This window comes from Halomonas sp. WWR20, from assembly GCF_054602495.1.
In genome coordinates, this window is record NZ_JBTRHR010000002.1 from 510,624 (window position 1) to 567,651 (window position 57,028).

Below are 57,028 nucleotides of genomic sequence, written 5' to 3' on the forward strand. Positions count from 1 at the left end.
TCACTATGTCGTCCGGTAGATCCCTCCTTGACGAGCGACTACACTTTCTTTGCGTTGAGGTTTCCCGCGGCCGTTATCCCTCTCCCCAATGAAGTATCTGATCGCTACCCATCCTCCCTCCAGATACGGTTCGCGCTTAATAGAGGTGCTTATCCTCCGAGCTCGGCGAATACGGCGGCATTGGAAGCGCTGGTGGGTAGTACTTTCGGTTGTGAAGGAGGATAGGTGGAGAGGCAGCGATTTTACTCCCCACTCTACTCCCGGCTGGAGGTGGATTTGACGGGATATTGATAGACGCCGGTGGACTCAAACAGGATGAGAAAATAGAAATATCAGTGGCATACAGATTTTCTTGGACGTGGGCGGATTTTACTCAATATTTTGGATCTGCTCGCGCATCTGCTCGATCAGTACCTTGAGTTCCACCGCGCAGCGGGTGGTCTCGGCGACAACGGCCTTGGAAGAGAGGGTGTTGGCTTCGCGGTTGAGTTCCTGCATCAGGAAGTCGAGGCGGCGGCCGACCGGGCCCTTTTGCTTGAGCTGGCGTTCGACTTCGCTGACGTGGGTGTCGAGGCGGTCGAGTTCCTCGTCGACATCAGCTTTCTGGGCGAGCAGAGCGACTTCGGCTTCGAGACGTTGCGGGTCGAGTTCGGCCTTGGCCGTTTCCAGGCGCTCCATGAGCATTTCACGTTGACGGGCGAGAATGCCGGGCAGCATCACGCGTACGGCGGCGACCTGCTCGCGCACGCCGCTCAGGCGCTCGCCAATCAGTTCGGCGAGGCGCTCGCCTTCACGGGCGCGCCCGGCGATCAGGTCGGTCAACGCCTCGTTGAACAGTGCCAGAGCGCTGGCCTTGATCTCTTCGAGGTCGGCGCCGTGGGACTCGAGTACGCCAGGCTGGTTGAGCAGCGCCAAAGCGTTGGGCATCGCAGCTTGGGGAATGCGCGCGCGAACCTCGCCCAGCGCGCGGGAAAGTTCGTCGAGGCGGGCATTGTTGACGCTCAGCGTTTCGCCGCCTTCGGCGGGCTCGAAGCGCAGGGTGCACTCCACCTTGCCACGCGACAGGCGTGTGCGCAGGGCATCGCGGTAGGCGGGCTCGAGATCGCGCAGCGCATCGGGCAGGCGAAAATGCGGCTCGAGATAGCGCTGGTTGACCGAGCGCAGTTCCAGTTGCAGGCTGCCCCAGGCGGCGTCGCGGGTCTGCCGGGTGAAGGCGGTCATGCTGTGGGCCATGCGGATGTCCTCGAGCCAAGGCACTCTTGGTGGCTAGCGTCTCGCTAGCAGCGTACAGCGCCGAAAGGTTAAAACGCTCAGTGTAACGGATTCGCGCCCGCCGAGCGTGTAGAATGGCACCCCCCTGGAACCTGGCGGCTTTGGGCCGCGCTCGACGTTGGCGGCGATGCTCGTCAGGTGCCTTACAGAAAAACGATCTTCAAGAGGTATTATGTCCTCAGATTCCGTGTCCTCGGGCACTAAGCGCGCTGCGCCTGCACGTCCCAGCGGCCGCCAGCCCGATCAGCCCCGTGAGATTACCTTGTCTCGCGAGTACACCCGTCACGCCGAAGGCTCGGTGCTGGTGGAATTCGGCGATACCAAGGTGCTGTGCAACGCCAGTGTCGAAGCCGGTGTGCCGCGCTGGCTGCGGGGCAAGAATCAGGGCTGGATTACCGCCGAGTACGGCATGCTGCCGCGTGCCACCCATACCCGGGGCGGCCGCGAGGCGACACGCGGCAAGCAGGGCGGGCGTACGCTGGAGATTCAGCGCCTGATCGGCCGCTCGCTGCGTGCGGCGGTGGACTTGAAGAAGCTCGGCGAATTCACCATCACCGTCGACTGCGATGTGATCCAGGCCGATGGCGGCACCCGCACTGCGTCGATCACCGGCGGTTGCGTGGCGCTGATCGATGCCATCCGTTATCTGCAGCGTGAGAAGCTGATCAAGTCCGATCCCTTCCGCCAACTGGTCAGCTCGGTATCGGTGGGTATCTACAAGGGTACGCCGGTGGTTGATCTCGACTATCCCGAGGACAGCCGCGCAGATACCGACATGAACGTGGTGATGACCGAAACCGGCGGATTGATCGAGGTGCAGGGCACGGCCGAGGCGGCGGCATTCTCGCGCGCCGAGCTCGACGCCATGCTCGACCTCGCCGAGAAGGCCGGAGCGCAGCTGTTTGCGCACCAGCGCGAGGCGTTGGGTCTACGAGCGTAAACGCACGCTAAGCCCAGCCGATACGCAGGACGCCGACCCAAGGGTCGGCGTCTGGCTTCAGGCGACGAAGAACCGCGGCGTTACAGCTCGAGGTCGTACTCGACGATCAGCGGCGCGAACTCGGAGAAGGTCGCGTCGCGGTCGATCCAGGCGTCGACCACATGGCGGCGGAAGTTGGGTCCGACGATCTGGTAATCGAGACGCCAGCCCTCCTGCCTGCCACGCGGCACGTCCTGGTCGAGCCGGGGCCACCAGGTGTACTCGCCCGAATCGCGATTGATTTCGCGGAAGGTGTCGATAAAGCCGATGGGCCCGAACACCTGATCCATCCAGGCACGCTCCTCGGGTTTGAAGCCGGGCGTGGTCTGGTTATCGGCCCAGTTGGCCAGATCCAGCGTCTTGTGCGCGATGTGCCAGGTGCCGCAGATGATGTACTCACGGCGCTTGCGGGCCATCTTGCTCAGATATTCCTGGTACTGCGTCATGAACGCCTGCTTGGCGGCGTAGTCGCTGCCGTCGGGCATCAGGAACGTGGCGATGCTGAAACGGTCGTAGTCGGCCTGCAGGAAGCGCGCTTCGTTGTCGCACTGCTCGAAACCCAGGCCGTACATGATGGCCTTGGGAATCTTGCGGCAATAGATGCCCACCCCCGAGAAGCCGTCCTGCTCGGCATCGAGGAAATACCCCTCGTAGCCCTTGGGGTAGAGAATGCTGTCATCGAGCTCGAAGCTTTTGGCCTTCAGATTCTGCACGCAGACGACGTCGGCATCCTGACCAGCCAGCCAGTCGAGAAAACCTCGTCCGACCGCTTCGCGAATCCCGTTGACATTGATGCTGGCGATTTTCATACATGGTCCCTTTTTCGTCGCGCGTGTATCATACCCGAGCTTTAGACGTTTGGGTAAATGGCCTGCACTTATAAAGGTGATAGGGATGAAGGTAGCCGAAGACATGCAACCGTATCAGCGGGAATTCATTGAGTTCGCCATCAATGAGGGCGTACTCAAGCTCGGTGAATTCACGCTCAAGTCGGGTCGGGTCAGTCCCTATTTCTTCAATGCTGGCCTGTTTCGCTCGGGGCGTGCCCTGGCCAAGCTGGGCCGCTTTTATGCGCAGGCCATCGAGGATAGCGGAATTGACGCCGACGTGCTGTTCGGTCCTGCCTACAAAGGCATCCCGCTGGGAGCGACTACCGCCGTGGCGCTTGCCGATCATCATGACCGCGATCTGCCTTTTGCGTTCAATCGCAAGGAGGCCAAGACGCATGGCGAGGGCGGCAACATCGTCGGCGCCGAGCTGAAAGGGCGCGTTCTGATCATCGACGACGTGATCACCGCCGGTACCGCGATCCGTGAGGTCATGGGCCTGATCGAGGCGGCGTCCGCTCAAGCGGCGGGCGTGATCATCGCGCTTGATCGCCAGGAGCGTGGGAATGGCGAACATAGCGCCATTCAGGAAGTCGAAGCCATGTACGGCATCCCGGTGGTAAGCATCGTCACCCTCGATCAGGTACTGACCTATCTGGAAAGCCGCCAGTCGCTGGATGATGGTGAAGATCAGAAATTCCGCCAGTATGCCGAGGCCATCCGCGCCTATCGTGAACGTTACGGTGTTTCGTCCGCGTCCTGACAGCCCATTGCAGGGCCGGAATCGACAAGGAGAGTGATATGCGACATACCCTACAAGTCCTGAGCGCAGCCAGCCTGTTTGCCCTCGCCAGCCAGGCCCAGGCACTCAGCGTGAATGCCAACGCCGGTCCCGATTCCTTCGGGGCCGAGGCTCAGCAGACATTGCTGCCCGGCTGGCAGGCCGGCGTCGGCTACCTGCGCAGCGACGATGAAGACAGCGACACGCACGCCTACTCGGCGCAGCTGATGTTTACCCCTTTCATCCCCGGCGTGGACAGCGGCGTCGATCTCGGCGTCGGCGCCCGCTACCAGTATCTCGATACGCGCTATGGCGATGGCGGGGGGCTGGGGCTGGGCGGTCATCTCTATGTGGATACGCCGATACCGCAGGTGGACGTGGGCGGCTACGGCTTCTTCACGCCTGATGGTGCCACCCACGGCGACCTGGAAAGCAGTTACGAGTACGGCCTGCGTGCCCGGGCTCACCTGGTGGGCAACTTCTACGGCTATGCCGGCTATCGCTATCTGCGCAGCGAGTTCGACAACCGTGACGAAGAGACGCTGAACAGCGGGCCGGTGGTAGGCGTCAGTCTGGGCTTCTAATCTAGCCTTCCAGATGGCCCCGTGCCTTGTCAGCCTTTTGTCTGAGTCCCTGGCGGAGGGCGTGATGCCCTTCGCCTTGTGTCTTCTAGCGTTTACCCAAGGCTAGCATCTGCGAATCGGCTTCCATCAGCTCATTGCCTGCGTGCTGAATGGCGATCTGGCTCGGCGGCTTACTGGCCGCCCATGAACTCCTGTTGCCGCCAGGCTTCGTAACTGATGATGGCGGCGGCATTGGAGAGGTTGAGGCTGCGATTGTTGGGCATCATCGGGATACGCAGGCGCCGCTCGGGGGCCAGCGACTCCAGCACCTCGGCCGGCAGACCTTTCGTTTCAGAGCCAAACAGCAGGATATCGCCGGAGCGGTACGCCACTCGAGCGTAGTGCTGATGCCCCTTGGTGGTAATCGCGAAGACCCGGCTTTCCGGCATGGCCCGGATGAAAGCCGAGTAATCGGCATGCAGCGTGACGTTGTCAAGATCCCGGTAGTCCAGGCCCGCCCGACGCAGCTTTTTTTCCTCCAGATCGAACCCCAGCGGCTCGATGAGATGCAGGCGGCAGCCGTTATTGGCCGCCAACCGCATGATATTGCCGGTGTTCGGTGCGACTTGGGGTTCGTGAAGAGCGATATGAAACATGGCGGCCTGGAATGCGGTAAAATTGACCGCCTAGTATAATCCCTAATTGATCCGTTTTATGTGGTCAGGCGTATGTGTCAGGCAGCGTTGTCTGTATCTTGTCGATTCTAGCGTCATATCCAGCAGCAACCGTCCGAACCCGTCCAGCGCCTGCGCGGTGATCGGCTTCACGCCTGGCGCCAGCCGGGAGTCGCCGGTGCCCGCCAAACCGCGCCAAGAGGCCTGAAATGTCCGCTATCCGCCAACGCATCGCCAAGCTCAACCCGCGCCAGCAGGAAGCCGTACACTATATCGACGGCCCGTGCCTGGTGCTGGCCGGGGCCGGGTCGGGCAAGACCAGCGTGATCACCACCAAGATCGCCTATCTGGTTCAGGAATGCGGGATGAGCGCACGCAAGATCGCCGCGGTGACCTTCACCAACAAGGCCGCCCGCGAGATGAAGGAGCGCGTCGGCCAGATGCTCAAGGGCCGTGAGGGCCATGGGCTGACGGTGTCGACCTTCCATACCCTGGGGCTCAACATCATTCGCGGCGAGCTCAAGACGCTGGGCTACAAGGCCGGCTTCTCGCTGTTCGATCCCGAGGATGCCAAGGCGCTGCTGCGCGACCTGATGCAAAAGGACGCCCAGATCGATGGCGACCAGATCAATCGCGTGCAGAGCCAGATTTCGACATGGAAGAACGACCTGATCCTGCCCGGCCAGGCACTGTCACACGCCGCCGATGAGGACGAACAGTACGCGGCAAGGCTCTACGAGGCCTATAACCGGCATCTCAAGGCCTACAACGCCGTCGACTTCGACGACCTGATCCTGCTGCCGGTGGTGCTGCTGCAGAATGACGCCGAGGCTCTGGCGCGCTGGCGGCGCAAGATCCACTACATGCTGGTCGATGAGTATCAGGACACCAACGTCAGCCAGTACCTGCTGGTCAAGCTGCTGATGGCCGAGCGCTCGACCTTCACCGTGGTCGGCGACGACGATCAGTCGATCTACGCCTGGCGCGGCGCGCGGCCCGAGAATCTGGTCACCCTGGGCGAGGATTTCCCGCGGCTCAATGTCATCAAGCTCGAGCAGAACTACCGCTCCACCGGGGTGATCCTGCGTGCCGCCAACACCCTGATTGCCAATAACCCCCATGTCTACGAGAAGACGCTGTGGTCGGACATGGGCCCGGGCGATGCGATCCGTGTCGTCGTCAACCGCCACGAAGACGCCGAGGCCGAGCGCGTAGCCAGCGAGATCCTCACCCGGCGCATCAAGGAGTCGGCCGCCTGGCGCGACTTCGCGGTGCTCTATCGCGGCAACTTCCAGGCTCGGCTGCTGGAACTCAAGCTGCAGCACTACCAGATTCCCTACAAGCTTTCCGGTGGCACTTCGTTCTTCTCGCGCAACGAGATCAAGGATGCCATGGCCTACCTGCGGCTGTTGATCAACCCCGATGACGACAACGCCTTCCTGCGCATCGTCAACGTGCCGCGCCGTGAGATCGGCCCCGGCACACTGGAGAAGTTGGCCAATTACGCCAGCGAGCGCGGTGGTTCGATGTTTTCCGCCTGCCATGAAATGGGCCTGGAACAGATCCTGCCGACTCGCGCCGTGGAGCGCCTGGGGCGCTTCACCCACTTCATCGACGGCGTGCGCCGGCGGATGGACCAGGGCGACGCCATCAGCGCGATCCGCGAGATGATGCGCGACATGGATTACGAGGCCTGGCTGTTTCAGAACGCCAGCGCGCCGACCATCGCCGAGCGGCGCATGGCCAACGTCTGGACGCTGATCGACCAGCTCGAGAAATCCATGCAGCGCGACCCGGAAGAGCGCGCGGATGAGGGGGAGGCGGACAGTGTCGCTGAGACCGACGACGTGCAGGCGGCCATCTCGCGGCTGGTGCTACGCGACATTCTCGAACAGCAGGCCGAGGAGGACGACTCGGACCGCGTGCAGCTATTGACCATGCATGCCTCCAAGGGCTTGGAGTTTCCACACGTCTATCTGATGGGGCTGGAAGAGGAACTGCTGCCGCACCGCAACGCCATCGAGGCCGGCACCGTCGAGGAGGAGCGGCGTCTGGCCTACGTCGGCATCACCCGCGCCCGACGCACGCTGACCCTGACCCTGGCCCGCCAGCGCAAGGCCTATGGCGAACTGCTGGACTGCGTGCCGAGCCGCTTTCTCGATGAGCTGCCCAGCGAGGATCTCGAATGGGAAGGTCGCGCCGACAAGGAGAACCCCGAGAAAAAGCACGAACGCGGCCAAAGCGCTATCGCCGGATTGAGATCGCTGCTGGGGTAGGGCGGCAAGAGCCGGAAGGCTAACAGGGAAAGAGAGAAAGACAGAAACGAAAACGGGGCGTCATTGGCGCCCCGTTTCGCTGAGTATCGCGTCTCGTTACTGCATGGCGCTGATAATGTAGTCGACGGCGTTGTGCACATCCTCGTCGGCGAGCGAGGGGTTGCCCCCCTTGGCCGGCATGGCATTGAAACCGTTGACGGCGTGGTCATACAGCGTGTCGATGCCCTTGGCCAGACGCGGTTCCCAGGCGGTATCGTCGCCACGCTTGGGCGCGCCGGCCACGCCGGTGGAGTGGCACGCGACACAGGTGCTGTTGTAGATCTCTTCGCCATTGCCGGTATTGGCGCCGGCGACGGCCACTTGGGTGGCGTCCGCGTCCGCGGCGACTGGAGCGGCGTCGCCGGCTTCGGCAACCGTTTCACCGGTATCGATTTCGACGTCATCGCCCCGGACCGGCTCGGTCAGGTAATTGACGCCATTCTTGACTTCCTGATCGGACAGCGATGGGTTGCCCCCCTTGGGCGGCATGGCATTGAAGCCCTTGATTGCATGGGTGTAGAGCGTCTCCATGCCTTTTTCCATGCGCGAGGCCCAGGCGGATTCCTCGCCACGGATCGGTGCTCCGGCCACCCCATTGGTGTGACATACCGAGCAGACACTGGTGAAGACATCTTCGCCGCTTCTGGCGCCGCCACTGCTGACGGCGGCAACCGCCGGCGCGCCGCCGCAGTCGTTACCCTGCAGGCAAAGCTGGCCTACCGGTGCCAGACGTTCGGCGATTGCCTCTTTGGACATATCGGCCGCTTGCGCCGACGCCAGGGTCAGGCCAAGACTCAGGGCGGCCAGACACCCCATGATCAGTTTGCTGGGTTTCACTCTTACCACCTCGTTCACGGTCCTGAAGTCGAAACGATACTCGACGCCAATACAAGAAGGTCGCCAGTATAGCGACAACGTAATGGGCGGGAAAACGCCCAACACGCGCCATTTGGCGTATAACTGACGTCTGTCAAAGCTTTTCGACTTTGCGCTATGCTGGACAGCAAAGCACCGAGCGGGTAGGATGGCCGCGCTGTTGTGGTTCATGCCGCGCAGCACGGCGAAAGCCACCGCGCGCCTGTAGCTCAGCTGGATAGAGTACTGCCCTCCGAAGGCAGGGGTCGTGGGTTCGAATCCCGCCAGGCGTGCCATTCCCCTTCCTGAAACTTCCTCACACACCCTGATGAGCCCTTGAAAGGCTGCAACGTTACGCTCTGTCTGAAAAATGCCTGCGCTCACTCACGCGGCGTTAAAAACCAGCTCGGGCGCGAGTCCGGACTCGGCGTCCCCATCAAAATGCTCATTTACACCACGTAAACTCGAATGCGAGCCCAGTCCGTTTATCGCTGATTTTTGCCTTGGCTACGCGCCCCGGCCGAGCATCGCTTGCCGATTTTTCATACAGAACTTAGAGAGGGTATCCTCTCGCTGAGCGTTCGTCTTCGTTATGCCAAGCCTAACCGGAACCGGCATGGCTTTCGGCCTATCCCGAATTGGAAGAATGTCGCTATGTCCACGCTGCCATCGGAGATCGGCTTGAAGCTACCGACCATGGCTGCCGTCCGCTCCGGTGAGTGGTGTTGAAAGGATAGGACTCGGCTCGCTCAGGCTGCCGCCGAGATTGTGTGAACAAAGGCCCCGTCCGGGGCCTTTGTCATAGTGGCGGCGCGATGGCTTATTTGTCGTTCTTGTCATCTTCGGGCTTGGCCGACCCTTGGTGTTCTAGGCGTCCGGCCTGGTCGAGACGCGGGTGATTGTCCAGAAACTCACGGTGCGGGTCGGGCAGGGCGTCCAGGGCCTGGACGGTGTAGGTCAGTGCATGGATGGCGGCCAGTACATCCTGAGTGTTGCCGGTCTCGGAGATGGTATGCATGTTGCGGATGGGAAAGCCGATGGACGTGGCGGCGCAATCCTCGGCGGCCAGTACGCCGGCCATGCCGTCGGTGCCTGTGTCCGCACCCACCATATCGCGCTGCATGGGAATGTCGTGTTCCTTGGCGGCGCTGGCAATGATCCGGTTCAACTGCTCGCTGGCGATGGCGCCGACCGACATGGTGAAGCCCTTGCCCATTTCCAGCGGCTGCATGCGCTTGTCGCCGATACCCGGCGCCGCCACATAATCGTGGTTGACGTCCACGCCGATCAACACGTCCGGCTTGAGCTCTCCTGCGAGCACCCGGCTGCCGAAACGGCCGATTTCCTCGTAGCTGGCGATGGCGAACAGCACACGGACTTGCTGGGTACCGCCGGCTTCGGCGATCAGGCGTGCCACCTCGGTGGTGACAAAGCAGCCCAGGCCGTTGTCCAGATAGGCGCCGTAGAAGGTGTTGGGGCTGAAACCCGGGCGGATGGGGCGGTCTAGAATAATCGAGTCGCCGGGGCGCACGCCGAGATTGAGCACCTGCTGTTTCTTGTTCTCGCCATGAATCTGCAGGTCGAGATAGATCTGTTCCTTCTTGATGCCCTTGTCGCCGGCACGCACCGCCGGGTCGGCGAAATGGATGGCACCCAGCGCCTCCACCGTGCCGCCTTCAATCACGCGATAGTTGCCGGGCTTTTCGGGGTCCTCGCTGAAGAGCTTGACCTCGTGGCCGATCACCACCGTGGGCAGGAAGGAGTCGGTATTGATCCAGATCTTGCCGTCGTCGCCGATGCTGCGTACCTGCATGCGAATCTTGTCCGCATGGCCGATGAGCATCACCTTGAACATGTCGTCCCGGCCTGGATGGGTATCCAGCACTACGCCGGCCTGGCCCTTGAACTGGTGCATGTGCCAGTCCTGAGGGGCGAAGGTTTCGAAGTAAGGCTTGAGCACGCCGTAGGTCATGGCGCCCTCGAGTCCCACCGGGCTGGGTGCGTCGAGAATGTCGCGCATCAGGTTGAACTGCTGTTCCGGCATGGGCCGGGTCCAGGGCTGATTGACTTCGCTCATTGGGCTCACTCTTTCGCGGGTTCTGGGTAATGATGGCGTCTAGTTTGCCAGATTCCATGTCCCGAAGGGCGGCTTGCGCGGATAGACGCCAGTGGCGGGCCGCTCCACGGGGATGGGGTGTGACTAGGCCTTGCTGTTGGCGTCGTCGCCGGGCGCTGGCTCACCGCCCAGGCTCACACGGCAGCCGGCATACTTGCCGTTGGGGTATCGGCCCTGCATCTCGTGACGTTCGAGCACCTTGAGGCTGACACTGGTAGGCGTGGCGCCGAACTGCTGTTCGATCTCCCTGAACGCGGCTTGCATGTGACGGTCGACGATCGCCTCGATCCGGTCTTTCGTATGGCGATACTCCGTCAGTGTCTTGTCGAGATTGGCACGTGGCGGCTCTCTGGCAGGCTCGTGCGGGGCCTCGGCGCCGGGCGAGGTGGCCGCGTCGTCCGACTGGGCGATGCTCGAGTCCGTATAGGCCTGCAGCGCTTCGACGATCTCGTCGAATACCTTGGGATCACCTTTTATCGCCCTGTCGGCCAGGGCATCGTATTTCGCTTTAGCGCGTGCGAGCTTTTTGGCCAAGTTGTCGAAATCACTCATGCCGATCTCCTTTGTACGCATGTGGGGCCATGTTGGGCGACCAGCCGCTACCTTACGCCAGAAGGCGGGTCGAACGTATCGAGTTTGACCGCATGTCGCGATGATTCGTTTAGCGTGGCGCGCTCGAATGGTGACCAAGCCGCTGGCGTTCTCTTAGCGTAACTCGAAGCGCTGTTGCTGCACGTTTTGCGAGTCCAGCCCGATCTGCACTTCGAACTCGCCCGGCTCGGCGACATGCTCGAGCTGGGCATTGAAGAATTTCAGGTCGTCTTCATCGATGCTGAAGCGCAAGAGCCTTTCCTCGCCGGCCTTGAGCGCGACCTTGCGGAAGTCCTTGAGTTCCTTGACCGGGCGGATCACCGAGGCCGCCAAATCCTTGATGTAGAGCTGGACGACCGTTTCGCCATCGCGCGAGCCGGTATTGTTCAGCGTCAGGCTCACTTCGAGGCTGGCGCCGCGCGCTAATGTATCGCTCGAGAGCTTAGGCGCCGACAGGCTGAAATCGGTGTAGCTCAGGCCGTAGCCGAAGGGATACAGCGGGCCGTTTGGCTTATCGAAATACTGCGAGGTGTAATTGCCCGGCTCGCCCTCGATATAGGGACGCCCGAGGCGCGGATGGTTGTAGTAGGTAGGAATGTGTCCGACCGAGCGGGGAAAGGAGATGGGCAGCTTACCGGACGGGTTGTAATCGCCGAACAGCACGTCGGCAATCGCATGGCCCCCCTCGGTGCCACTGAACCAAGTTTCCAGAATAGCGTCGGCGTTGGCTTGTGCCCAATGCAGCGCCAACGGTCGGCCATTCATCAACACCAGCACCAGCGGCTTGCCGGTCTGCTCGAGAGCCTGAAGCAACGCCTGCTGGCTGGCGGGAAGCTCCAGGCTCGTGCGGCTCGAGGCTTCATGCGACATGCCTCGCGACTCGCCGACCGCAGCAACGATGACATCGGCCTGCTCGGCGGCGCTGACCGCCTCTGCAATCATCTCGGCCGCTGGACGCGGGTCCTGCACGACCTCGGGAGTATCCCAGTCGAGGTAGTTCAGATAATCGACCATGTGCGGATCATCGGTCACGTTGGCGCCATGGGCGTAGATAAGCTCTGCCTGGCCTTGCAGCGCATCGTGCAGGCCTTGGCGAAGCGTGATCGATTGCTCGGCGACACCGGCGGCCGACCAGCTGCCCATCATGTTGATGGGGGTGTCCGCGAGCGGGCCGATCAGCGCGATGGTCCCGGTCTTTTGCAGGGGAAGGGTGTGGTGGCGATTTTCCAGCAGCACCATCGAGCGCCGCGCCACGTCGCGGGCGGCGCTGCGGTGCAGGCGGCTTTCGGCGTTGACATCCGCCGGGTCCTCGGCGGCGGAGCCGATACGCCGGTAGGGATCCTGAAACAGGCCCATATCGTACTTGGCGCCCAGTACTTCGCGTACGGCGTTATCAACGTTACGCATCTCGACTGCACCTGAGCGTACCAGCCCCGGCAGTTCCTGAGCATACAGCGAGTCGGCCATGCTCATGTCGATGCCCGCCTCGATCGCCAGCTTGGCGGCCTGGCGTCCATCGCGGGCGACGCCGTGCTTGATCAGTTCGGAGATCGCGCCGTGATCGCTGATGGTCACGCCACTAAAGCCCCACTGCTCGCGCAGCAGGTCCTGCATCAGCCAGGTATTGGCGGTGGCCGGCACGCCATTGAGCGAATTCAGGGCCACCATCACACCGCCGGCTCCGGCGTCGATGGCCGCGCGGTAGGGCGGCAGGTAGTCCTGATACATGCGCATCGGGCTCATATCCACCACGTTGTAATCGCGGCCGCCCTCGACGGCACCGTAGAGGGCGAAATGCTTGACGCTGGCCATTACGCTGTCGGCGGCATCGGGCGAAGAACCCTGATAGGCCTTGACCAGGGTGCGGGCGATTTCCGAGACCAGATACGGATCTTCGCCAAAGCCTTCCGACGTGCGGCCCCAGCGCGGGTCGCGGGAGATATCCACCATCGGTGCGAAGGTCATGTCGAGGCCGTCGGCGCTGGCCTCGGTGGCGGAAATGCGCCCGCTCAGGGCGATCTTCTCCAGATCCCAGCTCGATGCCAGCGCCAGGCTGATAGGGAAGATGGTGCGGTGGCCATGGATGACATCGTAGGCAAAGAACACCGGAATCTTCAGCCGACTGTTGTTGACCGCGGCGTCCTGCAGGGGGCGATTGTCGCGTCGCGTCACCGTGTTGAAGACGCCTCCGACGTGCCCGGCGGCGATTTCCTTGGCGAGCTGCTCTGGAGGCATCTCCGGGCCGATACTGATCAGACGCAGCTGGCCGACCTTTTCCTCGAGAGTCATCTGCGCCATGAGATCGGCGATGAAGGCGCTCTTGGCGTCCTGCACCACGGGAGGCGTCTCGGCCAATGCAGGATGATTCGCCAAACCGACTATCAAACCGAGCAGACACAGCCCGTGAGTGAAGCACTTTTTCATTGTTGTCGAAGCCTGGGTTGAGACATGGATGAGGGCCCGAAGTCATAAGGCGGCGCCTAGGAAGAGCAGTGCCGTTCGGTCGGTGGTGCCTGCCCCGACCACTAACCACATGGCCAGTCCGAGCAGAATGAACACAAACACCCTCGCCGCTCGCAGCCATCGCTCGTCCCGCTGTGTTGGGCTCATAGGCTTCTCCCCGCCCATTGATGTTGGCCATCGCGACACGCTTCCCTATCGCAGACGAGTTCATGGGAGGAATAATATTATGGTTGTGTGTGTTCCGGGACGCGTCATGTCAGTGTAGACCTGCACCGGCTAGCGTAGCGAACCGTCCAGCCGGAGTACCCCGGCAAATGCTCATCCTTGAATGATGAAGGGGGGCGTTATTGCGGCTGAATAATGGGGCGCATGTCGGCCTGCTTGTCTTTATGAGCATCGACTTCTACGTTGGTCAATGGATATCTTATCCACATGGATGGAGGCAGATCATGACTAGAGGACTTGGCGGTCATTCTCCCGCAAATATCTCTCATCATTTGCAAGGTATTGATTTTCCTGCAAGCCGTAGTGACTTGGAAAAACATGCCAAGGATAAGGGCGCCGAAGAGGATATTCTTGACGTCATTCGCAACATGCCCGACCAAGAGTACGGCAATATGGCGGACGTCATGAAAGGTGTCGGTGACGCTGAATAGACTACGGTAATAATCACTCAAGGCCCGGCTAATGCCGGGCTTTTCGGTATGTTAAGGGTATTCTTACCATAAGGCGCTTTGGGGAGACTTGTAACCCCAGCCTTTGATACACGTAAGTTAATTGTCTCTTCAGCAGTCCTTTGGCGAATGCTGAAGCTGGTGTTTGTGTCTGCAGGTTTAACTAAAATTTAAACTCTGTTGTTATTGTTTACAAAACTCACTTGCTTGATACCTCATACGACACTAGCCTGATCAATGCCACATGGAAAAGTGGTAGAGGCTGATTACAGCAATTCAGCGAAGGGAAGATACTTTTTTCATTATTGAAAAGTATCGATACATTTATCGACTACGAAGTGGAGCTATCAATGGCTGAACATCGTGGCGGTCCAGGTAATTTCGCAGAAGATCCCAAACGCGCTTCAGAAGCAGGCAAGAAGGGTGGTGAACATAGCGGCGGCAACTTCGCTAACGACCCCCAGAAAGCTTCTGAAGCGGGTCATAAGAGTGGCGGTAACTTCGCCAATGACCCGCAGAAAGCCTCCGAAGCCGGTCAGAAGGGGGGGCATAATAGCGGCGGCAACTTCGCCAACGATCCGCAGAAAGCCTCCGAAGCCGGTCAGAAAGGCGGGCAGCACAGTGGCGGCAACTTTGCCAACGATCCCGAGAAAGCCTCCGAAGCCGGCCAGAAAGGCGGGCAGCACAGCGGCGGCAACTTTGCCAATGACCCCCAGAAAGCCTCTGAGGCGGGAAAGAAAGGGGGAAAGAACAGCCACTAATGGCTGGAATGTCATAACCTCATTGCGAGCCTGATCCAAGGAATGGAGCCAAAGGCTTGGGAAGGGAGTTCCCATACCGCTGCCAACGGCGCTAAATGCCGTTGGCGGTTTTTTTAGGTCAGTCGAAAATGCTCTTACAGGTACTTTGTGTGATGGGCCTGGCTCTGGTGCATGCCTTTGCCGGGAAACTCCGATATATTCACGATATTCCTCGCAGTGGCTGGCTCTCGTTCGCGGGCGGGGTTTCCGTCGCTTATGTCTTTATCCATGTCTTTCCTGAACTCGAAGAGGCGCAACGTACATTAGGTGCCCACGGCACTTTGGCGTTTATCGAGCATCATGCCTATCTCGTGGCGCTTCTTGGCTTGGCGGTTTTCTACGGCCTGGAGCGTCTGGTCAAGCAGAGTCGCCATCGGCAAGCATCCCACCGCAGGGATGAGCGCGGTCAGGACACGACGGGAGCCGGAGTGTTCTGGCTACATATCGGCTCCTTCACCCTCTATAACGCGCTTATTGGCTATTTATTGGTCGATCGTGAGGATGGCATCCGGGGTCTGTTCTTCTTCTTCCTGGCAATGGCGTTTCACTTTCTGGTGAACGACCATGGGCTTTATCAGCATCATCGAGGCGCGTACCTGCGCAAGGGGCGGTGGATATTGTCCTTGGCGGTGCTCATCGGCTGGGGAGTGGGGCTTGTGGCGGAAGTCAATGAGGCGGCCACCAGTACACTGTTCGCTTTCCTGGCAGGTGGGGTGGTGCTCAATGTACTCAAGGAGGAGTTGCCGGAGGAGCGTTTGAGCCGTTTCTGGCCTTTTGCCATCGGCGCAACGCTGTATTCGGCGTTACTTCTCGTCGGCTAAAGTCTAACCACCCTGATGACGTGTCGTTCTTGACCTGGCGCGACGTTCTGATGCTGCGAAGCGGGGCGTTGCCGCTAAGGGCATCGGTGACCCTTACGTCGTACACTGGTGGCAGATGCCTGGCGATGTGCCCGAAGGGATGCGGTGCGCCAGGCCCGGTGCCAAGGATGATAGAGAGAGAATGACATGACCAAGACTCCGTCTCATAGTGGATTGCCGACGGCAAGCGTCTGGGAGACGCTGACGATATTCGGCGACATTCTCGTCCCCACCCTGGCCAAGGGGGCGATCATCCGCCGGCCCAAGGTCGTGGGAATGTCGGAGCGCATGGGGCTGGACCGGCGTGCCGTGCGGCGCTTGCAACGGCTCAACGCCACCTATGGCAGTGGACCGTTACTGCTGCGTATACCGTATAAGCCGATGGCCCTGGTGCTCGATCCTGAGCATGTCCATCGCATACTGGAGGATACACCGGAGCCGTTTACCCCCGACGAGCGCGCCAAGCACAGTGCGCTGGCGCACTTCGAGCCTGACGTAGCGCTGATTTCGCGGGGCAGTGAGCGTACCGAGCGCCGCCAGTTCAACGAAAAGGTGCTGGACATGAGCCACGCGGTTCACCGCATGGCCGAGCGTTTCCTGCCGGTGGTCGATCAGGAGGCGCAGACACTGCTCGAGGCGGTGCAACGTCGGGGCGGTGCACTGGACTGGGAGATGTTCATCAAGGCTTGGTTTCGTGTGGTGCGCCGGGTGGTGCTGGGGGACGCGGCGCGTGACGATCATGAACTGACGGACCTGCTGGCCGATCTGCGTGCCGCCGGCAACTGGGGGTTCGCACGACCCAAGCGCGGCTCACTGAACGAGCGTTTCTTCGCCCGGCTGCATGCCCATCTCGAGCGAGCCGAGCCGGGCAGCCTGGCGGCCGAAATGGCACGCACCCCCACCAACCGCAAGACGGCGCCGGCGAACCAGGTGCCGCAATGGCTGTTCGCCTTCGACCCGGCCGGCATGACCACCTTCCGCACGCTGGGACTGCTCGCTGCCCACCGCGACCACGCGGAGCGGGCCCGTGCCGAAATCGCCGAGCACAAGGCGGAGCCTCAGCCCGAGCTCAGTTTCCTGCGTGCCTGCGTACTCGAGTCGCTGCGGTTATGGCCGACCACGCCGATGATGCTGCGCGAGAGTACCCAGCCGACGCATTGGGAGGCCGGCGCGATGCCGGCCCACACCTCCATCCTGATTTTTACGCCCTACTTCCACCGCGACGACCGGCACCTCGATTACGCCGACCGTTTCAGTCCCGAGCTGTGGCTGAAACCCCGCGATGCCGGGGATTGGCCGCTGATCCCGTTCAGTGGCGGCCCTGGTATCTGCCCGGGAAGGCACCTGGTGCTGCTGCTGACCAGTACGTTTCTGGCCAGGCTGATCGAGCAACACGAGGTACGCCTTGAGTCGCCCACCCGGCTGAACGAAAGCCAGCCCATGCCGGCACTGCTCGACAATTATACGTTGCGCTTCCAGCTCGATGAGCGGACTGCGTCATCCCACGGATAACGGCATCTGCCGGTCGCTTTCTACGCTGCGCTGGCGGTCTAGAGCTCGGCGGCGATTCGCCCGACTTCGGCAATGACTTCATTGCGTGCGTCTATGGAGACCGAAGGCATATCGCAATAGACCGTCACGAGTACTGCGCCGCGGTCCGTGGGCCAGGCAATGCCGATATCGTTCGAAGTTCCGCTGGCGTTGGTGCCGGTCTTGTCGCCGACGAGCCAATGTGCCGGCAAACCGGCACGAAGACGCTGGTCGCCTGTCTTGTTGGCAATCAGCCAGGCGGCCAACTGCGAGCGCGACGACTGGGATAACGCGCCGCCCAGCAACAGTTGGTGGAGATTGTCCAGCATCGCCATCGGCGTGGTGGTATCGCGCAGATCGCCGGCATGGTCGTGTTCGTTCAGGTCCGGTTCGTTACGGTCGAAGCGTGTGACCTCGTCACCCAGTAAGCGGGCGTAAGCGGTCAGGGCGGCGGGACCGCCGAAGCTGGCGAAGAGCAAATTGCCCGCAGTGTTATCGCTTTGGGTTATCGCCGCTTCGCAAAGTGCCGCCACGCTCATGCCCGGCTCGCCTACATGATGCTCGGTCACCGGTGACCAGGGCACGAGTTGCTGATGCGAGTAGACGATGCGTCGCTCGAGCCGCTCTTCGCCATGCTCGACACGGGAAAGGACGAGCGCTGCCGCGAGTACCTTGGCGGTGCTGGTCAGCAGGAACCGCTCGTCGCCACGATGCTCGGCCTGACTGCCGCTGGCGACATTGCGTATCGCGACTCCCAGGCGGCCGCCGTGATGGCGTTCAAGTTCGGCCAGACGTCTGGCGATATCATTACGTGGCGGCTGCGCTTGCGCCTTGAAGGTCAAAGATGCCATCGCCGGCACGGTGAGTAGGGACATGGCGAGTAGCTGACGGCGTGACATTTGAATGGTCATTGTTATCTCCTGAAGGGAACAGGCTGATTAGAAGATAACGTGGACGATTGTGCGAGCGCCACGGCCTACAAAGGCAGCATTCGGTCGCTCGAGGGTGTGCCGCTTACAAGCCATGGCCCCCGAGAGGTAATGACAGCGAACGGCACATGATGGCTATGAGGGAAGGCTCAAAGAAAATCGTACTAACGCTGATTCGTGCGCAGGCGCGTGGTAGGCGGAGCCCCGATATTCTGGCGCGCCCAGTTCATGGCCTGGATGCGGTTATTGACCTTGATCTTGCGGAAAATGTTGTAGAGATGCGATTTTACGGTGTGCTCGCTGATAAACAATTGATCGGCAATTTCGGTATTGAGCGCGCCCGAGCCCAACAGACCTACGATTTCGAGTTCGCGATGGGTCAGACCGCCGGCTGGGCGATAGGCATTGAGCTGTTGGCGCCGATAGAAGCCGATGAGCAGGGTCATCAGGTTGCGTGACATCCACAGGTCCCCTTCGAGCAGTCTGGAAATGCCCTTGCAGACGAGCAGCAGACTGTCCTGCCGGTAGAAGACTCCCTGCAGGTGCAGGCTGACCAGAAGCTCTGCGGCGTGATCGTCATCGCGCAGGTTGAACACGGTAAGTACCATGTCCGGAAATTCGCTGGCCCGCGTATTCCACCGATGCATGCACTCTTCATCGACATGATCCGCATCGAGCAGCACCAGCTGGGGAATGGGCTCGGAGATGTCAATGTCTTCCTCCGGCGCCAATGTCAGGACCTTGCAGCCCAACTGCTGTTCCACGTAATCAATGAACAGGTGCGTCTGGGGATTGAAATCGGTAACCAGCAATACCCTTGAAGTATTCATGTCCATGGCATGCACCTATGCATAATCGTTTGGCGATGATTTTCCTAGCGACTCGCTGCGGGTCAAACCCGCCTTTACGGAGTGCCTTATATAAGCATATTAATCATTAACATTATTTAACAAATTTTAATATCTATTCACCATAATGCGCTGCGCATTTGACCGGCACCGCGCTTCGGACAGGCATTCGGCGGCACGCCCTGCCTCGCTCCGGAGGCAGGACGACAGGATGGCGGTGCAAGACGTGAATTAGGAGGGAGGCGGCAGCGGTTCTGTCTGCCACATCTCACGCCACTGCCAGCCGTCATTCTCGACGTAGGTAAGCAGCAGCCTTTGCCGGTCAAGCGAAGACAGATGGGCGCGGATAGCCTCGGGCGATTTCGCCAGGAAGGGCAGGCTGGAGCATGCTTTGAGATCGGGAATCGGCGGGGCCTCGCGCGCCGGATAGATAAAGGCGGCCTCCAGTGTGTGCAGAAACTCATCGATCACGCGTTGCGCGGTGAGCAGTTGCGAGCGCGATGTCGCAGGAAGCTCAGGACACGAGTAAAGAATGATCGAAAGCGCTTCATCCAGGCGCGCCAGCGCCAGGGCCAGGGCCGTGTCCTCTTCGACACTATGGAAGAAGTGCAATATCGGGTAGGCCAGATGCTTTTGGCTGTTGCCCGCGATGGAGCCCTGAATCTGCTGAAGTTGATTGCATAGGCTCTGAAAATCCCCTTTGCCGACATGCGATTCGATAATCTCAAGCGGGCTGCGCCCCATGACATTGATCGAGAGCGCCAGCTGGCGCTTCTCGGTAGCGGCCGAGAGGATCGGGATGGCATAGGTCACCGAAAGGGTGAAAAGCAGGAAACCGTTACCTGCGGCTAAAGTCGCCAGCAGGCGCCATTGGGGAGCGCCGGGCACGAAGTCGCCGTAGCCCAGCGTCGTGATGGTATAGCCGATAAAGTAGAGACGCTCCATCAGCGACGCGGTGACCATCGAGGTGGAGTTCACCACCGCCTGTGGCGAACTGGAGAAGACCAGAAACCAGCCCAGCCAGGTAAAGACCAGCCAGCAGAGAACCAGAGAAAACGTAATCCAGGTTCCTGCCGAGCCCAGCAGCTTATGCTGAGGGCGGCGTCGATGAAAGCGCAGCAAAAGAGACCACACGCCTTTGGTGAGGCGGTTGGTCAAGGGGCCGGAGCTGGAGGCAGACAGAGTGGTTTTTATGCAGTCGTAGGCGACACCAAGTATCAACAGCACACCGAGCATGCCCCACAGCGGGTGTTCGTCCATTCCAGATATCCTTTTCCGAAAAATGCCACGTATGAGCCGATGCGTTGCTCGCGTACCGACTCATGGGCAAAACGGATCATCCTGATCCCGATTACGGTCTTGCTAAACACGGCCCCTGACGAGGCCAATCGCTAAGATTACGGCTTACCTTTCCTCTTGGCCTGTTCTTCCAGCCAAGCGCCGTCCATCGCTTGTATCATGTCTATGAAGACATCCGCTTCGACGGGGAGTTCCAGCGCTTCGAGATACGACTGAATGTCATCGAAGGGGATGGGATATGGCAGGGGATCGGTCGCGCGCGTCTTGGACAGCGTGGCGAAGGCCTTCAGATACCAGCGTTCGGTCTCGTCGAGCCCCGACATATCGGCATCCTCGCTGAACGCCTCACCGCTGCCGACGCTGTCGCGAACCACGCTGATAAGCGTCTGCTTGCGCTGCTCTGGAGTCCTGCCTGTCGTGTCATGCGAAGAAGTGTGTGGCATGCGTCGGGCCCTCCTGTGGCTAATGTTTGGCTCGTCGTCAACGCGCTTACGTGAGCACAGCATAGTCAGCTTGCAATGATGAGCCAGGGTGGCGCCGCACATGAACAGCCAGCCGATGATCCGTCACGCCCATGCGCACAACGATCCGACTGCCAGTAAAGGCGGGCTGCGCTTGGTGCCGGCCACGGGGTGATCTACGCTCACAGAGTCAATCCACGCCGTAACCGGAGAGGATCTATGCCATACAGCTATCTGAACGCTAGCGAAGGTGACTTCACGACCCGGGTCGACAAGGGAGACAACCACTCCGAGGGGTTCGTTGTCTACGACACCGACACCAGCGAGGAGTACGGGGTTTTCCCCAGCGAAGAACAAGCGCAGCAGGCGTGCGCCGAACTCAATGCCAAGCAGACCTGAGGCGCCAGGCCCCACGAATCGAAAAGTCACCGCGAGGCAGTGTGCGGTGGCTTTGCTGTCTCTAGGCAGACCGGGCATGGCTGCAGGCCATGCCGGACCTGTCTTACCGTGAAATCGTGAAGAAGACCATAGCCAGGGAGCCCATCATGCCAACCTTCGAACTGGTGGTCTGGAAAGTGGAAGCAGGCGAAAAGACCAGAAATCATGAGCCGATGAGCATTGCGCTCGAGAACCCGCCTACGGTTGGCCAGGAACTTAGCGCAGAAGAGCTGCCGGCGCTTGAGAAGAGGGGCCTGCGATTTCCGGTCAAGGTGACGGCGATTACCGACTCCGATCTCGAGCAGTCTACATGCGCGATTCATGTCGAGGAGAATCCCCAAGGGCTGGTGGGACCAGGCTCGGCGAGCCCCCAGTTCAACAACGACTAGCGGCGTCTGGTTTTCCGGCATTCTTGCCAAGCGCAAGCCCACTCTGCCCATACCGCTGGCGGCGTTAACGAGGTGGGGGATGCCCGCGAACCTGCCTGTTGAGGCGTGCTACGGCAATAGCGATGACGAACAGCGCTAGGTTCCTCGAAGATCGCTTGTGATCATCGCGGCAGGTCATTGTTCATGGGGTTCGTCTCTACGAATCCAGCCTCTCCTATTCTTCCCCCGCATCATTGGCCGCGTGCAGCCTGCGGCAAAAGCCCCTTGACGATAAACGTACCCGACATCAGCCGCGCCTCCTGGTCTGGGCTCGAGCGCCATCGCCGACTATTGCCATTCCGCTCAATGCTCACGACTGTCACTGGATTGAAAGATACGGTGCCTAGAGTTGTCTGCACGTTTCGACGGGCATGACTAGGCTCCGGCAATGCTCGTTCGAGCAAGCGGTTTTACCGGTATGGCGACCAGCTACTGGGGGCGGCGTCAGCGCCAAAGCTTAGCCGGGCCCATCCATATGTCCCGTATTCTCTAGGAGTCCGCATGCAACGCTCATCGCTTTCGTCCGTCACCCCCGGCGCCCGTCGTACGCAATGGATGCTGGGTCTCGCCACTGCCGCGCTGTTGGGCGCGTCGTCGGCCCGGGCCGCCACCCAGATCGAGTGATGGCACGCCATGGGTGCCGAACTCGGGCAGAAGGTCGAGGAGATCGCCGCCGACTTCAACGCCAGCCAGGACGAGTACGTCGTCAAGCCGGTATTCAAGGGCAACTATACCGAGACGATGACCTCCGCCATCGCCGCTTTCCGTGCCGGCAAGGCCGCAGATCGTGCAGATCTACGAGGTCGGTACCGCCATCATGATGAACGCCCAGGGCACTATCGTGCCGGTGCATGAACTAATGGCCGACTATTCGGCGGATTTCGATCCGGACGCCTACCTGCCCGCCGTCTCGGGCCACTACACCGACCCCAACGGGCAGATGCTGTCGATGCCGTTCAATTCGTCGACACCGGTGATGTATTACAACCGTGACGTGCTGGCCGAGGCCGGTGTCGAGGAGGTACCCGACTCTGGGCATTCGCCCCGAGCATCTGCTGGTACTGGCGCCCGATGAGCCCATGCCGCAGGGCGCGGCCGGCCTCGAGGTTCAGGTCGAGCTGGTCGAGCCGCTGGGCGCCGACACCCTGGCCTACACGCGCCTGACGGGACAGGCCGCGCCGCTGGTGGTGCGCCTGGACGGTGAGCGGGCGGTACGCGAAGGCGAGTCGCTGCGCCTGGTGCTACCGCCGCAGCGCGCCCATCTGTTTGGGGCCGACAGCCGGCGCTTGAATAGCGCCCCGCCCGAAACGGCCGCCGCCTTCGCGGCTCAAACCTGCCACTGAATACCGGCCTGCCGCGCCGGCACACAAGGAATCCCCATGACTGCACCGAAGCGTCGCCGCATTCCCCAACTGCCTCGAGTCATTGCCCATCGTGGGCATTCCGCACATGCCCCGGAGAATACCCTGGCGGCCATCCGCGCCGCCCATGCCGCGGGCTGTCGTTGGGTCGAGCTCGATGTTCAGCTGCTCGGCGATGGTACGCCGGTTCTCTGGCACGATGCCGATGTGGGGCGCTGTTCGAATGGTGCGGGCCGGCTGCGCGATCTGAGGCTGGACACGGCACGCCGGCTCGATGTCGGCCGCTGGTTTCACCCCCGCTTCGCCGGTGAGCGTATCGCCACCCTCGATGAGGCCCTGACGCTGCTGGCCGAGCTGGACATGGGACTGAATCTCGAACTCAAGCTGAGCCCGGGGCGCGCCGCCGCGGCACTGGTCGATACGACGGTGGCGATGGCGGTGGCCGCGCTGCCGCCGGAGCGGCTGTTGCTGTCCTCGTTCTCGTACGAGGCGCTCGAGCTGGCGCGCGATGCCGATGCCGATGTCGCCCTGGGGCTGCTCTGCGGCACGCTCCCGCGCCACTGGCGCAGGATGGCCGAGGCCATCGCCGCCTTCGGCATGCACGTCAACTGGCGCGCCATGACCCGGCGTGCGGCGGCCGAAGTGGCGGCCAGCGAGCATCGCCTGTTGTGCTATACCGTGAACAGGGCCGAGAGCTTCGCGCCACGCTGGGCCTGGGGCGTGGATGCGGTGATCAGTGATGACCCCGGGCTGTTCGACACCAGCGCGCCGCTCTGGGCGAGCCAGCAGCGGGCCGGCTGAATGGAGGCCCACGCCACGGACTCAAGCGACAAGGCGCTGAGCCCCGGCAGCGCTACGTTCTCGAACAGCTCACCCGGCATGAGCGCCTCGATGTCGAGCCGTTGGACACTGCACTGGGCGTGAAGCCGCAGACCGTCATGAAGTGGGCGGGCCATGAGTCTCGTCTGGTTAAAAAACGCGCAGAAGCGTGGTGCGACAGGAGAATGGCAAGAAAAGGCGTGTTCCGGCAGGAAATCCTGGCTTTTTAAGTTTTGTAACTAAATGTTTTTGGGGTGAGGTCGATAATGAAATGAAGTTCCATTTTTCGAGACTACCCCGGAGTACTCACGATGTCGACTGTCTCCAGGCTCGGCCGCCTGCCAACGTTCAGCCTGCAATCGAAGATATTGATGCTGGTATTGATTCCGCTGCTGTTGGTCATCGTGGCGCTGGTGTGCTTCGCCGCTTACGACCGCACGCAAGACACCGAGTCTGATCTGATCGAACAGCGCGCCATGCTGATCGAGGCTCGCAAAAGGGCAGTGCAGGATGTCGTCGAGACGGCCATGACCGCCATCGCGCCCATCGTGGCCAATGCCGGGCCCAACGATACTGAAGCCCAGTCACGCGCCCGGGATGCCCTCAGGAGCATTCGCTTCGACAATGAAAACTACATATTCGTTTACGACCTTTCAGGCACAAGGATAGTGCAGCCAGTCAAGCCGGAGAGCGAGGGCAGCAACGCGCTGGATACCCAGGATGCCAAGGGCAACTATCTGTTGCGCGATATGATCAAGATTGCCAAAGAAGGGGGCGGTTTCTACCAGTACGACTGGACGCATCCGGCGACGAAGGAGATCGTGCCGAAATACTCGTACTTGGCCGTTGTCGAAAAATGGGGCTGGTTGCTGGGCGCGGGGGTCTACGCCACCGAGGTCGACGAGGCGATGGCGGCGCTCCAGGCCAGAGGCACGCGTGCTCTGCACCACTTCCTGCTGATGGCAGCGCTGGCCGGCGCCCTGATCTTTGCCGGCGTGGCCGCAATCGCCGTGTGGCTGGTGCGCCGTACCGTCCAGCCGGTCCGGCGCACGGCGAGTGCCATGCAGGACATCGCCCGGGGCAAGGGCGACCTGACCCGGCGCCTGGAGGTGACGAGCCACGACGAGATCGGTGAGCTGGCCACCCAGTTCAACGCCTTCGTGGCGCGTATGCAGGATACTTTACGCCAGGTACGCACCAGCACGGCAAGTGTGCATCAGGCGGCAGGAGAAATCGCCCAGGGCAGCGAAGAGCTGGCCACGCGCACCGATCAGGCCGCGGCCAACCTGCAGGAGACCTCGGCTTCCATGGAGGAAATCACCTCGACGGTCAACCACAGCGCCGACTCGGCCCAGCAGGCCAACCAACTGGTACAGGTCACCGCCGAGGTGGCCCGCCAGGGCGAGACGGCGATGCAGCAGGTCGAGCGTACCATGAGCGACATCGACGCCTCGGCAAGCAGGATCAGCGACATCATCACCATGATCGACTCCATCGCCTTCCAGACCAACATCCTGGCGCTCAATGCCTCGGTGGAAGCAGCGCGGGCCGGCGAACACGGCCGCGGCTTTGCGGTGGTCGCGCAGGAAGTCCGTACCCTGGCCAGCCGTTCCGGCGAGGCCTCCCGCGAGATCCGCACGCTGATCGACACCTCGGTATCGTATACCCGTTCCGGGACCGAACTGGTGCGTAGCGCCGGACAGACCATGCAGGAGATCGTGACCAGTGTGGCCCGGGTCACCGACGTGATCGGCGAGATCAGCGCCGCGGCCCGCGAGCAGAGCAGCGGCATCGGCCAAGTCAATACCGCCGTGGCGGAGATGGACACCATGACCCAGCAGAACTCGGCGATGGTGCAGCAATCCTCGTCCGCCGCGACCGAGATGCGCCGCCACGCCGAGCATCTCCGGGCGCTGATCGACACCTTCGTGCTCGGCGACGATGCTCCTGCGTCTCGTGCGTTGGCGTCACGGCCTGCCCCAGCCCAATCGGGCGCTACCCCAAACCGGACATCCGCCTCGCCGGTCGCCGTCAGGCGCCGCTCCGCAAGCCAGGCCGCCGAAGAGTGGGAGGCGTTCTAGGCCGCAAGGCAGCATGACGCATCGGCCAGGGCTTGCCCTGGCCGATGTCGTATCAGGCCAGGTATTGGTGAGATACGAGTCTGGGCATGCAGCTCGGTGTTCTGGGCCGTCTCGGTCAGAACATAATTAAAAGCTTTACCCCTGCTAAATTTATCCTCCTCCCGCTTCCTGCCTCGCTTGCCATGTCCCGCTGCCATTCCGGCCATCTCATCGGAAGCGGTGCCTTCGGATTCGCGGCGTCGCGCCGGTTGGTGCGCTTTCCGGGATTCTTTTGCAGGTCGCTGAAATGGTTTCATAGGTCGATGCCGATGCCGATGCCGATGCCGATGCCGATGCCGATGCCGATGCCGATGCCGATGCCGATGCCGATGCCGATGCCGATGCCGATGCCGATGCCGATGGCAATTTGAATGTTCCGTATCGCTTGATCTTCTTCGGTAGCTGCCGCTAGGTTATTTCCGATCATTAGTTTTAATTACAGAAGTAGTTAAAAAGAATTAGATAGTGGGTGTTGCATAAATGTGATGAGAGCGATGGCCCGTGCCGCGTCGCCTTGGGGAGCCACCGCCGATCCAGTGAACTTCTGGTTCGCTGACTGCACATTTGGCAGCGTAATCCAGCCACTCCTTTATTAGGTTCCTGCAACAACCGTAAGGCGAGTTGTCGTTAATTCCCGTTTTGGCAAGGAGGTCCGCATGGGGGCGCGTGTCGACTACACGGTTACCAGCCAGTGGAATGGAGGATTCGTTTTCGAAGTTCTGGTCACGAATACCGGAACTCAGGCGATCCGGGATTACCAGGTGGGCTTCGATCTGCCTGGAGACATCACTCAGGTATGGAACGGGCAGGTCACGGCTCATGAGGGCGAGGGATATGTCATCATGGACGATGATGACGCCAACGATATCGCGCCGGGCGAGACTGCCCGCTTCAAGGTTCAGGTAGCCAGCGACAACGCCCAACTCCCTACCCGCTTTACAGTCAACGAGCAGCCGGCCATCGTCGAGAATCCCGAGGTGGCCTTGCCCGGCGATGGCTCCGGGCAAGACGCCTTCGTCGACAATGTCGCTGTGGTGGGGCCTGATATCACCGCAGCCGAACTGCAGACGCTAATCAACGAGGCACCCGAAGATGCCACGGTGCAGTTGGCAGCCGGAGACTTCGTCTTCAACGATTCCCTTACCATCACGCGTTCCGATGTTTCCCTGGTGGGGGCCGGTTCCGATGCAACGACCATCACTTTCACCAACGAGGCACTCGACAGGAATCCCGACCACGGAATTTACGTCGTAGGTGCCGGGACGGCTGCTGCGGGGCGCCTGCGCGACAATGCGGACGAGCATGACACGACCCTGACCCTGGAAAGTGGGCATCGTCTCGACGTGGGCGATACGGTGCGCATCTGGCAGGACAACGATGCCGAGTACTTCGCCGCGATAGGCAACGACTCATGGAAGGGAAGTGCCACGTCTCCGTTGCGTACCAGCATGGCCAAGGTCGAGGCCGTGGATGGCAGTGCGGTCACTCTCGATCGTGGCGTTCACTTCGACTTCGAAGGCGGGGAGGCCAGGATTCAGCGTGTCGACACGCTGGAGAACGTGACATTGCAGGGCTTCACGGTGCAGTACGAGCTCGGTACGCCGGACAATGCTGTGTTCAGCAACACGCTGCCACGCCTGCTTGACTACCATGCCCTGGAGTTCGACGGCACGGTGGATAGCCGTATGTCCGATATTCAGGTAATCAACGGGCCTTCTGTCGCGTTCGAATTCGCCCGTTCCCTGGATGCGAAGGCCGACCATCTGGAAGCCCATGGGAGCTTCAACAAGGGCAGCGGAGGTAACGGTTACGCCTACGAACTTTACGAAAGCTACGGTGGGGAGTTCATCCAGCTGGAAGACTCCGGCATGCGCCATAGTGCGCTGTTTGCTTCCTGGCGGTCTTCCGTCAATAACGAGGTGCACGTGGCCTTTACCGACCGTGACATCAACTTCCACGGCGGACGGGACCATGACAACATCGTGCAGGTCGACCGGTCGATACGCGACCCCGCCACCGATAGGATGTCGCCGACGCTATGGATCAATCAGGGCGGCGAAAGCTTTGGCGCTCCGACCGATCCTGCCGCCAATGAGGTCACCTTCGACTACGCGATCGGCTCTCGCCGTAACGACGTGGTGGAGTCGAGTGATGACGGGGCCTATCTCGACGGTGCGCTGGGCCACGATACGCTGATCGGGAGCAATGCTGACGACACGCTCCGTGGGGGGATGGGCAACGATATCCTGGAAGGAGGACGCGGCACCGATACCGCCATTCTCGCTCAGGAGTATGCCGACTATGATATCAGTGCCATGCAGGATGGCAGCGTCTTCCTCGATGGCAGCGGCGACGACGACATACTGATCGACATCGAGCGGGCGGTGTTTGCCGACGGGACCCGGCTCAATGTCGACTCGCGCACCGTCACGCAGGGGCCGACGCCGCAGACTCCCACTCCCGAAGAAATATTGGCCAATGACATTGAGGTCTTTCCAGACCTCGAAAGCGAGGACAGGCGTCCCGATACAGCGGACGAAGCCCCCGAAGGGGATGCCCAGGAGGATCTTTCCGCATTGGTCAGGCTCGAGAGCGTGAGCCGTTGGTCAACGGGCTACGTGATGGCTGTCGAGGTAACCAATACATCCGATACCTCGATCGACAATCCGCAGATACGCTTTGACCTTCCCGTGGACGTTACGCAATTCTATGGGGCAAGCCTGCTCTCGCAGGATGGAGATACTTATACGGTCGCCTACGAGGGCAACGATACGCTGGCGCCTGACGCGACGATGCGTTTCTCCTTCAAGGCCTATGCTCCGGAGAGCCACCTGCCCGAAGCGCTGAAGCTGAACGACACCGACCTCGCGGTCGACCCCTCCCAACTGTATGCCGGGAGTGGCGACGAGCCCGTCGTCGACGCGCAGACCTCGGTCACCAGCAATATCGTCAATACATGGTCGAGCGGCTATACCGCCGAAGTGCTTGTCGAGAACACCTCGAACCTGGCGATCACCAATCCTACAGTGAGTTTCGGCCTGCCGGGAGAGATCGACACGCTCTGGAACGGGGTCATGGAGCGCGACGGTGATCGCTATACCGTATCCGACGACAATGCCAACGTGCTCCAACCCGGTGATGTCTGGCGCTTCTCGTATCGGGTCTACGATACCCATCAGGCGCTCCCCAGCGATACGACGGTTATCGGCGAGCCGGGACCGCCCGAGAGCGAACCGACCACCGTGACCAGCAACATGATCAATGTCTGGGCGAGCGGCTATACCACCGAAGTGCTCGTCGAGAATACTTCGGGGACGGCTATCGCCGACCCCACCGTCAGCTTCGAGCTTCCGGTAGATATCGATACCCTCTGGAACGGCGTGGTAATGCGTGACGGCAACCGCTACACGGTGACTGACGATACGCCTAGCGTTCTGCAGCCGGGAGATACGTGGCGCTTTACCTACCGGGTCTACGATACCGACCAGGCGCTTCCCAGCGAGACGGTGGTGCAGGGCCAGGCCGAGCCGGCAAAGGTCGACCCCTCGCAAACCCAGTTGCCGGTAGATACCCATGGCAACCCCATTACGGGCGAGGCGGGAGACACCCTGACCGGAACGGCAGGTGACGACACGCTCAATGGCCTGCGGGGGGATGATTACATCAGCGGCGCTGGCGGACAGGATCGCCTGGTCGGCGGACGCGGTGCCGATATGCTCACCGGCGGCGTCGGCACCGACACTTTTGCCTATCTTTTCACTTCCGATTCCACCCCGCTCAAGCGCGATACGATTCTGGATTTCAACCGCCTCGAGGGCGACAAAATCGACCTCTCCGCCATCGACGCCGATGCTCGTCTCGACGGCAACCAGAACTTCGTCTGGCTCGGCAAGAGTGGCTTTAGCGGGAACGGTGGGGAGATTCGCACTTCGGGGACAACGCTCCAGGCGGATGTCAACGGGGACGGCGTTGTAGACATGGCGGTTGATGTTCTTGGGGTCAGTGCGCTCGTGTCCGAAGATGCCATCATATAGTCAACAAGCCCGACAGCCGGCAGGAATGGCCTTGCCACGACCAGAGGCTTTCAACATACCCATCGCATCACGCCGATCCATCGCTTCGGCGGGGTCATCGAGACATGACTGTCGCGCAGAAGCGCGAAGTGAGTCACGCGCCCTCTAGGTCATCCTCCTGGCCTTCGGGCTCGCGGCGTCGCGCAAAAGCCGCGTCGCCGCATCGCTCAGCGGGCCCATCTGACGACAGATCATCGCCAATTGGGTCTGCACTAGGCGCTGGGTATCATCCACGTCGTCGGGTAGTTGCTCCAGCCGTTCGGCCAGCGCCTCAGGAGGAGAGTCAAAGTCGCTCAGGGGCTGGCGAAGTTCGAGTGAGCGGGCAATCGCCTCGAGATACTCCATGATGCGCGTGAAGGCGTCTTCCAGCAGGGCATCGTGAATGCTGCTTTCGGCGTTGTGGCGATGTGCGCCCAGCGTCGAGAGGTATCCCAGCAGGGTATGCTCGGCCACCAGAAAGCGCGCGCCATCGTCGGCGTTGCGCCGATAGTGGCCGGGCTCGAGCAGTATGTTGGAAAGCTTCGTCGATAACGCGGCATCGGCGTTATGCGCGTTGCGTCGCGCCAACCGGTAGGCCAGATCGTCGCGCTTGCCGCGCTTGTACTGATGCATGATTTCCTGCAGATAGCGGCGGCTGGCGGCTACCGCGGCGGCGGCCTCGCGGTTGAGCCGGCGTCCCTGCCAGTCGGGCAGGATCAGCATCACCGCGAGCCCGGCGATCAGGGCGCCGAGCAGCGTGTCGAGCAGGCGCGGCAGAATCAGCCCGAAGCCGTCGCCGACCTGATGGAAACAGCACAGCACCAGTAGCGTGATCGCCGCGGTCGCCAGCGTGTAGTGGCTAGTGCGGGTGGCGAAGAACACGACCCCGGCAAGCACTGCGAACGAGGATTGTATCTCGGGATAAGGAAACAGCGTGATCAGCGCCCAGCCGGCGACCAGGCCCGCCACCGTGCCGATGATGCGCTGGCGCAGGAAGCGGTGGGTGGCACCGAAGTTGGGGCGGCACACGAACAACGTGGTCAGCAGTATCCAGTAGCCCTGGGTGGGATGGATCAGCTTGAGCACGCCGTAGCCGATCATCAGCGCTAGCGAGAGGCGCAGGGCATGACGAAAAATCGGCGAACGCGGCTCCAGATGGCGACGGATACGCTGCCAGATGTCCTTGACGCCGTGCGGTGAGCGGTCGAACAGACTGCGGTCGCCGTCGCTGGGAATGACCTCCGGATTATCGGCGCGGGCCAGTTGGCGTTCCAGTTCGGTGAGGTTGATCAATAGCGCATTGAGCGAACGCAGCAGGCGCCAGCGCGTGGAGGACGGCGTGTCATCGGCTTGGGCACGCAGATATTTCAATGAAGCGCGTAGATCGTCCAGGGCTCGTTCGCTGGCGTGGTGGTCGAAGGGCCGGCGCAGCAGCAGGGCACGGCCCAGCGCCCGGCACGCCTTACCCTGCTGTCTGAGCAGGTGGTGGCAGCGAAACAGTACGTCGCTGTGAAAAAAGGTTTCGGCCAGGGCCGCATAGGGGTAGTGCGTCGAGCTGGCACGCTCGTGAATATCCTGGGCGATGAAATACAGCCGCAGGTAGCGGTCGAGCTTGGCGCTGCTGCGCTGTCCTTCGAGGCGACTGAATATCATCTCCTTGGTCTGGTTCAGCGCATTGACGACGCGTCCGTTCTGGCGCGCCAACGCCATACGACGCTCCTCGAAGTCGACCTCGCGGACCGGCTCGAACAGCGTCGACTTGATGATCAGATAATCGCCGAGTTCACCGAGCAGCGTGGCCAGGCTCTGCTTGACCGGCTGATGGGTAAACAGCGCATGCCAGAGAATCGACAGCACGCCGTACCAGGCCGCGCCCGCCACCAGTAGCGCCGGGCCATGCCAGAGGTTGCCGGGTGGCGTGCCGTGGCGTTGTTCGATGCCGATCATGGTATAGATCGCCAGAATCAGCGTGGCGAAGGCGATGGTGGCGTAGCGTTGTCCGACCGCCCCGAGCATGATCATTACGAAGGTGGACATACCCAGCCCGGCGGCGAACAGCCAGGGCCTGTCGAACAGCAGCTCAACCGACAGCGATGCGACACTGAAACACAACAGCGTGACCATCAGCGCCTGCGTCCGGCCCTGCCAGCTGTCGTCGGTTTCCGCCAGAGCGCTGGCGATGACCCCCAGGAACAGCGGAATCAGTACGCCGATGTCGTCCTGTTGCCAGCTCCACAGCATGGCGCCGGAGAGGGCGATGAACACGCGCAGGCTGTAGGCGAACTTGTCCAACGTCCATAACCGTCGCAGCGGCAAGGGCAAAATGGCGGTAGTCATGCGCGGCATACGGTTGGCACCGGTGGAGGACATGAACGGGTATCCGAATGGCGGCTCAGGCGAATTGGCATAGCCTAAGTATAATACCAAAGTCGAATGGCTTTTAAGCTGGCCGGAAAGGGTTGTTGGGGGCTTTTCTCGGTAAGGAAAAAGTATTTTGTAATGGTAAGGGGATCTGGTTTGCCGTGCGAAGATCGCGCTTCGGTTGGCTAACCCGCGCCGCTTCAGCCAATCTGAAGCCAGTTGCCGGCCGGGATGGGCCGGGCATCCGAGATGCCGTTTTTCTGCAGGGAAGGCTATGGATCACTCACTCTCTTCACGTATATTGCCCCGCTCGCTGAGCAATGTTCACGCGCTGAACTTGCCGGGGACAATAGATGCGCAATGCCAAGCATTGGGATGCTTGGCAGGTCCCGTTTGCGCCAAGCGTCACTGCCCTCGACCATGACGGTACTGCTCGTCGGCGGGACCGGCTTCATCGGCCGGCATCTGCTCGCGGCGCTGCAGGCGGACGGGCATCGTATCGTCGCCACGTCGCGTCGCGGTCGCGGCCCCCAGTTGCCGGGCGTGGAGTGGCGGGCGCTGGATCTCGCCCGCCTGGACGAAGAATCGCAGACCTTCGCCTGGCCCACGGATATCGATGTGGTGATCAACGCAGCCGGCCTATTGAGCAGCAATGCCGCCACGCTGAGTGCCGTGCAGGACCGGGGCAGCCGGGCGCTGTTCGATCTCGTCGCCCGTCATGGCGCTCGGGTCGTGCAGTTCTCGGCACTGGGGGCCGGCGAGCAGCCCGACATCCCCTTTCTCGCCAGCAAGGCCGCCGCCGACGAGCACCTGCTTGCCCTGGGCATCCCCGCCGTGGTGCTGCGTCCTTCGCTGGTCCTCGGCCGGGGTGGGGCCAGCAGCGCCTGGCTGACGCAGCTATCACCCTGGCCACTGATTCCCTTACTGGATACCCAGGCACGGGCGCAGCCGGTGCATATCGACGATCTCGTCGCCGCGGTACTGGCGCTGCTGCGCCAGTGGCCGGATGCGTCCCGTGCGTTGCCGCTGGTGGGGCCTGAGGCCATGAGCCTACCGCAACTGACCGACCGTCTGCGCGCCGCGCAGGGCTGGCGGCCGGCGCGTTACGTGCAGGTGCCCCGGCCGCTGGCGGCACTCGGGGCGCGGATCGGCGATCGGCTGGGCTGGCGAGCGCTGAATACGCAGACCGTGACGCTGGCGCGGCGTGACAATACCGCCTCGACAGAGCCGCTTGCCCAGGCCTGCGGTTTTCATGCCGCGCCGCTTGGCGCACGGCTGAACGACTGGCCGAGCGTCGCCGAAAGCGTCGCGGCGGCATTGCGCCCGGTCTTCCTCGCGGTACTGGCCATCATCTGGCTGGGCACTGCGCTGGTGTGCCTGGGGCCGGGGTACGCCTGGGGGCTGCGCATCATGGCCGAGGCAGGCGTGAACGGCACGCCGGCAAGCCTGGCGGTCGTCTCCGGGGCGCTGCTCGATGCAATGTTGGGTATCGGCCTGCTGTGGCCACGCTTTCGACGCTGGGCACTGCTGGCGCAGATGGTCTTGATGCTGGGGTATATGCTGATCATCACGCTGCTGCTCCCGCACTACTGGTTCGACCCCTTTGCCGCAGTGGGCAAGAACGCAGCGCTGCTGGCCATCAGCCTATGGCTTTTTTTGACCGAACCGAGACACCGGGAGACGAGCCAATGAACCTATATCTGCTCATGAAGACCCTGCACATTCTCTCGTCGACCCTACTGTTCGGCACCGGGTTGGGCTCGGCATATTACACGCTACGCGCCTGGCGGAGCGGGAATCTGCAGGTGATGGCGGCGACCTTCCGCTACCTGGTCACGGCAGACTGGCTGTTCATCGCCACCACGGCAGTGTTCCAGCCACTCAGCGGCCTGGCGCTGGTACATCTCGTTGGCTGGCCGCTGACCCAGACCTGGCTGTTATGGAGTCTGGGGCTCTACGTGTTTGCCGGGGCCTGCTGGTTGCCGGTGGTATGGCTGCAGATTCGCGTGCGCGATTTATGCCACGACGCCCTGCGCGATAACCAGCCGGTGCCGCCTTTGGTGGAGCGTTACATGCGCATCTGGTTCGTGCTGGGCTGGCCGGCATTCGCCGCCTTCATCGTGATCTTCTATCTGATGGTGGCCAAGCCCAGCTGAGCGCGCAATCATCGCAGCTGGCGATCCAGCAGCGTCTCGATGTTGCCTTTTATCTCGGGTGCCAGTTTGATGAAGGGCGTCTGCAATTCGGCCAGCGCCGTGGCCGTGGTCGTATCGAAGAGATTCAGGTCGCTGTCCTGACAGTAGAGCAGGGCGGCGATGCCATGGCGCCGAACCAGCGAGGGCGTCTCGCTCGGATAGTAGACACGCACGCCCTTGACGAGGGTCGCGTGGTTCCAGGGGTAATCGTTGATCAGGGCCCGCACTTCATAGCGCCTCGACTGGGCGATCAGCGCTTGGATGCGGTAATGCTCGTAACTCAACCCACAGATGACCACCGGCGTCGTGGGGCGGCTTTTATTGCGTCTGGCAAGCGTGCGCAGTCGATCGAGAAGAGGATTCATGTGCCGGGTCTTTCAGCGGTTGATGTCATCGCCATCATCCTTGCTTTTGTTTTGGTCTTGTCACGCACAGTCACTTCACCGTGTGTGATACTCCGCTTCCGGCGAAGTGATTCATCACTCGTTGTGCTCTTTTCCTAGCTTTAGCATTCACCCGGCAATCGATGCAATCTTAATTCCAGTCTTTGCTAATCATCACAAGCGTTAACTACGGGCAGCGGTCGCCTGTCGGACCGCGGCTCAGTGCGGGGACTCACCGTCCCAGTCGCGCGGCAGGATGAGGTTGAGAATGATCGACACCAGCGCGCCGGGAATCAGCCCCGACTCCAGCAGCACACCGACCTGCTCGGGGGCGCCGGCATACAGCTCCTGTTGGGCGGGTACGCCGATGGCCACGGCCAGCGACACGCCGACAATCAGCATGTTGCGCTTGTTGAATTCGGCACGAGCAAGCATTTTTACCCCGGCACTGGCGATCATGCCGAACATGATCACTACCGCTCCGCCGAGTACCGCGGCGGGGATCGAGGACACCAGCGCCCCCAACTTGGGCACCAGCCCGGCGCAGACCAGAAACCCGCCACCGATGGCGACGACGAAACGGCTGGCCACACCGGTCAGTGCGACCAGGCCAACGTTCTGGCTGAAGCTGATCTGTGGAAAGGCACTGAACAGCGCCGCCAGGCTACTGGACAGCCCATCGGCCATGACGCCGCCGGAGAGCTCGCGCGGAGTGGCTTCGCGCTCGGTGCCGCCGATCGCGGTACCCGAGATATCGCCGATGGATTCGGCGCAGGTGACCAGCGCCATCAGCGTGATGGCGAGAATCGCCGCCGGGTCGAAGGAGAGTCCCAGCGCCAGCGGCATGGGGAACTGAAACCAGCTGGCGGCGGCAACCTTGGATAGGTCCAGCATGCCTAGGGGAGCGGCCACCACGCAGCCGACCAGGATGCCGATCAGCACTGCGGCTTCGGAGAGAAAGCCGCGTGCGAACTGGTGAAAACTTACGGTAACCACGAACACCAGCAACGCCAGCAGCAGATGCTGCGGGGCGCCGAAGTCCTCGGCGCCGTAACCGCCGCCGACGTAGGCGAAACCCACCGGCAGCAGCAGCAGGCCGATCATCAGTACGAAGGTGCCCGCCACCACTGGCGGAAAGAAGAAGCTCAGGCGCTTGTAGAACAGCCCGACGGCAGCCATGGCCAGCCCGCCGATCAGCGAGGCGCCAAGCACCGCATCGATCCCCTGGCTGGCGGCTACCGGAATCATCACCGGCACGAAACCGAAGCTGGTACCCATGACAATGGGTAGCCGTGCGCCCACCGGGCCGACGCCCAACGTCTGCACCAGGGTGGCGACGCCGGCGACAAACATGGCCATCTGCACCAGAAACGTCGTATCGGACCCGGAAAGCCCCACTGCGCCGGCGATGATCAGCGGTACTGCCGCATTGCTGACGAACATCGCCAGCACGTGCTGTATCCCCAGCGGGATGGCCTTGCGCAGCGGCGGCAGGTAGTTGACGTCGCGCAGCCGCGCGCGATCGTCGGCAGTGTCGGGCGGTACGGAATCAGTGGGAGTGACGGGGTCGTGTTTCACGGGAATGGGGTCTCCAGGAGGCCATTGTTCTTGTCCAAGCAATCCGTAAAACCGTACACAACTTTTGTGTACAGACAAGAACGCTTACGACTAATGCGTTGGGTAACGCCACTATGCAAGCCGTCACCAGGCAATCGCCCAAACGCCGCTCAGGACTGTTTCCACCAACGCGACAGGGCGTGCTCGGCACGTTCGCAGACGTCATCGTCGATGTACATCGCTACCGTGACCAGTGCCGCGCCTATCGCACTGGCATCATCGGCGTAGCCGACGCCGGGAAGCAGGTCGGGAATCGCGTCGAGAGGCGAAATGAAATAGCCCAGCGCGCCGATGATGGTGGTCTTGGCCCATAGCGGTACGTCGGGGCGCTGCAGCACGTAATAGAGCTGCAGTATCTTGAGGGCGAGTTGACGCCCGCCGCGCCGACCGAAGCGAGCCAGCTTCTGGCCGAGTCGCGTCTCGGAGTAATCGCTCTGGTAGGACGTCGTGTCGGGGACGTTGTCGTGAGCCATGGGCGCGCTCCGGGCCGAAAGATAGCCATCAGCCTAGCGCGAATCGTGTCTCAGGACGAACCCGACCGTTTGGGCTCGGGCGCAGGAGTGTTGGCAGGCCGTGATATCAGCTGTATACAAGACGTGGGAATGCAAGGTTCTCAGCCATGACAGGCGCGAGTGAAAGTCGAACGCCCAGGCGCGACCCGGGCAGTGTCGATGGCCGGCGGGTGGCGCTTGCCGAAGCGCTCCCAGGCTTTCTCGTGGAAGAAATAGGCCACGGTGTTGACAGCGGGCTCGACCATGGCGATCAGGCCGCCCAGCACCCAACTGCCGGTCATGAGATAGGTGACGGTGAAGGCCACGGAGAAATGTACGCAGGCAAAGGTCAAGGTCTTGATCACGGGGCTCTCCCAACAATATCAGTAAGATATCTTACGGCGTGGTTGTTTGTTTTCAAAAACAATCAAATTTATCTTTTTGATAGCGTGATGTTATAGGAACGCCATGGCCAGACATGCTGGCCCGGCCAAGGGTAATATCAAGAAGGGGGCGCCGATCATTCGCTCAGGGCGCGGGGCCCGCGGCGCCGAGGTAGTGCTTCTGCCAGTAGCGGATATCGAGAGACGAGGTAGTAACGTGGCGTCCGCTGCCCGGCGCATGGATCATCCGGTTATCGCCCAGGTAGATACCGACGTGAGTGGCCTTGGCCCGCGAGCCGAAGAACAGCAGATCGCCGGGACGCGCTTCGTCACGCCGAGGGAGCCGTTCGAACTGGGCGCGCGCGGTGCGCGGCGTGGTGATGCCCGCTGCCTGATAGACCATCTGCACCAGGCCGGAACAGTCCACCCCCTCGGAGGTATGGCCGCCATAGCGATAGGGCGTGCCCAGCATCTGTCGGGCATTGGCGAGAATCAGCGCACGCTCGATCGACAGATCCTGGGCCGTGATTGGCGCATCGTCGCGGGTGCGCAGCTCCGGCCCGGCGCACCCGCTCAAGAGCAATACCATGAGTAGCAGGCCCAGCAGCGGCCCACCTCGGCGGACCCGGTCCTGGCGTATGAAGCCTGCTTCCCGTGTACGGGGGAAAGTTGCCATGCCTGACGCCATGAAGGTTCCTCGCGCGACTCGACTCAACCGATGTATGACTCGAGTGTAGCGAAAGTACCAATACAAGTAGATGCATTTCAGACTCGACAGCACTACAACGCCATCAGTTTCTCGGCGATGAAGGGCTAGGGAGGCAAGCCCGGCACAAGGCCGGGCGGCATAATTATTCTCGTTGTTTCAACGTTAGTGGGTCACCAGAAGTTTTTTTCTACGTGACTTCGTCAATCGGTTAATCTTCGCTTTCAAAATTATTGAAGTCTGACTTTCGGATTAGCGCATGGATCCCTTTGGTTTTGTCAACAACCTGCGAGACTTCAAAGTCTGTCGCAGCGCTGAGATAGGCGAAGGCCAAGGCCTCATCGATATTGTAATGTTCCTTTAAGAACCTGATTGATTCACGCACCGACTTGACCATCGCCTCGTCAAGGTCTTCATCAAGCCCAATAGTGATCCAGTAGTCGTCTGTTTCACCCAACGGCTGGGACAATTCTTTTCCAGGGATTTGGTCCTGTCCACTCTTCAGTAGCGACAGGCGGAACGTAGCACGTGCGGAACCCTCCAGCGCCGTTAGCGCCACCTCACCGTCTCCCTGAGAAAAATGACTATCGCCGGTATAAAACAACGCTCCCGGGACTTGAACGGAATAGTAAACGGTGGCTCCCTCCCCTAATTCATTGATATCTGCATTGCCTCCATGACTTGCAGGGGGGACGGAGTGGACGGGTTGATCGGTATCCGCAGCTACGCCCATCAGTCCCATGAAGGGATGGAGCGGAAACTCAATACTTCTGTTATCGCCAGCTTCGAGAACGCCAATATAGCCGTCACCTTCTGCTTGAATGGGCGTAAACACCGAGACATTGCCATAACGCTCAAAGTTTTCGGGGCTAGCGTCAGGCTGCGCCGGAGTTTGAGGATACTCGCCGGGAAGGGCGCCCTTGCCATGGCGATTGGAAATTACACCATAAGGAACACGAGGTTCTATCGTAAGAATTTCGACTTTCAGTACATCACCTGGCTCAGCCCCTTCGATCGCAACAGGTCCTGTCACTACATGAGGACCGTCCTCCTCAAAATCATGCTCAAGATCAGAATCAGTCAACGCGATGGCATCTTGCAGCACTTGGTCGGTTGGCACACCCTTCGAGCCGAAATAGGCAGCAGGGTCGCGTCCCTGATCCTCTAAAATGCCTTCGTGAGAGATCGTGTCGAAGGTCACCGTGCTACCGGAAGGCACCGTTAGTACCGGCTCGTATGTGCGATTAGGCAAATGGCCCCAAGTGACGGTATCCAATGTTGAGGGGACGTAATAATTGCCTGAATAGGCTCCTTCTTCGATGCGGGTTGGCGTGTCACGCAGCTGTTGAAGTACCTTGAAATCCGCAGTCCCCGCCGCATGCGACGTTAAGGCGAGTGGTGCTAGAACGAAGGGCAAAAGCCCTGTTGGGATCCATTTATATGTTGGCATGCTCATTTTCCCTTGATTGCATCGATACTTGGCTCATTCGTTCCGAGCCAAGTTGACTGATGCAAAGTGAGTGCCAACTAACAATAGTTCATAGAATTTTCAATGTGACGGTATGCTGGAAGGCAAGTCGCTCGAGACGCTGCAGGAGAAGATCCGGCTCGATGATTACCACGACTTGGCGATGTGCGAGGAGTGGCTGCCGCTCAATATCGAAGGCGTCTATCGTACCCTCAACGACAGCGCGTACATGGATATGCGCAGCGACATCTGATTCGTGGAGGCCGTGGCGAAAGGACCCACGCCGCGTGGGGAGACCGCCACATCGCCACGCCCCATTGCAGTGCAAACGGAGGAAAAATATACACTTTTGGTGCATTAGGGTTGCTTTGTTAATGCTACCGGCGGCCTTATCAGTGTTTTTCCATGGTGTGAAAGGAAAAAATAGCAAGATTTATCAAAGATGTAGGTTTGTCTTGTTTTTGTAATGAATTGAAACAATAATCTGGCACGAATATTTCATAGCATTTGGCCTCAAGCCTGGATCGATACTTCGACCTGTAAGTCTTGTTCAGTCATGTAAAGAACAAGTACGGCAATGAAGCCTGAATGTCCTTCACCGGACGTTCGGGCTTTTTTTGTGCCGGTTTCAGGTTTAGGCAGGCAGCTTTCACAGAGAGGACTGCGATGAAGCCCTCCATCCCCCTCGGCGTGCTCTACTCGAGCTCGGGTACCTACCAGCGCATCAGTAACGATGCCTTGAGCGGTGCGCAGCATGCCATTGAGGAGATCAACCACAGTGACGCTTATCACGTCACGCTGACGCCGCACTATTTCGATCCCTGCGGCGAACTCGATGCCTATCATACCGGCGTCGAACGCTTTCTCGCCCAAGGGATACGGCATGTCGTCGGCACGACCACCTCGGCGAGTCGCAAGGCTATCGTGCCGGACTTCGAGAGGGCCGGCGCGCTGCTCTGGTATGCCAGCCCCTATGAGGGGTTCGAGTGCAGCGAGAGCGTCGTCTACCTGGGCGGCTGCCCCAGCCAGAACCTGGTGCCGCTGCTCGACTACGCGCTGCGGACCCTGGGCAAAAGCGCGGTGCTGATCGGCTCCAACTATATCTGGGGCTGGGAAAGCAATCGTATTGCGCGCGAGCTGGTCGAGGCCGCCGATGGATGCGTCATGGCCGAGCGCTACTACCGTTTCGACGATGCCGACTTCAGCGGCATCATCGAGCAGATCCTGGCCGACGACAACGCCTTCGTGCTCAATAATCTGGTCGGGAAATCGTCGTACTTCTTTCTTCGCCAACTCAGCGATGCCTGTGCCGAACACGGCAGGCACATGCCGGTATTGAGCTGCAACTTCACCGAGTGTGAACTGCCCGAGATCCACGCGACTTCACATGTTCGTCTGATTTCCTGCGGCCCCTGGTTCGACACGCCCGGCAATGCCTTTGCCATCGAACAGGGCGAACAGCAGGGACGGCAGGGTTACTCGCACTGCTACACCAGCGCCTACAACGCCATACATCTGCTGGCGCAGTCTTGCCAGGCCCAGGGCGGCGATGACCCGGCGCGTGTGCTCGAATGGCTGCATACCACCTCCCTGCCGACCCTGATGGGCGAACTCAACGTCAACCCCTACAACAATCACCTCATGCTGCCGTGCTGTATTGCCGAGGCGAAGGAGGGGCGGTTCGAGATCATCCATCGGGAAACCGGCGTGCTGGACGCTGACCCCTACCTGACACGCACCTGTCTGTCTCGCTTTCACGAACTTGCCGACAAGGCGCACGTTCCCAACCTGAGGATCGTCAAATGACCCGTCAGGATTTTCACACGCAGCTATTGCTGATCGACTGCGAAGAGCGCACCCAGGGCATGTTGCAGAAATGTCTGGACCGTCTGGGACTGCGTGCGCTGACGGTGGCCGACAATGCCGACGTGGCGCTGGATGAGATTAACGGCGTCATCGTCGAGTTGGACCATTTCAACAGCGAACGGCTGCTGGCGACGGTGCGGACACATGGCCTGCCCATCGTCGCGGTGACCCACCATCAGACCTTGTCGCAGATTCAGCGCGCCATCCGCCTGGGGGCGACGGCGATTCTCAACAAGCCGATCACCCAGAGCACGGTGTACACCACGCTGATGATGGCGCGCGGCCTCAACGACAAGTTGCAGCAAGCCGCGACGGTCAATCGCGAGCTGACCGCGACCCTCGCTCAGCGTGACGTGATCGCCAAGGCGGTGGCGCATCTGATGGTCAAGCTCGAGCTCGACGAGCAGGAGGCCTATGAGCGGTTGCGTAGCCACGCCATGACGACCCGGCAGACGCTGGAGCAGGTCTGTCTGGCGCTGCTGGAACCGGCTTCGATATTCGCGCGTCGCGGGAGTGCCAAGCCATGACGCTGCTACGCACGTTGCTCAAGCGCAAAACCGTGGCCCTCGCGCTGCTGTATATCGGGATCGTGGTTGTGGCCGCGATCTTTGCCCCCTGGCTGGCGCCATTCGATCCGACCGAGCAGTTCTTCGAAGGCCTGACACTGGAGGGCGCGCCGCTGCCGCCCAACGATGAATTCATGCTGGGCACCGACCTGCTGGGACGCGATCTGCTCTCACGGCTCATCTACGGCGCGCGTACCTCGCTGATCATCGGCGTGGTCTCCAACGGCATCGCCGTGTTGATCGGGACGCTGGTCGGGGTCACTGCCGGCTTCGTGCGCGGCTGGATGGGCTCGGTACTGATGCGCCTGACCGATCTGATGATGGCCTTTCCGGCGCTGCTGCTGGCCATCGCCCTGGCGGCGATTCTCAAGCCCAGCCTGTGGATCGTGGCGCTGGTGATCGCCATGGTCAACTGGGTGCAGATCGCCCGCGTCATCTACTCGGAAACCATTTCCCTCGCCTCCAAGGACTTCGTCGCCGTCGAGAAGACCATCGGTGCCAGCGGTCGGCGCATCCTGTTCTCGCACCTGCTGCCGCATCTGCTGCCGACCATCATGGTCTGGGCCACGCTGGGCATTTCCACCACGGTACTGCTCGAAGCCACGCTGTCCTTCCTGGGGGTCGGGGTGCAGCCGCCCATGCCCAGCTGGGGCAACATCATCTTCGAAAGCCAGACCTACTTCACCTCGGCGATGTGGCTGGTGCTGTTTCCCGGAATCGCCATCATCGCTCTGTCGTTGAGCTTCAACCTGGTCGGCGACGCGCTGCGCGATGAACTCGACCCGACTCTCAAGGGGAGACACTAATGGCCTGGTTCATCGTCAAGCGAATCGCTCACGCACTGCTGATCTTATTGGGCGTGACCTTTATCACCTATCTGCTGCTGTACCTGATTCCCGCGGACCCTGCACGTCAGATCGCCGGACGCAGCGCCACCGCCGAAGTGGTGGCCAATATCCGCCATCAGTTGGGGTTGGACCTGCCGTTCTATGAACAGTATTTCCGCTATCTGGGCAATCTGTTGCAGGGGGATCTCGGCCGCTCCTACGTACAGCGCTCGGAAGTCGCCACCCTGATGCAGTCGCGTATCGGCCCGACGCTGCAACTGATGGCCGCGGGCATCGGCTTCGAGCTGCTGATCGGCATTACGCTGGGCATCATCGCCGCGCTCAAGCGCAACACGGTGCTGGATCAGTTGGTGATGGCGTTCTCCTTCATCGGCGTGTCCTCGCCGCACTTCATCGCCGCGATGCTGGCCCTGTACTTCTTCGCCGTCCATCTCGGCTGGTTCCCACTGGGAGGCTATGGCGGCGTCGAACACCTGTTGCTGCCGGCAATCACCCTGGGCGTGCTGGGCAGCGGCTGGTACTCGCGCATGGTGCGCTCGTCGATGATCGACGTGCTGCACCAGGATTTCATCCGCACCGCACGTGCCAAGGGGTTAACGCGTCTGCGCGTGCTGCTTCGGCATGTGTTGCCCAACGCCATCATTCCAGTGATTCCGATGATCGGTATCGATATCGGCATCTTCATGAGCGGTCTGGTGGTGGTGGAATCGGTATTCGGCTGGCCCGGCCTGGGACAGCTCGCCTGGCAGGCCATTCAGCAGGTGGACATTCCGATCATCGTCGGGGTCACCACGCTGTCAGCGGTAGCCATCGTGCTGGGCAACCTGATCGCCGATCTGGCCGTTTTGTTCGTCGATCCACGTATTGATGTCAATAAGTCATAAATCATTCAAAGGGAAACAGACCATGAACCACACACTCAAAGGCTTCGCGCTGGCCACGCTGTGCGCCGCCATTTCTGGCCAGGCCCTGGCGCAGGAATCCCCCCAGCCGGGCGGCGATATCACCGTCACCTACCAGAGCGACGTGGCCACGCTCGATCCGGCCATCGGCTACGACTGGCAGAACTGGTCGATGATCAAGAGCCTGTTCGACGGCCTGATGGACTACAAGCCGGGCACCACCGAATTGATGACCGACCTGGCCGAAAGCTACGAGATTTCCGAGGACGGCCTGACCTACACCTTCACGCTGCGTCCCGGCGTCACGTTCCACAACGGCCGCGAACTGACTGCCGCCGATGTCAAGTACTCGCTCGAGCGTACCGTCAATCCCAAGACGCAGAGTCCCGGCGCCGGTTTCTTCTCCTCCATCGAGGGCTTCGACGCCGTCTCCAGCGGCGAGGCGAGCGAACTGTCCGGCATTACCGTCCCCGACGAGCGCACCGTACAGATCACGCTGAACGCGCCGGATGCCACCTTCCTGCACGTCATGGCGCTCAACTTCGCCTCGGTCGTGCCCAAGGAGGCGGTCGAAAAATGGGGCGGCGACTTCGGCAAGCATCCGGTGGGTACCGGCGCCTTCAAGCTCGACAACTGGGCGCTCGGTCAGCGTCTGACCTTCGTCAAGAACGAGGACTATTTCCGCGAGGGGATTCCCCATCTCGACAAGATCGACTTCGAGATCGGTCAGGAGCCCAACGTGGCGATGATGCGCCTGGCCCGCGGTGAGGTCGACATCGCCGGCGACGGCATTCCCCCGGCGCAGTTCATCGCCATCAAGAACGATCCGAACTTCAAGGATCTGCTGGTGGTCGGCGATCAGCTGCATACCGGCTACCTGAGCATGAACGTCACCATTCCGCCGCTGGATAACGTCAAGGTGCGCCAGGCCATCAACATGGCCATCAACAAGGAGCGCATCGTCCGCGTCATCAACGGGCGTGCCACGCCGACCAACCAGCCGTTGCCGCCGGCCATGCCCGGCTACGACGACAGCTACGCGGGCTACCCCTACGACGTCGAGAAGGCCAAGGCCCTGCTCGCCGAGGCCGGCTACGCCGATGGCTTCGAGACCGAGATGTTCGTGGCGAACACCACCCCACAGCCGCGCATTGCCCAGGCGATCCAGCAGGACCTCGCCCAGGTCGGCATTCATGCCTCGATCAAGTCACTGGCCCAGGCCAACGTCATCGCCGCCGGCGGCGAGAAGGACCAGGCGCCGCTGATCTGGTCCGGCGGCATGGCCTGGGTCGCCGACTTCCCCGATCCCTCCAACTTCTGGGGCCCGATTCTCAGCTGCGACAGCGCCGTATCCGGCGGCTGGAACTGGGCGTGGTACTGCAACGAGGAGCTCGATGCCGAGGCCGACGCCGCCAACGCCATGGTCAAGCCCGAGGAGCAGGAAGCCCGCGCCAAGCGTTGGGGCGAGATCTTCACCGCCGCCATGGCCGACGCGCCCTGGGTGCCGATCTTCAACGAGCAGCGCTACACCGTGCACTCGGCGCGCATGGGGGGCGAGAACGCGCTGTATACCGATCCGGTCAAGGTGCCGGTCAACTACGACCACATCTGGGTGAAATAAACATGTGTGATAACCCGCTGGTCAAGACCATCCATGGCCATCACAGCCATCTGGGATGGGACAACGCCAACACCCCGGTCGCGCATGTCGCGCCCGGGTCCCGGCTCGAGTTCGAGTGCAACGACTCGTCGGGCGGCCATTTTACGCCGGACTCCGGCCTGGATGCCGTGGCCAACATGCCGTTCGATCGCATCAACCCCGTCACCGGGCCGATCTTCGTCGACGGTGCCGAGCCGGGCGACATTCTCAAGGTCACTCTCGAGCGCTTCACCCCGTCCGGCTTCGGCTGGACGGCCAACATTCCCGGCTTCGGGCTGCTGGCCGACCAGTTCAAGGAACCGGCATTGGCGCTGTGGCACTACGACACCGAGCGCATGACGCCGGCGGCCTTCGGCGAACACGCCCGCGTGCCGCTCAAGCCCTTCGCGGGCACCATCGGTGTCGCGCCGGCGGCGCCCGGTCCGCATTCCATCGTGCCGCCGCGGCGCATCGGCGGAAACCTCGACATTCGCGATATCGGCGTGGGTACGACGCTCTACCTGCCGGTGGAAGTGGCGGGCGCGCTGTTCTCGATCGGCGATACCCATGCCGCCCAAGGCGACGGCGAGGTGTGCGGCACGGCGCTGGAGAGTGCCATGGACGTCACCCTGACGCTGGACCTGATCAAGCAGACGCCGCTGGCCATGCCGCGGTTCTCCACGCCGGGGCCGGTGACGCGCCATCTCGACGCTGCCGGCTACGAGGTCTTCACCGGCATCGGTCCCGACCTGATGGAGGGTGCCCGACAGGCCCTGAGCGGCGCGGTGGACTGGCTGGTCAAGACGCGCAACATGCCCGCCGAGCAGGCCTACATGCTGTGTTCGGTCTGTGGCGACCTGCGCATCAACGAAATCGTCGATATGCCCAACTGGGTGGTGTCGTTCTATGTGCCGCGGATCGTCTTTGAATAAGTGCCGCGCAACCGCGTACGGGTAATACGGACTACAGGAGACACCGCCATGGCTTCTTCGCAGGCAGAGCAGGCTCAGCGGCTGCTTTCGGTCGAGCGCTTGTCGATCGACATCTCGCATGAGCATCACACGCAGCGCGTCGTCGATGAACTGAGCTTCGAGCTATATGCCGGACGCACGCTATGTATCGCGGGGGAGTCGGGCAGTGGCAAATCGTTGTCGTCACTGGCCATCATGGGGCTGTTGCCCAAGGTGGCGCGGTTGCCCAGCGGTGTCATCCTCTACGACAACCGGGACCTTTTAAGCCTGCCGGAGCGGGCCATGCAGCATCTGCGCGGGCGTGAGATCGCGATGATCTTTCAGGAGCCGATGACCTCGCTCAATCCGCTGATGACGGTAGGCCAGCAACTGGAGGAGACGATCCGTCGCCACAAGCTGGCCGAAGGCGGACAGGCTCACAAACGCGCCCGTGAGATTCTCGATGCGGTACGTGTACCGCACGTTGACAAACGTCTCAGGCAGCATCCCCACGAACTTTCGGGCGGTATGCGCCAGCGCGTGATGATTGCCATGGCGATGGTCTGCAAACCGAAGATACTGATCGCCGACGAGCCGACCACGGCGCTGGACGTGACTATCCAGGCGCAGATTCTCGAGCTGATGCGCGAATTGCAGCAGGAGCTTGGGGCTGCGCTGTTGCTGATTACGCATGATATGGGCGTCGTCGCCGAGATGGCCGATGAGGTGGTGGTCATGAACCAGGGCGTCACCGAAGAGACGGCGCCCGTGCGCGGGCTCTTCACCGCACCCCAGTCGGCCTATACCCGCAAGCTGCTGGCGGCGGTGCCACGGTTGGGCACGGCGCCAGCGCGAGCGTCGCAGCGCGAACGCCCGGTCATGCTTGAAGTCAACGATCTCAATGTGCGCTTTCCGGTGAAGCGCGACTCGCTGTTCGCCACGCCGAAGGAGGTGCGGGCGGTGGACCACGTGAACCTGGTGCTGCATGCCGGAGAAACGCTGGGTATCGTCGGCGAAAGCGGCTGCGGCAAGTCGACCATGGGCAAGGCGTTGATGAACATGCTCGACTTCACTGGCAGCGTCAAGCTGGAGGGGCGCGAGCTCAATGGTTTACGCGGCGCGGCGCTCAAGGCGGTGCGACGTGACATTCAGATGGTGTTTCAGGACCCGTTCGCCGCGCTCAACCCGCGCAAGACCGTCGGTGAGCTGGTGGGCGAGCCGCTGCTGGTTCACAACCTGACGAGCGCCGCCGAGCGTCAGGCGCGTGTCGTCGAGCTGCTCGAACAGGTCGGGTTGCCGGGGGAGGTCAGGCTGCGCTATCCGCACCAGTTCTCGGGCGGTCAGCGCCAGCGCATCTGCATTGCGCGTGCCCTGGCGCTCAATCCCAAGGTCATCATTGCCGACGAGGCCGTCTCGGCGCTGGATGTGTCGGTGCAGGCTCAGGTGCTGGAACTGCTGGAGGATCTGCAACAACGCTTGGAGCTGAGTTATCTGTTCATCTCCCACGACATGGCCGTCATCGAACGGATCAGCCATCGCGTCGCCGTCATGTACTGTGGACGCATTGTCGAGACCGGCAGTTGCGAACAGGTGCTGCACAATCCGCAGCATCCCTACACGCAGCGCTTGCTGTCGGCGGTGCCAATGCCGGATGTCGACCACAAGCGGGACTTCAAGGCACTGCTGCAGGCCAGCGAAGTGCCCGACCCGATCAAGCCACGGGACTATCAGGCCCCGGCGATCCGCTATGCCCAGCCGCAGGAGGGACATTTCGTCGCCGTCACGTAAGCGGCGGTCCGCCCCCAATATCAATTAAGCCGGCGTTCGCCGGGCGCTTCGGACGCAAGATGTACGCCACCGAGGCCGGTTCGGCGCAGCTGCAGTATAAGACCACATCGCCCAGGCCTTTCCCAAGGCCTGGGCGATGTCGTTTTATTGTCCGGTCTTGGCCATCAGCGCCGCTTCGACGACTTCGATCCAGTAACCGTCCGGGTCCTTGATGAAGACGACGTTCTTCATCTTGCCCTCGTCGGCGCGCTTGACGTACTCCACGCCCCGCTCGTCGAACCAATCGGTGGCAGTGATCAGGTCCGGTACCGAGAAGCAGATATGCCCGAAGCCCTGTGGCTGGGCATTGCCGTCGTGATAATGGAACTCCGCCTGATCCTCGGTGCCCCAGTTATGCGTGAGCTCAAGCACGCCGTGTTTGCTGAAGGTCCACACGGTGCGCTCACTGGGATCCTCGGGCACCCGATCCTCGTCGTCGAGGTGGGCCAGATAGAATAGGGTGAACTGCATTTCGGGAAAATCGAGCTTGCGCAGCAGGCGCATGCCGAAGGTTTCGCTATAGAACGCCAAGGCTTTCTCGGGGTCCTTGATGCGCAGCATGGTGTGGTTGAACGTAAAACCGGAGGTTTCCGGGGGGACGCGGCTGGCGATGCCGGGATGGTCTTCCGTAAAAATTGTCATGCCGGGCTCCTTGAGAGATAAAGCGTTAGCGGTCATGGGTTTAGTCTAGCTCACTGCCGCCATGGCATCCTCCCGTGGCACAAGCGGCACAAGACATCGTCTCCTGAATTGCTGGACGCGTGTGGCAGACATTCTACGTTGGGGATAGGGCCGTCATTTTTGAACGGTAATTCAACCAACCGGCACAGGAGGCGCGCGCATGAGCCACCGACTCACCATCAAGGATCGCCAGAGTCCCGTTCGTCCCGCTGGAGAGAAAAAGGGTATCTGGCTCAAGGTGCTGGAAGAAGGGGCCGATCTGCTGCAGGATGCCACGCCGCTAAAGCATTTCGACGTCTATGTGGTGGGGTTTCACTGCGCCAAGTGTGCGCCCGACATGCAGATGGAAGCGCATCATTACTGCAAGGTGGTGAACGACGACTTCCTGCAGTGCACCATCTTCGATGGCAATACCGCCGAGGCCAATCTGATCGGCATCGAGTACATCGTCTCCGAGGCGCTGTTCGACAGTCTGCCGGAGGAGGAAAAGGCCTACTGGCATCCGCATAATTATGAAATCTTCTCCGGTGAGCTGGTCGCCCCCGGACTGCCCGATGCCGCGGAAAAGGCTTTTATGAAGCAACTGCTCAATAGCTACGGCAAGACCTGGCATACCTGGCACACGGGGCGTCACGACGGCCAACCCGGCGATGCGTTGCCTATGGGCGAGGCCAAGCTGATGTGGTCGTTCAATCGGCTCGGCGAATGTGACGAGTCGCTCAAGCAGAACCGCGACCAGCACATGGGCTTTGATGTGGAAAAGAAAGCCCGGCAGCGCCAGTCCTATGTCGAACTGGCCCATCCTCAGCACGGCGTCGATGCACTGGCCGAGGCGTTCACCGCGACCCAGCCGGTGCCGGGAGTCGAAGATGCCGGCTCTCTATCCGACCCATGAAGAAAACGAATTTTTAATTTCAAGGCAGAGGCGTAAATTACGATGTTTTGCCCTGATTCGCTGGTAAACATGCCGAAAATGGCCATTAAACCAAGGAAGACTTTACGGAGGAGTTGTCATTTTAATCGAAGCGCTGGTGACTAAGCTCGAAAAGTTTCTTACGCTTTCCAGCGAAGACAAACGGCTACTGAGCGAAGCCGTTACCCGAGTGGAAACGATCGATAAAGATCAGGAAATTATCAGTCAGGATGAAAGGCCTGACCATGTCCATCTGATATTGGATGGCTGGATCTGTCGTTACAAGTATCTCGAACAGGGCAAGCGTGCGATCATGGCCTACCTGATTCCCGGCGATATGTGTGACGTACATATTACGCTGCTCGATCATATGGACCACTCGGTGAGGAGCTTGACGCCCGTCAAGGTGGCCTATCTCCCGCGTGAGACTCTCGAACGTTTCTTTCAGGACAACACTACCCTCGCGCGGGCTTTTTTCTGGGCTGCGTTGGTGGAAGAATCGACGCTGCGCGAATGGTTCGTCAATGTCACGAGTCGGCCTGCCGACAAGCGGCTTGCGCATCTTTTCTGCGAAATGCAGGTACGCCATCGTGCCGCTGGCCTCACGCAGGGCAACAGTATCGATTTCCCGTTGACCCAGAATGATCTGGCCGATGCCATGGGGATTACACCGGTACATACCAATCGGGTTCTGCAAAGATTGCGTAGGGAGGGCATGGTCGCTTTCGGCAACAAGCGCATGACAATTCATGACTGGGAAGGTCTGAAGGCGTTTGCAGAGTTCGACCTGGGTTATCTGCATTTAAGTGAGGATATATTGGATAAATAGTGCCTGATACCCGCAAGTTATTGGCAATATTTCTGGTTAAATTCCATCATCGGTAAAGCGATACAAAAAAAGGCCCGACCAAGCTTGGTCGGGCCTTCTTCTGACGCTATATTTCCCTTTCAGCTACCATGAGCTTCCTGCCCATGCATCCTTGGCGCTTGAGCCATCCTTGTGCTCGGTTCTTCCCTGTTTGAGCTCGTCCCTGCTCAATGAAGCTATTATCGCAAGATAAAATGCGCCGCGAACTAACGCGGGTTAATCAAGCGAAGGCTTTTTGTTACATGATGTTATTCTGGCTTAAGTTGCCCGTTAATATCCGGTCATTTCCAGATAGCCCTCTCCGACGTGACTGCCAGTCACCACAACGTTGCCCTCCCAATAAGGAAAGGTGGTCTGCATCCAGCGCTGCGGTTGGCGTGCCCGTACCGTCACGTCGAGTTGCCGAGCGGGTAGGTGCAACCGCCATTGGGTCGGGACTTGGCGGCCGGCCACCTGACTGTACCGCAGCGGTTGCAGCTGCAGGTCCTCGGCTTGCAACGGTGTGACCCGACCCTGTGGCGTAATCCAGCTACCCGAAATGTACGCGGCATTCTCCTCATCCCCAGCGCCACGCAAACGAAACGCCATCAGTTTGGCGCCGCTGTCGAGGTGCAGCGAGAACCAGTCCCAGCCGCGCTGCTGCGCTCCCAATAATTGACTGCTCCACTCCCGATCCAGCCAGGCGCGGCCGGTAACCGCGACCGGCTCACCGTCGACCTGGACCTCGCCGCTGACCCGATAGAACGGCTGGCTGTAGTACATCGAACCCTGGCCGTCGGCGGATTTCTGACTGAAACCGTCCTTGCCGTGCAGTACCAGCGGCCCCTCGGCATCGAGGGCCAGGCGGTAGGTAAACGCCTCGTCTCGGGCATGCACCATCAGCCGGTCGAAGCCGCCAGTATCGGCGACACACGCCAGCCGCCAGTCATCCAGCCAGGCGCTGAACGGTTCGGCCTCGACGCCGGCTTGTCGGATACCGCCGCGTGCGAAGCGTTCGGCCACATAGTGGTCGTCCGGTGTCGAGAGGGCGGCGTGGGCCATCCACAGTTGTCGGCTGGCCCACGGCGAAGCCGCCGCCTCCCGGTCATGGGGATCATCGGAGGCGCCGAGTTCCGCACCGGGCGGGGCGATGGCCTGGCGAAACAGCGTCCACTGGACGCCATAGGGTGTGCCATCCTCGGCATGCAAGTTGGCGGTGAGATACCACCACTCGATGCGATAGTCGGGGTGTGGACCGTGATCCTGGGGGAAGTCTAGCGTGTTGCCGGGGCGTGCCTGAGCATAGCCGGCTGCCTGCGACCCCAGGCCGGCGAAACTCTGGGCGGCAGGCGGCTCGGTCGAGGAACGTATTAACCACGCCAGCGCCGCTATCAGTAGGACAGCGGCCAGAAGCCCGCCCAGAATGAAACCGATGTGACGCGTGCTGTACAGGAAGGTCTTCATGCGCTGGCGAACTCCTCGAGCAGGCGGCGCGGCGGAGTGCGCCATAGCCGCCATAGAGGCAGCAGCGCGGCAAGTGCGGTCACGGTGACCGCCATGATCAGGGTCACCGCAATCTGCCCGGGAAAGACATGCAGCGGCAATCGCCAGCCGAACGCCGCGACATTGATGACCGCGACCAGACACCAGGCCAGGGCCAGCCCCAACGGTACGGCGAGCAATCCGGTGACCAATGCGGTGGCGCTCAGTTGGCCCAATCCCGCCAGCACCAGCGAGGCGCGGGAGACGCCTAGCGCCCACAACGGCGCCAGCTGGGCACGGCGGGGACTGGCCTGGGCCAGCAACGTGGTGGCCAGTGCCAGGGCCGCTACTCCCAGGGTCAGGGCATTGAGGGCGCGGGTCACGGCGAAGGTACGCTCGAAGATATCGACCGACAGACGCTTGATCTCGCGCGGGTCGCTCAACGCCTCGTCGCCCAGCCCGAAGCGTGCCGCAAGCGCCTGTCGTAGGCGCGTCGCATCGGTCTCGGGGGCGGAGAGCACGATGCCCAGCGTGCCCGGTGGCGCCCGAAAGACATCGCTGAGCGTGGCAACCGGCAGCGTGACCTCGTCGCCGGGGTTGCCGTAGTCGGGATAGATGGCGGCGATCGGCCATTGGCACAGGCCGTCCGGGGTGCGCAGTGTCAGGCGGTCGCCGGGCGCCAGTCCGGTACGGTGGGCGAGCTGCTCGTTGATCAAGGCGGCGTTCCGCTCGAACGCGTCCCAGGCGGCGTCGCGCCTCTCTTCAGTCTCGGGGGGGGCGAGAGTGGCGAGCAGTGGCCAGCGTTCGCGCAGCAGGGCCGGAGCCGCGATGCCGTTGACGGCCACCGGCATTTCGTTGCCGTGGGCATCGAGACGCGTGGTGTCGGCTTGACGCCGCGGCAGCAGCACGTCGACCTCGGGCTGTCCGCGCAGCCAGGCTTGCACCGCCTCGTACTCGACGCCGTCAGGATGCACATAAAGATCGGCTAGCAGGCGTTGATCGAGCCAGTCGAGAAAGGTCAGACGAAAGCCGCCGACCATGCTGCCCACGCCCAGGTTGGCAGAGAGCGCCAGCAGCAGCGCCATCATCGCCAGTGCCAGACGCGGCAACTGCAACTGCAGGTCGGCCGCGGCCCAATGACCCAGCGGAGAGCGGCCCAGCAGGCGGGTGGCCAACCCGTACGTGGCAGCCAGCAACGGGGGCAGCCACAGCGCCGTGCCCAACAGTAACGCGGCGACCAGGGCGAAACCCAGGTTCAGCTCCCGTCCGGGGGCGGTGGCTGGAAAGATGCGCAGTATCAGCCACAGTCCGGCGGCCACACTCAGTAATAGCGTCCCCGCGAGCTGCATGCGGCCCAACTGGCGGCGATAGCCCGCGCGCCAAGTCTGGGCGTGGCCCAGTGCCAGCGGATTAAGACGCGCAGCGCGCCACAACAGCCCGGCGCCGGCGCTGAACAGGCCACCCACGGTGATCATGAGGCCGCCCAGCCAGTAATAGCCGGGCAGGGCGAGCCGGGTGCCGACCTCGGCGGCGTACAGCGCCTCCAGGCTGGCGGCGACATCGGGCAGCAGCAGTCGGGCCAGGCTGACACCGCTGAGAATACCAAGCCCCGCCCCGACCAGCCCCAGCATCAGCATTTCCAGCATCAGCAGCCCCACCAGTGCCCGACCCGAGACGCCCAACGCGCGCAGGGTCCGCAGCAGCCCCAGGCGTTGCTCCAGGGCGAGGCCCAGCGCGGCATGCACGATAAACAGGCCCACCACAAGCGCGAGCAGACCCATGGCGGTGAGATTGAGGTGGAAGCTGTCGGTCAGTTGGCCCGGCGAAGCCAGGCGTTGACTGGAAAGGCGCTGCAGCTCGGCGGGAAGCGTCAGTCTAGCTTCGGGGGACGCGACCAGACGGCTGATATGCGTGTCCATGTCGAGAAGCGGCTGAGCGGCGGCGATATCGGTGACCAGGGTTCCCGGTGGCAGGCTGGGGTCCAGTTGCAGTGGCGGCAGGCGCCGACCGTCGGGCAGTACGAGCCGCTGATCCTCGACGTCTGACGTATCTTCGAATCCCAGACGCGCCAGGGTATCCGGCGCCAGGCGGGTGCGGTAGGGCGGTAACAGGAATTCGCTGAGGCGGGCGGCATCGGTCTCATGGCCAACGCCGTCCAGCGGCGTGCCCGTGGGCAGGCTCAACGGCTCGATACCCAGCAGCGTCACGCTATGGTTGTCGTCGAACGACAGCCGGCCCTCGACCAGTGGCGAGACCGGCTGACCGGCGCGGCGCAGCGCGACGTAATCCGTAAGGGTCAGCGGCGTACCGTCGCGGCGCTCGATACGATCCAGCTGTGCGGTCAGTAGGGCCTCTGCGCGGGCATAGCTGTCGCGTGCCGAGGCGTTGATCGCCTGCACGCCGCTCCATAGCGCGCTGGCCACCCATAACCCCAGCAACAGCATCGCCAGCTGGCCGGGATGGCGGCGGTAATGCGAGAGCAGGGTAACCAATGCGGTACGCCACATGGCCGTCATGTTGCCGGCTCCCGCCGCGTGGTGTGGGTCAGCCGTGCATGGCGCAGAATCAGGCAGCGGTCGAGTGGGGCGGCGACTCGTGGGCTATGGGTGACCATCAGCAGTGCGCAGCCGCTTTCGCGCACCAGCTCGAGGAGCAGCGCGAGAACCTCGCTGGCGGTGGTTTCGTCGAGATTGCCGGTGGGCTCGTCGGCGAGCAGCAACTGCGGGCGCGCCGCCAAGGCCCGGCCGATCGCCAGGCGCTGCTGCTGACCGCCGGAGAGTTGCTCGGGATAGCGGCGCTCACGGCCTTCAAGGCCCAGACGGGTGAGTAGGTACGTGGTCCATGTCGGGTCCTCGCGACCGGCCAAGCGCGCCTGCAGCGTCAGATTGGCGGCCACGGTCAGGCTCGGCACCAGATGAAACTGTTGAAAGATCATGCCCAGGCGCTCGCGACGCAGCTGGGCCCGGCGCGCTTCGGGCAGCGCCGATAGCGTGTAGCCGGCAAAGCGCAGGGTGCCGCTGTCGGGCACGTCGAGCCCGGCGGCCAGATGCAGCAGCGTCGACTTACCGCTGCCCGACTCGCCCATCAGGGCCAGGCTCTCGCCCGCGTTCAGTTGCAGGTCGACGCCGTCGAGGACGCGCAACGGCCCCTGCGGGGTGGGATAGGTTTTGCTGACCTGTTCAAGCTGCAGCATCGCGTGCTAGCTCCGGTAAAAGACACTCACCACAGCCTAAACAAAAAGACGCCGCCCGTGGGCAGCGTCGTACTGATGCTTTTGTCTTGGCGGCGTATTGGCAGGCGGCGTACGCCGCGCTTGGTCACGCCGCCAGGGATCAGGTGTCACTCCGCCAACAGGGCCTCGCTCAGCACGGCCACGTTATGCCGGAACATGCCTAGGTAGGTGCTGGCTTCGCCCTGCTTGGCCAGGGTGTCGGCATACAGCGTGCCGCCGATCGCGACCCCGGTTTCCTCGCGCAGTTGCTCGATCATGCCGGGGTTGCCCATGCTCTCCAGAAACAGGGCACGCACGTCGCGCTCGCGGATCTGGCGGATCAGCTGGGCCATGTCGGCGGCACTGGGCTCGGCCTCGGTGGAGATCCCCACCGGGGCAAGAAACTCCAGGTTGTAGGCGTTGCTGAAATAGCCGAAGGCGTCATGGCCGGTGATGATGGTCCGCCGTTGGGGCGGAATGGCGCTGAGCCGCTCGCGGATCTCGGCGTCCAGCGCGTGGATCTCTTCCAGGTACTCCGCGGCGTTGGCGCGATAGGCGTCGGCGTGCGCAGGGTCGGCATCGATCAGCCCGTCGCGGATGTTGCGTACGTATTGCTCGCCACGCTGGAGGTCCTGCCAGGCGTGTGGGTCGGTGCCGCCATGGTCATGCATATCATGAGCGTGATGCTCATGGGACTCATGATCGTCATGTTCATGTTCATGTTCATGATGCTCGTCTTCCCCTTCCTCGAAGGCGAGAGGCTCGACACCTTGACTGGCGACCACGCGAGGGCCGGTATAGCCGCTGGCGTCGATCAGCCGCTCCATCCAACCCTCGAACTGTAGACCGTTGATGACCACCAGGTCGGCCTTGGCCAGGGCCTGGGCATCGCTGGGGCTCGGCGAGTAGACATGCGCATCGCCCTCGGCACCGACCAGAGTATTGACCGTGACATGCTCGCCGCCGACCTGTTCCACCATGTCGCCGAGGATGCTGAAGCTGGCGACCACGTCGAGCGGATCGGCGGCCTGAGCGGCGGGCATGCCGCCGAGTCCGCTGCCGAGCACCAGAAGAGCGAGTGTCTTGCGCATGGAAATGTTCCTATTGAAGAGTGAAGGGTGATTGGGAAAAGCGAAAAGAGACCTCAGACGGGTTCCTGCGCTTCGCGCGGCGCGGCGCGGCGGCGCAACTGCGCCAGCAGGCTCTGTTGCCGACCGACCAGGGCCGAGAACAGGTAGGCGATGCCCGCCAGCAGGATAATGCTGGGTCCCGAAGGCAGCCCCAGGTGATACGACAGCAGTAGCCCGCCGGTACTCGAGGCCATGGCGATAGCGATGGCGATGGCGATGAGCCCCTCCAGGCGTGTCGACCAGAAGCGTGCCGCCGTGGCGGGCAGCATCATCAGCCCTACGGCCATCAGCGTGCCCAGCGTCTGAAAACCGGCGGTGAGGTTGAGCACCATCAGTCCCAGAAACACGCCATGCACCACGCCGCCACGGATGCCCTGACCGCGCAGAAACAGCGGATCGAGACACTCCACCACCAGTACGCGGAAGATCGCCGCCATCGCGATCAGTGTGGCGCTGGAAACCGCGGCAATCAGCACCAGCGCGGTGGTATCCACGGCGAGGATCGAG

Annotated in this window: 51 protein-coding genes, 1 tRNA gene and 2 pseudogenes (1 of these 54 running past the window's edge); 28 read left to right on the forward strand and 26 right to left on the reverse strand. The window is 61.6% G+C overall.

The window, feature by feature from the left end; genetic code table 11:
* Positions 1-369: 369 nt before the first annotated feature.
* The gene (locus ACW4DH_RS05735) at positions 370-1,233 is read right to left on the reverse strand and encodes a YicC/YloC family endoribonuclease (protein WP_459635397.1); all 864 of its coding nucleotides are present in this window, start codon (positions 1,231-1,233) and stop codon (positions 370-372) included.
* A 211-nt stretch (positions 1,234-1,444) separates the two neighbouring features.
* Here ACW4DH_RS05735 and rph point away from each other — a divergent pair, with 211 nt between their 5' ends.
* A complete protein-coding gene (gene rph / locus ACW4DH_RS05740; RefSeq protein ID WP_459635398.1) occupies positions 1,445-2,212 on the forward strand; it encodes a ribonuclease PH in 768 nt (255 codons plus the stop codon).
* Positions 2,213-2,292: 80 nt separating this feature from the next.
* Here rph and ACW4DH_RS05745 read toward each other — a convergent pair whose 3' ends face one another.
* On the reverse strand, positions 2,293-3,060 hold the full coding sequence (locus ACW4DH_RS05745; RefSeq protein ID WP_459635399.1) for an exodeoxyribonuclease III: 768 nt from the start codon (positions 3,058-3,060) through the stop codon (positions 2,293-2,295).
* An 85-nt stretch (positions 3,061-3,145) separates the two neighbouring features.
* Between ACW4DH_RS05745 and pyrE the strand changes: the two genes are divergently transcribed.
* Both pyrE and ACW4DH_RS05755 read left to right on the forward strand, forming a co-directional pair.
* Entirely contained in the window at positions 3,146-3,841 is a 696-nt protein-coding gene (gene pyrE, locus ACW4DH_RS05750; RefSeq protein ID WP_459635400.1) for an orotate phosphoribosyltransferase, read from the forward strand.
* A gap of 38 nt (positions 3,842-3,879) precedes the next feature.
* Positions 3,880-4,443 (forward strand): YfaZ family outer membrane protein, encoded by a 564-nt coding sequence (locus tag ACW4DH_RS05755; protein ID WP_459635401.1) that lies wholly within the window; start codon positions 3,880-3,882, stop codon positions 4,441-4,443.
* Positions 4,444-4,613: 170 nt separating this feature from the next.
* Here ACW4DH_RS05755 and ACW4DH_RS05760 read toward each other — a convergent pair whose 3' ends face one another.
* Positions 4,614-5,078: a tRNA (cytidine(34)-2'-O)-methyltransferase gene (locus ACW4DH_RS05760; protein ID WP_459635402.1), complete on the reverse strand. Its 465-nt coding sequence runs from the start codon at positions 5,076-5,078 to the stop codon at positions 4,614-4,616.
* A gap of 227 nt (positions 5,079-5,305) precedes the next feature.
* On the opposite strand from ACW4DH_RS05760, the gene rep reads away from it, so the two are divergent.
* Positions 5,306-7,372, forward strand: a complete 2,067-nt coding sequence (gene rep / locus ACW4DH_RS05765) for a DNA helicase Rep (RefSeq protein ID WP_459635403.1) — start codon at positions 5,306-5,308, stop codon at positions 7,370-7,372.
* Positions 7,373-7,468: 96 nt separating this feature from the next.
* Here the strand turns inward: rep and ACW4DH_RS05770 are convergent, their stop codons facing one another.
* Complete coding sequence (locus ACW4DH_RS05770) at positions 7,469-8,248, reverse strand: c-type cytochrome (RefSeq protein ID WP_459635404.1); 780 nt, start codon at positions 8,246-8,248, stop codon at positions 7,469-7,471.
* A 237-nt stretch (positions 8,249-8,485) separates the two neighbouring features.
* On the opposite strand from ACW4DH_RS05770, the gene ACW4DH_RS05775 reads away from it, so the two are divergent.
* Positions 8,486-8,562: transfer RNA gene (locus ACW4DH_RS05775), tRNA-Arg, on the forward strand.
* Between the two features lie 524 nt (positions 8,563-9,086).
* Here the strand turns inward: ACW4DH_RS05775 and ACW4DH_RS05780 are convergent.
* The 4 genes from ACW4DH_RS05780 to ACW4DH_RS05795 all read right to left on the reverse strand — a co-directional run bounded on the left by ACW4DH_RS05780 (position 9,087) and on the right by ACW4DH_RS05795 (position 13,583).
* Entirely contained in the window at positions 9,087-10,343 is a 1,257-nt protein-coding gene (locus ACW4DH_RS05780; protein WP_459635405.1) for a M20/M25/M40 family metallo-hydrolase, read from the reverse strand.
* Positions 10,344-10,466: 123 nt separating this feature from the next.
* A complete protein-coding gene (locus tag ACW4DH_RS05785; protein ID WP_459635406.1) occupies positions 10,467-10,934 on the reverse strand; it encodes a hypothetical protein in 468 nt (155 codons plus the stop codon).
* Between the two features lie 153 nt (positions 10,935-11,087).
* Complete coding sequence (gene bglX, locus ACW4DH_RS05790) at positions 11,088-13,397, reverse strand: beta-glucosidase BglX (protein WP_459635407.1); 2,310 nt, start codon at positions 13,395-13,397, stop codon at positions 11,088-11,090.
* A 42-nt stretch (positions 13,398-13,439) separates the two neighbouring features.
* Positions 13,440-13,583: a hypothetical protein gene (locus ACW4DH_RS05795; protein ID WP_459635408.1), complete on the reverse strand. Its 144-nt coding sequence runs from the start codon at positions 13,581-13,583 to the stop codon at positions 13,440-13,442.
* A gap of 302 nt (positions 13,584-13,885) precedes the next feature.
* Here ACW4DH_RS05795 and ACW4DH_RS05800 point away from each other — a divergent pair, with 302 nt between their 5' ends.
* From ACW4DH_RS05800 to ACW4DH_RS05815, 4 genes are all read left to right on the forward strand, one after another.
* Positions 13,886-14,092, forward strand: a complete 207-nt coding sequence (locus ACW4DH_RS05800) for a DUF2795 domain-containing protein (protein ID WP_459635409.1) — start codon at positions 13,886-13,888, stop codon at positions 14,090-14,092.
* Positions 14,093-14,415: 323 nt separating this feature from the next.
* Positions 14,416-14,871 (forward strand): con-10 family general stress protein, encoded by a 456-nt coding sequence (locus tag ACW4DH_RS05805; RefSeq protein WP_459635410.1) that lies wholly within the window; start codon positions 14,416-14,418, stop codon positions 14,869-14,871.
* Positions 14,872-14,966: 95 nt separating this feature from the next.
* Positions 14,967-15,731 carry a hypothetical protein gene (locus ACW4DH_RS05810; protein ID WP_459635411.1) on the forward strand — a complete coding sequence of 255 codons (765 nt, stop codon included), beginning with the start codon at positions 14,967-14,969 and terminating at the stop codon, positions 15,729-15,731.
* A gap of 186 nt (positions 15,732-15,917) precedes the next feature.
* Complete coding sequence (locus tag ACW4DH_RS05815) at positions 15,918-17,282, forward strand: cytochrome P450 (RefSeq protein WP_459635412.1); 1,365 nt, start codon at positions 15,918-15,920, stop codon at positions 17,280-17,282.
* 38 nt (positions 17,283-17,320) lie between these two features.
* Here ACW4DH_RS05815 and bla read toward each other — a convergent pair whose 3' ends face one another.
* The 4 genes from bla to ACW4DH_RS05835 all read right to left on the reverse strand — a co-directional run bounded on the left by bla (position 17,321) and on the right by ACW4DH_RS05835 (position 20,819).
* A complete protein-coding gene (bla, locus tag ACW4DH_RS05820; RefSeq protein ID WP_459635413.1) occupies positions 17,321-18,211 on the reverse strand; it encodes a class A beta-lactamase in 891 nt (296 codons plus the stop codon).
* Between the two features lie 182 nt (positions 18,212-18,393).
* On the reverse strand, positions 18,394-19,065 hold the full coding sequence (locus tag ACW4DH_RS05825) for a LuxR C-terminal-related transcriptional regulator (RefSeq protein WP_459635414.1): 672 nt from the start codon (positions 19,063-19,065) through the stop codon (positions 18,394-18,396).
* Between the two features lie 243 nt (positions 19,066-19,308).
* Positions 19,309-20,337: a potassium channel family protein gene (locus tag ACW4DH_RS05830; RefSeq protein WP_459635415.1), complete on the reverse strand. Its 1,029-nt coding sequence runs from the start codon at positions 20,335-20,337 to the stop codon at positions 19,309-19,311.
* A 137-nt stretch (positions 20,338-20,474) separates the two neighbouring features.
* Positions 20,475-20,819, reverse strand: coding sequence for a hypothetical protein (locus tag ACW4DH_RS05835; RefSeq protein WP_459635416.1), 345 nt, complete (start codon positions 20,817-20,819; stop codon positions 20,475-20,477).
* A gap of 237 nt (positions 20,820-21,056) precedes the next feature.
* Here ACW4DH_RS05835 and ACW4DH_RS05840 point away from each other — a divergent pair, with 237 nt between their 5' ends.
* The 6 genes and pseudogenes from ACW4DH_RS05840 to ACW4DH_RS05865 all read left to right on the forward strand — a co-directional run bounded on the left by ACW4DH_RS05840 (position 21,057) and on the right by ACW4DH_RS05865 (position 25,964).
* Complete coding sequence (locus tag ACW4DH_RS05840) at positions 21,057-21,236, forward strand: hypothetical protein (protein ID WP_459635417.1); 180 nt, start codon at positions 21,057-21,059, stop codon at positions 21,234-21,236.
* Positions 21,237-21,382: 146 nt separating this feature from the next.
* The gene (locus tag ACW4DH_RS05845; RefSeq protein WP_459635418.1) at positions 21,383-21,664 is read left to right on the forward strand and encodes a hypothetical protein; all 282 of its coding nucleotides are present in this window, start codon (positions 21,383-21,385) and stop codon (positions 21,662-21,664) included.
* 594 nt (positions 21,665-22,258) lie between these two features.
* A pseudogene (locus tag ACW4DH_RS05850) lies at positions 22,259-22,721 on the forward strand (extracellular solute-binding protein); the annotation flags it as partial.
* 61 nt (positions 22,722-22,782) lie between these two features.
* Positions 22,783-23,046 carry a TOBE domain-containing protein gene (locus ACW4DH_RS05855; protein WP_459635419.1) on the forward strand — a complete coding sequence of 88 codons (264 nt, stop codon included), beginning with the start codon at positions 22,783-22,785 and terminating at the stop codon, positions 23,044-23,046.
* Positions 23,047-23,082: 36 nt separating this feature from the next.
* On the forward strand, positions 23,083-23,865 hold the full coding sequence (locus ACW4DH_RS05860; RefSeq protein ID WP_459635420.1) for a glycerophosphodiester phosphodiesterase family protein: 783 nt from the start codon (positions 23,083-23,085) through the stop codon (positions 23,863-23,865).
* A 329-nt stretch (positions 23,866-24,194) separates the two neighbouring features.
* Positions 24,195-25,964 carry a methyl-accepting chemotaxis protein gene (locus ACW4DH_RS05865; RefSeq protein WP_459635421.1) on the forward strand — a complete coding sequence of 590 codons (1,770 nt, stop codon included), beginning with the start codon at positions 24,195-24,197 and terminating at the stop codon, positions 25,962-25,964.
* A 292-nt stretch (positions 25,965-26,256) separates the two neighbouring features.
* On the opposite strand, the gene ACW4DH_RS05870 is transcribed toward ACW4DH_RS05865, so the two are convergent.
* Positions 26,257-26,430, reverse strand: coding sequence for a hypothetical protein (locus ACW4DH_RS05870; protein ID WP_459635422.1), 174 nt, complete (start codon positions 26,428-26,430; stop codon positions 26,257-26,259).
* 229 nt (positions 26,431-26,659) lie between these two features.
* Between ACW4DH_RS05870 and ACW4DH_RS05875 the strand changes: the two genes are divergently transcribed.
* Positions 26,660-30,037, forward strand: coding sequence for a cellulose binding domain-containing protein (locus ACW4DH_RS05875; RefSeq protein WP_459635423.1), 3,378 nt, complete (start codon positions 26,660-26,662; stop codon positions 30,035-30,037).
* Positions 30,038-30,181: 144 nt separating this feature from the next.
* On the opposite strand, the gene yccS is transcribed toward ACW4DH_RS05875, so the two are convergent.
* Entirely contained in the window at positions 30,182-32,425 is a 2,244-nt protein-coding gene (gene yccS / locus ACW4DH_RS05880; protein ID WP_459635424.1) for a YccS family putative transporter, read from the reverse strand.
* A gap of 384 nt (positions 32,426-32,809) precedes the next feature.
* Between yccS and ACW4DH_RS05885 the strand changes: the two genes are divergently transcribed.
* Positions 32,810-34,108, forward strand: a complete 1,299-nt coding sequence (locus tag ACW4DH_RS05885; RefSeq protein WP_459635425.1) for an SDR family oxidoreductase — start codon at positions 32,810-32,812, stop codon at positions 34,106-34,108.
* On the forward strand, positions 34,105-34,572 hold the full coding sequence (locus tag ACW4DH_RS05890) for a DUF2269 family protein (protein WP_459635426.1): 468 nt from the start codon (positions 34,105-34,107) through the stop codon (positions 34,570-34,572). Before ACW4DH_RS05885 ends, ACW4DH_RS05890 begins: the two co-directional genes overlap by 4 nt.
* Positions 34,573-34,580: 8 nt before the next feature.
* On the opposite strand, the gene ACW4DH_RS05895 is transcribed toward ACW4DH_RS05890, so the two are convergent.
* The 6 genes from ACW4DH_RS05895 to ACW4DH_RS05920 form a co-directional block, all read right to left on the reverse strand.
* A complete protein-coding gene (locus ACW4DH_RS05895) occupies positions 34,581-34,976 on the reverse strand; it encodes a hypothetical protein (protein WP_459635427.1) in 396 nt (131 codons plus the stop codon).
* A gap of 237 nt (positions 34,977-35,213) precedes the next feature.
* A complete protein-coding gene (locus ACW4DH_RS05900) occupies positions 35,214-36,572 on the reverse strand; it encodes a uracil-xanthine permease family protein (RefSeq protein ID WP_459635428.1) in 1,359 nt (452 codons plus the stop codon).
* 149 nt (positions 36,573-36,721) lie between these two features.
* Complete coding sequence (locus ACW4DH_RS05905) at positions 36,722-37,084, reverse strand: YkvA family protein (RefSeq protein ID WP_459635429.1); 363 nt, start codon at positions 37,082-37,084, stop codon at positions 36,722-36,724.
* 140 nt (positions 37,085-37,224) lie between these two features.
* Positions 37,225-37,467 (reverse strand): DUF2061 domain-containing protein, encoded by a 243-nt coding sequence (locus tag ACW4DH_RS05910; RefSeq protein ID WP_459635430.1) that lies wholly within the window; start codon positions 37,465-37,467, stop codon positions 37,225-37,227.
* A 163-nt stretch (positions 37,468-37,630) separates the two neighbouring features.
* Positions 37,631-38,074 (reverse strand): C40 family peptidase, encoded by a 444-nt coding sequence (locus ACW4DH_RS05915; RefSeq protein ID WP_459635534.1) that lies wholly within the window; start codon positions 38,072-38,074, stop codon positions 37,631-37,633.
* 328 nt (positions 38,075-38,402) lie between these two features.
* Positions 38,403-39,641: an acetamidase/formamidase family protein gene (locus ACW4DH_RS05920; RefSeq protein WP_459635431.1), complete on the reverse strand. Its 1,239-nt coding sequence runs from the start codon at positions 39,639-39,641 to the stop codon at positions 38,403-38,405.
* Between the two features lie 112 nt (positions 39,642-39,753).
* Here ACW4DH_RS05920 and ACW4DH_RS05925 point away from each other — a divergent pair, with 112 nt between their 5' ends.
* From ACW4DH_RS05925 to ACW4DH_RS05960, 8 genes are all read left to right on the forward strand, one after another.
* Entirely contained in the window at positions 39,754-39,912 is a 159-nt protein-coding gene (locus tag ACW4DH_RS05925) for a hypothetical protein (protein WP_459635432.1), read from the forward strand.
* Between the two features lie 413 nt (positions 39,913-40,325).
* Positions 40,326-41,465 (forward strand): transporter substrate-binding protein, encoded by a 1,140-nt coding sequence (locus ACW4DH_RS05930; protein WP_459635433.1) that lies wholly within the window; start codon positions 40,326-40,328, stop codon positions 41,463-41,465.
* Complete coding sequence (locus tag ACW4DH_RS05935; protein WP_459635434.1) at positions 41,462-42,052, forward strand: ANTAR domain-containing response regulator; 591 nt, start codon at positions 41,462-41,464, stop codon at positions 42,050-42,052. The genes ACW4DH_RS05930 and ACW4DH_RS05935 overlap by 4 nt, the downstream gene beginning before the upstream one ends.
* On the forward strand, positions 42,049-42,897 hold the full coding sequence (locus ACW4DH_RS05940) for an ABC transporter permease (RefSeq protein WP_459635435.1): 849 nt from the start codon (positions 42,049-42,051) through the stop codon (positions 42,895-42,897). Before ACW4DH_RS05935 ends, ACW4DH_RS05940 begins: the two co-directional genes overlap by 4 nt.
* Complete coding sequence (locus ACW4DH_RS05945; RefSeq protein WP_459635436.1) at positions 42,897-43,823, forward strand: ABC transporter permease; 927 nt, start codon at positions 42,897-42,899, stop codon at positions 43,821-43,823. Before ACW4DH_RS05940 ends, ACW4DH_RS05945 begins: the two co-directional genes overlap by 1 nt.
* Before the next feature lie 22 nt (positions 43,824-43,845).
* Positions 43,846-45,462 (forward strand): ABC transporter substrate-binding protein, encoded by a 1,617-nt coding sequence (locus ACW4DH_RS05950; RefSeq protein ID WP_459635437.1) that lies wholly within the window; start codon positions 43,846-43,848, stop codon positions 45,460-45,462.
* A 2-nt stretch (positions 45,463-45,464) separates the two neighbouring features.
* Entirely contained in the window at positions 45,465-46,412 is a 948-nt protein-coding gene (locus tag ACW4DH_RS05955; protein ID WP_459635438.1) for an acetamidase/formamidase family protein, read from the forward strand.
* A gap of 48 nt (positions 46,413-46,460) precedes the next feature.
* On the forward strand, positions 46,461-48,218 hold the full coding sequence (locus ACW4DH_RS05960; RefSeq protein ID WP_459635439.1) for an ABC transporter ATP-binding protein: 1,758 nt from the start codon (positions 46,461-46,463) through the stop codon (positions 48,216-48,218).
* 144 nt (positions 48,219-48,362) lie between these two features.
* Here the strand turns inward: ACW4DH_RS05960 and gloA are convergent, their stop codons facing one another.
* Positions 48,363-48,899, reverse strand: coding sequence for a lactoylglutathione lyase (gene gloA / locus ACW4DH_RS05965; protein WP_459635440.1), 537 nt, complete (start codon positions 48,897-48,899; stop codon positions 48,363-48,365).
* A 199-nt stretch (positions 48,900-49,098) separates the two neighbouring features.
* On the opposite strand from gloA, the gene ACW4DH_RS05970 reads away from it, so the two are divergent.
* Together ACW4DH_RS05970 and ACW4DH_RS05975 are read left to right on the forward strand one after the other, a co-directional pair.
* Positions 49,099-49,833, forward strand: a complete 735-nt coding sequence (locus ACW4DH_RS05970) for an OBAP family protein (RefSeq protein WP_459635441.1) — start codon at positions 49,099-49,101, stop codon at positions 49,831-49,833.
* 136 nt (positions 49,834-49,969) lie between these two features.
* Entirely contained in the window at positions 49,970-50,680 is a 711-nt protein-coding gene (locus ACW4DH_RS05975) for a Crp/Fnr family transcriptional regulator (RefSeq protein WP_459635442.1), read from the forward strand.
* Positions 50,681-50,989: 309 nt separating this feature from the next.
* Here ACW4DH_RS05975 and ACW4DH_RS05980 read toward each other — a convergent pair whose 3' ends face one another.
* The 5 genes and pseudogenes from ACW4DH_RS05980 to ACW4DH_RS06000 all read right to left on the reverse strand — a co-directional run.
* On the reverse strand, positions 50,990-52,162 hold the full coding sequence (locus ACW4DH_RS05980; protein WP_459635443.1) for a lipocalin-like domain-containing protein: 1,173 nt from the start codon (positions 52,160-52,162) through the stop codon (positions 50,990-50,992).
* On the reverse strand, positions 52,159-54,696 hold the full coding sequence (locus ACW4DH_RS05985; RefSeq protein ID WP_459635444.1) for an ABC transporter permease: 2,538 nt from the start codon (positions 54,694-54,696) through the stop codon (positions 52,159-52,161). Before ACW4DH_RS05985 ends, ACW4DH_RS05980 begins: the two co-directional genes overlap by 4 nt.
* Positions 54,697-54,863: 167 nt before the next feature.
* Positions 54,864-55,373 (reverse strand): annotated as a pseudogene (locus ACW4DH_RS05990) (ABC transporter ATP-binding protein); the annotation flags it as partial.
* Positions 55,374-55,519: 146 nt separating this feature from the next.
* Positions 55,520-56,482: a metal ABC transporter substrate-binding protein gene (locus tag ACW4DH_RS05995; protein WP_459635445.1), complete on the reverse strand. Its 963-nt coding sequence runs from the start codon at positions 56,480-56,482 to the stop codon at positions 55,520-55,522.
* Positions 56,483-56,535: 53 nt separating this feature from the next.
* Positions 56,536-57,028, reverse strand: the 3' portion of a protein-coding gene (locus tag ACW4DH_RS06000; protein ID WP_459635446.1) for a metal ABC transporter permease. The gene runs 413 nt beyond the window's last position; the window shows 493 of its 906 coding nt (coding positions 414-906); its start codon lies off the right edge, out of view; the stop codon is at positions 56,536-56,538.

Excerpts from the sequence above, each read along its gene's own strand:
- ACW4DH_RS05735 (WP_459635397.1), bottom strand. The coding sequence starts at position 1,233 with ATGGCCCACAGCATGACCGCCTTCACCCGGCAGACCCGCGACGCCGCC.
- rph (WP_459635398.1), top strand. The coding sequence starts at position 1,445 with ATGTCCTCAGATTCCGTGTCCTCGGGCACTAAGCGCGCTGCGCCTGCA.
- ACW4DH_RS05745 (WP_459635399.1), bottom strand. The coding sequence starts at position 3,060 with ATGAAAATCGCCAGCATCAATGTCAACGGGATTCGCGAAGCGGTCGGA.
- pyrE (WP_459635400.1), top strand. The coding sequence starts at position 3,146 with ATGAAGGTAGCCGAAGACATGCAACCGTATCAGCGGGAATTCATTGAG.
- ACW4DH_RS05755 (WP_459635401.1), top strand. The coding sequence starts at position 3,880 with ATGCGACATACCCTACAAGTCCTGAGCGCAGCCAGCCTGTTTGCCCTC.
- ACW4DH_RS05760 (WP_459635402.1), bottom strand. The coding sequence starts at position 5,078 with ATGTTTCATATCGCTCTTCACGAACCCCAAGTCGCACCGAACACCGGC.
- rep (WP_459635403.1), top strand. The coding sequence starts at position 5,306 with ATGTCCGCTATCCGCCAACGCATCGCCAAGCTCAACCCGCGCCAGCAG.
- ACW4DH_RS05780 (WP_459635405.1), bottom strand. The coding sequence starts at position 10,343 with ATGAGCGAAGTCAATCAGCCCTGGACCCGGCCCATGCCGGAACAGCAG.
- ACW4DH_RS05785 (WP_459635406.1), bottom strand. The coding sequence starts at position 10,934 with ATGAGTGATTTCGACAACTTGGCCAAAAAGCTCGCACGCGCTAAAGCG.
- bglX (WP_459635407.1), bottom strand. The coding sequence starts at position 13,397 with ATGAAAAAGTGCTTCACTCACGGGCTGTGTCTGCTCGGTTTGATAGTC.
- ACW4DH_RS05795 (WP_459635408.1), bottom strand. The coding sequence starts at position 13,583 with ATGAGCCCAACACAGCGGGACGAGCGATGGCTGCGAGCGGCGAGGGTG.
- ACW4DH_RS05800 (WP_459635409.1), top strand. The coding sequence starts at position 13,886 with ATGACTAGAGGACTTGGCGGTCATTCTCCCGCAAATATCTCTCATCAT.
- ACW4DH_RS05810 (WP_459635411.1), top strand. The coding sequence starts at position 14,967 with ATGCCGTTGGCGGTTTTTTTAGGTCAGTCGAAAATGCTCTTACAGGTA.
- ACW4DH_RS05815 (WP_459635412.1), top strand. The coding sequence starts at position 15,918 with ATGACCAAGACTCCGTCTCATAGTGGATTGCCGACGGCAAGCGTCTGG.
- bla (WP_459635413.1), bottom strand. The coding sequence starts at position 18,211 with ATGACCATTCAAATGTCACGCCGTCAGCTACTCGCCATGTCCCTACTC.
- ACW4DH_RS05825 (WP_459635414.1), bottom strand. The coding sequence starts at position 19,065 with ATGGACATGAATACTTCAAGGGTATTGCTGGTTACCGATTTCAATCCC.
- ACW4DH_RS05830 (WP_459635415.1), bottom strand. The coding sequence starts at position 20,337 with ATGGACGAACACCCGCTGTGGGGCATGCTCGGTGTGCTGTTGATACTT.
- ACW4DH_RS05835 (WP_459635416.1), bottom strand. The coding sequence starts at position 20,819 with ATGCCACACACTTCTTCGCATGACACGACAGGCAGGACTCCAGAGCAG.
- ACW4DH_RS05840 (WP_459635417.1), top strand. The coding sequence starts at position 21,057 with ATGCCATACAGCTATCTGAACGCTAGCGAAGGTGACTTCACGACCCGG.
- ACW4DH_RS05845 (WP_459635418.1), top strand. The coding sequence starts at position 21,383 with ATGCCAACCTTCGAACTGGTGGTCTGGAAAGTGGAAGCAGGCGAAAAG.
- ACW4DH_RS05855 (WP_459635419.1), top strand. The coding sequence starts at position 22,783 with ATGCCGCAGGGCGCGGCCGGCCTCGAGGTTCAGGTCGAGCTGGTCGAG.
- ACW4DH_RS05860 (WP_459635420.1), top strand. The coding sequence starts at position 23,083 with ATGACTGCACCGAAGCGTCGCCGCATTCCCCAACTGCCTCGAGTCATT.
- ACW4DH_RS05865 (WP_459635421.1), top strand. The coding sequence starts at position 24,195 with ATGTCGACTGTCTCCAGGCTCGGCCGCCTGCCAACGTTCAGCCTGCAA.
- ACW4DH_RS05870 (WP_459635422.1), bottom strand. The coding sequence starts at position 26,430 with ATGATCGGAAATAACCTAGCGGCAGCTACCGAAGAAGATCAAGCGATA.
- ACW4DH_RS05875 (WP_459635423.1), top strand. The coding sequence starts at position 26,660 with ATGGGGGCGCGTGTCGACTACACGGTTACCAGCCAGTGGAATGGAGGA.
- yccS (WP_459635424.1), bottom strand. The coding sequence starts at position 32,425 with ATGTCCTCCACCGGTGCCAACCGTATGCCGCGCATGACTACCGCCATT.
- ACW4DH_RS05890 (WP_459635426.1), top strand. The coding sequence starts at position 34,105 with ATGAACCTATATCTGCTCATGAAGACCCTGCACATTCTCTCGTCGACC.
- ACW4DH_RS05895 (WP_459635427.1), bottom strand. The coding sequence starts at position 34,976 with ATGAATCCTCTTCTCGATCGACTGCGCACGCTTGCCAGACGCAATAAA.
- ACW4DH_RS05905 (WP_459635429.1), bottom strand. The coding sequence starts at position 37,084 with ATGGCTCACGACAACGTCCCCGACACGACGTCCTACCAGAGCGATTAC.
- ACW4DH_RS05915 (WP_459635534.1), bottom strand. The coding sequence starts at position 38,074 with ATGGTATTGCTCTTGAGCGGGTGCGCCGGGCCGGAGCTGCGCACCCGC.
- ACW4DH_RS05920 (WP_459635431.1), bottom strand. The coding sequence starts at position 39,641 with ATGCCAACATATAAATGGATCCCAACAGGGCTTTTGCCCTTCGTTCTA.
- ACW4DH_RS05925 (WP_459635432.1), top strand. The coding sequence starts at position 39,754 with ATGCTGGAAGGCAAGTCGCTCGAGACGCTGCAGGAGAAGATCCGGCTC.
- ACW4DH_RS05930 (WP_459635433.1), top strand. The coding sequence starts at position 40,326 with ATGAAGCCCTCCATCCCCCTCGGCGTGCTCTACTCGAGCTCGGGTACC.
- ACW4DH_RS05935 (WP_459635434.1), top strand. The coding sequence starts at position 41,462 with ATGACCCGTCAGGATTTTCACACGCAGCTATTGCTGATCGACTGCGAA.
- ACW4DH_RS05940 (WP_459635435.1), top strand. The coding sequence starts at position 42,049 with ATGACGCTGCTACGCACGTTGCTCAAGCGCAAAACCGTGGCCCTCGCG.
- ACW4DH_RS05945 (WP_459635436.1), top strand. The coding sequence starts at position 42,897 with ATGGCCTGGTTCATCGTCAAGCGAATCGCTCACGCACTGCTGATCTTA.
- ACW4DH_RS05950 (WP_459635437.1), top strand. The coding sequence starts at position 43,846 with ATGAACCACACACTCAAAGGCTTCGCGCTGGCCACGCTGTGCGCCGCC.
- ACW4DH_RS05955 (WP_459635438.1), top strand. The coding sequence starts at position 45,465 with ATGTGTGATAACCCGCTGGTCAAGACCATCCATGGCCATCACAGCCAT.
- ACW4DH_RS05960 (WP_459635439.1), top strand. The coding sequence starts at position 46,461 with ATGGCTTCTTCGCAGGCAGAGCAGGCTCAGCGGCTGCTTTCGGTCGAG.
- gloA (WP_459635440.1), bottom strand. The coding sequence starts at position 48,899 with ATGACAATTTTTACGGAAGACCATCCCGGCATCGCCAGCCGCGTCCCC.
- ACW4DH_RS05970 (WP_459635441.1), top strand. The coding sequence starts at position 49,099 with ATGAGCCACCGACTCACCATCAAGGATCGCCAGAGTCCCGTTCGTCCC.
- ACW4DH_RS05980 (WP_459635443.1), bottom strand. The coding sequence starts at position 52,162 with ATGAAGACCTTCCTGTACAGCACGCGTCACATCGGTTTCATTCTGGGC.
- ACW4DH_RS05985 (WP_459635444.1), bottom strand. The coding sequence starts at position 54,696 with ATGACGGCCATGTGGCGTACCGCATTGGTTACCCTGCTCTCGCATTAC.
- ACW4DH_RS05995 (WP_459635445.1), bottom strand. The coding sequence starts at position 56,482 with ATGCGCAAGACACTCGCTCTTCTGGTGCTCGGCAGCGGACTCGGCGGC.